The sequence below is a fragment of the Hymenobacter sp. genome (genome assembly GCF_031398885.1).
In the GTDB taxonomy this organism is placed as follows: domain Bacteria; phylum Bacteroidota; class Bacteroidia; order Cytophagales; family Hymenobacteraceae; genus Hymenobacter.
The window spans coordinates 1-56985 of the sequence record NZ_JANNOD010000028.1 but is presented as its reverse complement, the minus strand read 5'-3'; the positions used below and the strand labels follow the sequence as shown (position 1 = coordinate 56985).

Annotated in this window: 51 protein-coding genes (1 of these 51 only partly in view); 20 read left to right on the top strand and 31 right to left on the bottom strand. The window is 64.0% G+C overall.

The annotated features are described in order from the left end of the window. The 4 genes from ruvB to queG all read left to right on the top strand — a co-directional run. Positions 1-781, top strand: the 3' portion of a protein-coding gene (gene ruvB / locus RMO51_RS04540; protein ID WP_310392417.1) for a Holliday junction branch migration DNA helicase RuvB. 272 nt of this gene lie to the left of the window's left edge; only the last 781 of its 1053 coding nucleotides appear in the window; its start codon lies off the left edge, out of view; the stop codon is at positions 779-781. A 79-nt stretch (positions 782-860) separates the two neighbouring features. Then, entirely contained in the window at positions 861-1145 is a 285-nt protein-coding gene (locus tag RMO51_RS04535) for a hypothetical protein (RefSeq protein WP_310392415.1), read from the top strand. Positions 1146-1149: 4 nt separating this feature from the next. Further along, positions 1150-1632, top strand: coding sequence for a YdeI/OmpD-associated family protein (locus tag RMO51_RS04530; protein ID WP_310392413.1), 483 nt, complete (start codon positions 1150-1152; stop codon positions 1630-1632). A 42-nt stretch (positions 1633-1674) separates the two neighbouring features. Then, entirely contained in the window at positions 1675-2607 is a 933-nt protein-coding gene (queG, locus tag RMO51_RS04525) for a tRNA epoxyqueuosine(34) reductase QueG (protein WP_310392411.1), read from the top strand. A gap of 110 nt (positions 2608-2717) precedes the next feature. Here queG and RMO51_RS04520 read toward each other — a convergent pair whose 3' ends face one another. From RMO51_RS04520 to RMO51_RS04490, 7 genes are all read right to left on the bottom strand, one after another. Next, the gene (locus RMO51_RS04520) at positions 2718-2918 is read right to left on the bottom strand and encodes a hypothetical protein (RefSeq protein ID WP_310392410.1); all 201 of its coding nucleotides are present in this window, start codon (positions 2916-2918) and stop codon (positions 2718-2720) included. 214 nt (positions 2919-3132) lie between these two features. Beyond that, positions 3133-4014, bottom strand: coding sequence for a ferritin-like domain-containing protein (locus tag RMO51_RS04515; protein WP_310392408.1), 882 nt, complete (start codon positions 4012-4014; stop codon positions 3133-3135). Between the two features lie 24 nt (positions 4015-4038). Next, positions 4039-4755 (bottom strand): ferritin-like domain-containing protein, encoded by a 717-nt coding sequence (locus RMO51_RS04510; protein ID WP_310392406.1) that lies wholly within the window; start codon positions 4753-4755, stop codon positions 4039-4041. A 152-nt stretch (positions 4756-4907) separates the two neighbouring features. Further along, entirely contained in the window at positions 4908-5930 is a 1023-nt protein-coding gene (locus tag RMO51_RS04505) for a ferritin-like domain-containing protein (protein ID WP_310392404.1), read from the bottom strand. 45 nt (positions 5931-5975) lie between these two features. Next, positions 5976-6782, bottom strand: a complete 807-nt coding sequence (locus RMO51_RS04500; protein WP_310392402.1) for a ferritin-like domain-containing protein — start codon at positions 6780-6782, stop codon at positions 5976-5978. Between the two features lie 341 nt (positions 6783-7123). Beyond that, positions 7124-7951 (bottom strand): ferritin-like domain-containing protein, encoded by an 828-nt coding sequence (locus RMO51_RS04495; RefSeq protein ID WP_310392401.1) that lies wholly within the window; start codon positions 7949-7951, stop codon positions 7124-7126. A 33-nt stretch (positions 7952-7984) separates the two neighbouring features. Continuing rightward, on the bottom strand, positions 7985-8746 hold the full coding sequence (locus RMO51_RS04490; protein WP_310392400.1) for a ferritin-like domain-containing protein: 762 nt from the start codon (positions 8744-8746) through the stop codon (positions 7985-7987). A gap of 270 nt (positions 8747-9016) precedes the next feature. On the opposite strand from RMO51_RS04490, the gene RMO51_RS04485 reads away from it, so the two are divergent. From RMO51_RS04485 to RMO51_RS04475, 3 genes are all read left to right on the top strand, one after another. Next, on the top strand, positions 9017-10540 hold the full coding sequence (locus RMO51_RS04485) for a BatD family protein (RefSeq protein ID WP_310392397.1): 1524 nt from the start codon (positions 9017-9019) through the stop codon (positions 10538-10540). A gap of 127 nt (positions 10541-10667) precedes the next feature. Next, positions 10668-11747, top strand: a complete 1080-nt coding sequence (gene aroC / locus RMO51_RS04480; RefSeq protein WP_310392395.1) for a chorismate synthase — start codon at positions 10668-10670, stop codon at positions 11745-11747. Positions 11748-11874: 127 nt separating this feature from the next. Next, positions 11875-12477 carry a NifU family protein gene (locus RMO51_RS04475; RefSeq protein WP_310392393.1) on the top strand — a complete coding sequence of 201 codons (603 nt, stop codon included), beginning with the start codon at positions 11875-11877 and terminating at the stop codon, positions 12475-12477. Positions 12478-12567: 90 nt separating this feature from the next. Here RMO51_RS04475 and RMO51_RS04470 read toward each other — a convergent pair whose 3' ends face one another. The 9 genes from RMO51_RS04470 to tssD all read right to left on the bottom strand — a co-directional run bounded on the left by RMO51_RS04470 (position 12568) and on the right by tssD (position 22533). Further along, positions 12568-13482: a DUF5777 family beta-barrel protein gene (locus RMO51_RS04470; RefSeq protein ID WP_310392392.1), complete on the bottom strand. Its 915-nt coding sequence runs from the start codon at positions 13480-13482 to the stop codon at positions 12568-12570. A gap of 53 nt (positions 13483-13535) precedes the next feature. Next, a complete protein-coding gene (locus RMO51_RS04465; RefSeq protein ID WP_310392391.1) occupies positions 13536-14132 on the bottom strand; it encodes a YceI family protein in 597 nt (198 codons plus the stop codon). Positions 14133-14142: 10 nt separating this feature from the next. Then, positions 14143-14550: a hypothetical protein gene (locus RMO51_RS04460; RefSeq protein WP_310392388.1), complete on the bottom strand. Its 408-nt coding sequence runs from the start codon at positions 14548-14550 to the stop codon at positions 14143-14145. 128 nt (positions 14551-14678) lie between these two features. After that, positions 14679-16196 (bottom strand): hypothetical protein, encoded by a 1518-nt coding sequence (locus tag RMO51_RS04455; RefSeq protein WP_310392387.1) that lies wholly within the window; start codon positions 16194-16196, stop codon positions 14679-14681. Next, entirely contained in the window at positions 16183-16761 is a 579-nt protein-coding gene (locus RMO51_RS04450; RefSeq protein ID WP_310392385.1) for a sigma-70 family RNA polymerase sigma factor, read from the bottom strand. Before RMO51_RS04450 ends, RMO51_RS04455 begins: the two co-directional genes overlap by 14 nt. Positions 16762-17040: 279 nt before the next feature. Next, positions 17041-20031, bottom strand: a complete 2991-nt coding sequence (secDF, locus tag RMO51_RS04445) for a protein translocase subunit SecDF (protein WP_310392384.1) — start codon at positions 20029-20031, stop codon at positions 17041-17043. A 132-nt stretch (positions 20032-20163) separates the two neighbouring features. Continuing rightward, the gene (locus RMO51_RS04440) at positions 20164-20538 is read right to left on the bottom strand and encodes a hypothetical protein (protein ID WP_310392382.1); all 375 of its coding nucleotides are present in this window, start codon (positions 20536-20538) and stop codon (positions 20164-20166) included. Positions 20539-20988: 450 nt separating this feature from the next. After that, on the bottom strand, positions 20989-21573 hold the full coding sequence (locus tag RMO51_RS04435; RefSeq protein WP_310392381.1) for a DUF6714 family protein: 585 nt from the start codon (positions 21571-21573) through the stop codon (positions 20989-20991). A 69-nt stretch (positions 21574-21642) separates the two neighbouring features. Then, positions 21643-22533: a type VI secretion system tube protein TssD gene (tssD, locus tag RMO51_RS04430; RefSeq protein ID WP_310392380.1), complete on the bottom strand. Its 891-nt coding sequence runs from the start codon at positions 22531-22533 to the stop codon at positions 21643-21645. Between the two features lie 205 nt (positions 22534-22738). Between tssD and RMO51_RS04425 the strand changes: the two genes are divergently transcribed. Then, the gene (locus RMO51_RS04425; protein ID WP_310392378.1) at positions 22739-23422 is read left to right on the top strand and encodes a hypothetical protein; all 684 of its coding nucleotides are present in this window, start codon (positions 22739-22741) and stop codon (positions 23420-23422) included. A 95-nt stretch (positions 23423-23517) separates the two neighbouring features. On the opposite strand, the gene RMO51_RS04420 is transcribed toward RMO51_RS04425, so the two are convergent. The 5 genes from RMO51_RS04420 to RMO51_RS04400 form a co-directional block, all read right to left on the bottom strand. Next, positions 23518-23982 carry a DUF4268 domain-containing protein gene (locus RMO51_RS04420; protein ID WP_310392377.1) on the bottom strand — a complete coding sequence of 155 codons (465 nt, stop codon included), beginning with the start codon at positions 23980-23982 and terminating at the stop codon, positions 23518-23520. A 12-nt stretch (positions 23983-23994) separates the two neighbouring features. Continuing rightward, the gene (locus tag RMO51_RS04415) at positions 23995-24588 is read right to left on the bottom strand and encodes a Uma2 family endonuclease (RefSeq protein ID WP_310392375.1); all 594 of its coding nucleotides are present in this window, start codon (positions 24586-24588) and stop codon (positions 23995-23997) included. A gap of 93 nt (positions 24589-24681) precedes the next feature. Then, positions 24682-25308 carry a uridine kinase gene (locus RMO51_RS04410; protein ID WP_310392372.1) on the bottom strand — a complete coding sequence of 209 codons (627 nt, stop codon included), beginning with the start codon at positions 25306-25308 and terminating at the stop codon, positions 24682-24684. A 78-nt stretch (positions 25309-25386) separates the two neighbouring features. After that, positions 25387-25974 carry an RdgB/HAM1 family non-canonical purine NTP pyrophosphatase gene (gene rdgB, locus RMO51_RS04405; RefSeq protein WP_310392370.1) on the bottom strand — a complete coding sequence of 196 codons (588 nt, stop codon included), beginning with the start codon at positions 25972-25974 and terminating at the stop codon, positions 25387-25389. A 151-nt stretch (positions 25975-26125) separates the two neighbouring features. Further along, a complete protein-coding gene (locus RMO51_RS04400) occupies positions 26126-26578 on the bottom strand; it encodes a hypothetical protein (protein ID WP_310392369.1) in 453 nt (150 codons plus the stop codon). Between the two features lie 201 nt (positions 26579-26779). Here RMO51_RS04400 and RMO51_RS04395 point away from each other — a divergent pair, with 201 nt between their 5' ends. From RMO51_RS04395 to RMO51_RS04370, 6 genes are all read left to right on the top strand, one after another. Next, a complete protein-coding gene (locus RMO51_RS04395) occupies positions 26780-27049 on the top strand; it encodes a type B 50S ribosomal protein L31 (RefSeq protein ID WP_046247153.1) in 270 nt (89 codons plus the stop codon). Between the two features lie 187 nt (positions 27050-27236). Beyond that, on the top strand, positions 27237-28433 hold the full coding sequence (locus RMO51_RS04390) for a GlmU family protein (RefSeq protein ID WP_310392366.1): 1197 nt from the start codon (positions 27237-27239) through the stop codon (positions 28431-28433). A gap of 63 nt (positions 28434-28496) precedes the next feature. Then, entirely contained in the window at positions 28497-29627 is a 1131-nt protein-coding gene (locus RMO51_RS04385; protein WP_310392365.1) for a DNA polymerase III subunit delta, read from the top strand. Positions 29628-29728: 101 nt separating this feature from the next. Beyond that, positions 29729-30658, top strand: coding sequence for a hydroxymethylbilane synthase (gene hemC / locus RMO51_RS04380; protein WP_310392363.1), 930 nt, complete (start codon positions 29729-29731; stop codon positions 30656-30658). Between the two features lie 89 nt (positions 30659-30747). Continuing rightward, complete coding sequence (locus tag RMO51_RS04375; protein WP_310392362.1) at positions 30748-31404, top strand: peptidylprolyl isomerase; 657 nt, start codon at positions 30748-30750, stop codon at positions 31402-31404. A gap of 70 nt (positions 31405-31474) precedes the next feature. After that, positions 31475-32386, top strand: a complete 912-nt coding sequence (locus RMO51_RS04370) for an SDR family oxidoreductase (RefSeq protein ID WP_310392360.1) — start codon at positions 31475-31477, stop codon at positions 32384-32386. Between the two features lie 177 nt (positions 32387-32563). Here the strand turns inward: RMO51_RS04370 and RMO51_RS04365 are convergent, their stop codons facing one another. The 5 genes from RMO51_RS04365 to RMO51_RS04345 all read right to left on the bottom strand — a co-directional run bounded on the left by RMO51_RS04365 (position 32564) and on the right by RMO51_RS04345 (position 37139). Next, a complete protein-coding gene (locus RMO51_RS04365) occupies positions 32564-32767 on the bottom strand; it encodes a hypothetical protein (RefSeq protein ID WP_310392358.1) in 204 nt (67 codons plus the stop codon). Positions 32768-33137: 370 nt separating this feature from the next. After that, complete coding sequence (locus RMO51_RS04360; protein ID WP_310392356.1) at positions 33138-34115, bottom strand: ABC transporter permease; 978 nt, start codon at positions 34113-34115, stop codon at positions 33138-33140. Then, positions 34103-35161: an ABC transporter permease gene (locus RMO51_RS04355; RefSeq protein ID WP_310392354.1), complete on the bottom strand. Its 1059-nt coding sequence runs from the start codon at positions 35159-35161 to the stop codon at positions 34103-34105. The genes RMO51_RS04360 and RMO51_RS04355 overlap by 13 nt, the downstream gene beginning before the upstream one ends. A gap of 3 nt (positions 35162-35164) precedes the next feature. Beyond that, positions 35165-36754 carry an ABC transporter substrate-binding protein gene (locus tag RMO51_RS04350; protein WP_310392352.1) on the bottom strand — a complete coding sequence of 530 codons (1590 nt, stop codon included), beginning with the start codon at positions 36752-36754 and terminating at the stop codon, positions 35165-35167. A gap of 232 nt (positions 36755-36986) precedes the next feature. Continuing rightward, on the bottom strand, positions 36987-37139 hold the full coding sequence (locus RMO51_RS04345) for a hypothetical protein (protein ID WP_310392350.1): 153 nt from the start codon (positions 37137-37139) through the stop codon (positions 36987-36989). A 691-nt stretch (positions 37140-37830) separates the two neighbouring features. On the opposite strand from RMO51_RS04345, the gene RMO51_RS04340 reads away from it, so the two are divergent. Further along, positions 37831-39030: a hypothetical protein gene (locus tag RMO51_RS04340; protein WP_310392348.1), complete on the top strand. Its 1200-nt coding sequence runs from the start codon at positions 37831-37833 to the stop codon at positions 39028-39030. 81 nt (positions 39031-39111) lie between these two features. Here RMO51_RS04340 and RMO51_RS04335 read toward each other — a convergent pair whose 3' ends face one another. From RMO51_RS04335 to RMO51_RS04315, 5 genes are all read right to left on the bottom strand, one after another. Further along, positions 39112-39738 carry a PKD domain-containing protein gene (locus RMO51_RS04335; protein ID WP_310392345.1) on the bottom strand — a complete coding sequence of 209 codons (627 nt, stop codon included), beginning with the start codon at positions 39736-39738 and terminating at the stop codon, positions 39112-39114. 63 nt (positions 39739-39801) lie between these two features. Further along, positions 39802-40545 (bottom strand): LytTR family DNA-binding domain-containing protein, encoded by a 744-nt coding sequence (locus tag RMO51_RS04330; protein WP_310392344.1) that lies wholly within the window; start codon positions 40543-40545, stop codon positions 39802-39804. 54 nt (positions 40546-40599) lie between these two features. After that, entirely contained in the window at positions 40600-44214 is a 3615-nt protein-coding gene (locus RMO51_RS04325; protein WP_310392342.1) for an ATP-binding protein, read from the bottom strand. 132 nt (positions 44215-44346) lie between these two features. Next, positions 44347-46401, bottom strand: coding sequence for an OmpA family protein (locus RMO51_RS04320; protein WP_310392340.1), 2055 nt, complete (start codon positions 46399-46401; stop codon positions 44347-44349). 179 nt (positions 46402-46580) lie between these two features. After that, positions 46581-47651 (bottom strand): tetratricopeptide repeat protein, encoded by a 1071-nt coding sequence (locus RMO51_RS04315; protein WP_310392339.1) that lies wholly within the window; start codon positions 47649-47651, stop codon positions 46581-46583. Between the two features lie 1092 nt (positions 47652-48743). On the opposite strand from RMO51_RS04315, the gene moeB reads away from it, so the two are divergent. From moeB to RMO51_RS04290, 5 genes are all read left to right on the top strand, one after another. Continuing rightward, positions 48744-49847: a molybdopterin-synthase adenylyltransferase MoeB gene (moeB, locus tag RMO51_RS04310; protein ID WP_310392337.1), complete on the top strand. Its 1104-nt coding sequence runs from the start codon at positions 48744-48746 to the stop codon at positions 49845-49847. Positions 49848-50230: 383 nt separating this feature from the next. Then, positions 50231-52465 carry an ATP-binding protein gene (locus RMO51_RS04305; RefSeq protein WP_310392335.1) on the top strand — a complete coding sequence of 745 codons (2235 nt, stop codon included), beginning with the start codon at positions 50231-50233 and terminating at the stop codon, positions 52463-52465. Between the two features lie 170 nt (positions 52466-52635). Beyond that, positions 52636-54030, top strand: a complete 1395-nt coding sequence (locus RMO51_RS04300) for an ATP-binding protein (protein ID WP_310392334.1) — start codon at positions 52636-52638, stop codon at positions 54028-54030. Positions 54031-54313: 283 nt separating this feature from the next. Continuing rightward, entirely contained in the window at positions 54314-56353 is a 2040-nt protein-coding gene (locus RMO51_RS04295) for an ATP-binding protein (RefSeq protein WP_310392332.1), read from the top strand. 51 nt (positions 56354-56404) lie between these two features. Beyond that, complete coding sequence (locus RMO51_RS04290) at positions 56405-56788, top strand: response regulator (protein ID WP_310392331.1); 384 nt, start codon at positions 56405-56407, stop codon at positions 56786-56788. Positions 56789-56985: the final 197 nt, after the last annotated feature.

The window sequence follows — 56985 nt, the reverse complement described above, 5'->3', positions numbered from 1 at the left end:
GCTCGATAAGCCCAGCGACCTCGCCGGCCTGCTCACCAACCTGGAGCCGCACGACGTGCTGTTCATCGACGAAATCCACCGCCTTAATCCCGTGGTGGAAGAGTACCTGTACTCGGCAATGGAGGACTACCGCATCGACATCATGCTCGATTCGGGCCCCAACGCCCGCTCGGTGCAGATTTCGTTGTCGCCCTTCACCCTGGTGGGGGCCACCACCCGCTCGGGCCTGCTTACGGCGCCGCTGCGGTCCCGCTTCGGCATTTCGGCCCGCCTGGAATACTACGACTCCAAGCTGCTGACGACCATTGTGCTGCGCTCGGCCGAAATTCTGGGCACGCCCATTCATGACGACGCGGCCTTTGAAATTGCCCGCCGCTCGCGCGGCACCCCGCGCATCGCCAACAACCTGCTGCGCCGCACCCGCGACTTCGCCCAAATCAAGGGCGACGGCACCATTACGGTCGAAATCGCGCAGTTTGCCCTCAACGCCCTCGACGTGGACGCCCGCGGCCTCGACGACATGGACAAGCGCATTCTGACCACCATCATCGACAAGTTCAAGGGCGGCCCGGTGGGCATCAGCACCATCGCCACGGCCTGTGGCGAGGAAGGCGAAACCATTGAGGAAGTGTACGAGCCCTTCCTCATCCAGGAAGGTTACATCAAGCGCACCAGCCGCGGCCGGGAGGCCACCGAAGCCGCCTACCAGCACCTAGGGCGCCTGCTGCCCAACCACTTGCGCGGCAACAACGGCGACCTATTTGCCGAGATTACGCAGTAGGCGCGGCGGGGCCAAAGCCGCAAAGAGCGCGCTGCGGTCAGCGGCGCGTTTCTTTTTCGTAAACCTGTAGCTTTAGGACGTGGAAGCTTTGGAACTTGCGCAGGAAATTCACGCGCTGCCCGAACGGGCACGGGTGGCCATGGAGGGGCTGGTGTTGTTGCTGAACAAGCCAGTTGATGCGGCTGTCAAGCGGCAGCCGCCCATCCTGTATGCGGCTGACCCGGTACAAGCTGGGCAGTCGTTTGCGGACCCGGAGCTTTTCGGGGCTTGGGCCGACCGCACGGATATTGCGGACGGGGCCGAGTATATTCCCAGGTGCGGCGCGGGCTGCGGCCGTCCCGATGAGCGAGTCGGTGCTATTTGACTCTATGCAAACCTTCACCGCCCCACTCGAACTGATTGGCATCAATCCGTTTGTGCAGATACCCGCTGAAATACTGGCCAAAGTATTTGAACAGGCCGGCCGTAGCAAAGGACCGGTGCGGGTGTGTGGCACCGTAAACGGCCGGACCTACCAGCAAACGCTGGTGCGCTACGCCGGTCAGTGGCGGCTGTATGTCAACCTGACCATGCTCGACCATTCGCCCCGGCGCATTGGCGAGGTGCTGGTCGTCGCGGTGGCCTTTAACCCGTCTGCTCCGTCCGCGCTGGCTTGCCCGGCCTTGGAGCGGGCGCTGGCGGAAACCCCCGAGGCGCGGCGGATATTTGACCGCCTGCCCCCCTCGCGGCAAGTGGAGGTGGTGCGCTACCTGGCCCGCCTTAAGACCGAGGCCAGCCTGACCCGTAACCTCGACCTTGCCATCGGGTTTTTACTGGGCAAAAACCGGTTCGTGGGCCGCGACCGGCCGTGATTCTGCTTTGCTGCCTCACTCCTTCTAGCCTTTTTCCCGAACATGCTGCTCCGCGCCGACTGGGCCCCGTTCATCAAGCGCCGCGCGGCGGAACTGGGGTTCCTGGCCTGCGGGATTTCTAGGGCGGAGTTTCTGGAGGAGGAAGCCCCGCGCCTGGAAACCTGGCTGACCAAGCGCATGAACGGGCGCATGGGCTACATGGAAAACCATTTTGACAAGCGCCTCGACCCGCGCCGGCTGGTGGACGGGGCTAAATCGGTGATTTCGCTGCTGCTGAATTATTATCCCGCGCCGGAAGACCAGCAGCCCGACGACACGCTCAAAATCAGCAAGTACGCTTACGGCCGCGACTACCACTTCGTCATCAAAGACAAGCTGAGAACGCTGCTGGCTGACATGGAAGCCGAAATAGGCCAGATTGGCGGGCGCTGCTTCGTGGACTCGGCCCCGGTGCTGGACAAGGCCTGGGCCAAGAAATCCGGCTTGGGCTGGGTGGGCAAAAACTCAAATCTGATAACGCCCGGCGCCGGCTCGTTCTACTTCATCGCCGAGCTGATTGTGGACGTGGCCCTGCCCGCCGACGGGCCCATCCGCGACTACTGCGGCACGTGCACCAAGTGCGTAGACGCCTGCCCGACGCAGGCCATTACCGAGCCCTACGTGGTGGACGGCAGCAAGTGCATCAGCTACTTCACTATCGAACTCAAGGACCAGATTCCGACCGAAGTGGCCGGGCAGTTCGGCAACTGGGTGTTCGGCTGCGACATCTGCCAGGACGTGTGCCCCTGGAACCGCTTTAGCCAGCCCCACCAAGAACCCCAGTTCAACCCCGCGCCCGGCCTGAAGGACCTGACGCCCGGCGACTGGCGCGAAATCACCCACGAGCTGTTCACGGAGCTGTTCCGCCAGTCAGCCGTGCAGCGCACGGGCTACGAAGGGCTCAAGCGCAACATCAAATTTGTGACGGGCGGGTAGTTAGTTGCTTGTTATCAGTTATCAGTTATCAGTTATCAGTTGTCAGTTGTTAAGGTGTTTTGAAACCGCGGCTAACAACTGACAACGAGCAACTGACAACTACCCAACAACTAGCTGCCGGCGATTTCGAAGCTGCCGAATACCCGTTTCAACACCTTGCGGTAGATGTGGGCAAACTGCTGGTAGCACCAGCTGCGGAAATCCGGCACTTCGGCCGGCACCAGCATTTTGAGGGCTTTGCGGAGTTCTTTCTCGAACAGCGCTTTGTTGAAACTGACTTTCAGCAGAATCATTTTCACGTAATCTAGCATCGGAAGGGAGCAGGAAGAGCAGTGAAAAAATAAGGAAAAGCGGCAGTCGAAGCGTACGGCGGGGCTTGGCCGGCAGCAGGATATGAAAGATACGACAAGGCGGCAGGGCTGCGCAAGGGGAAGGAAGGGATAGGAGGTGGATGGGTGCCCCAATACGCAAAAAGAGCAGCCTGTGCCACTCTTCTTGAAAAAAACACCCAAATTTTGTGAGTCTTCAACCGAAGATACCAAGCAACGCGCTGGCTTGCAGGGTGGGCAGCGGCTCGTCGAATGCCTCGGCCGGCGCCCGGAACTGGACGGCGGTGTTGCCGGTGAGAACGGTGGGGAAGGGCACCGTGTTGGTGCCAGTCACCACCTGCGTCTCGTTGGCCTCGAAAGTATAAATGGACACCGGCGCGGCGGCGCTGCCCGCCGTGCTCGGCACCAGCACCGCCGGGGCCGGGGCGGCGTCGGCGGTGCTGGGCCAGCTTTTTACGGCGGCGGGGCCCGCGGCCCGGCGCAGGGTGCGCAGGTGGGAAGCGTGGCGGGCTTCCACGCTTTGCATGCGGAGCACGGCGTCGAGCAGGGGCTTGTCGGTGACAAAGAAGGCGGCCTGGCCCAGGTAGGTGGCCGCGCTGGCGTCTTCGAGCTGCTGCGCCAACTGCAGGAAGGCCCCGTAGTCGGTGAAGACGGCCGGAAACAGCACCGGGTTGAAAGGGTTGTTTTTGCGGCCGCTGAAGTCGAAGCTCGGGGACGGGGGCGGGGTGATGCCGGTGGCCGTCAGGGCCGCGCGCAGGAACTGGGCGTGGCCCTGCTGCTGGCGGAGTAGGCGTTCAAAATCGGGCCGCACCGCGGCTTGCGCCGGGCCGGTGAGCACGGGAGCCGACAGCGCCTGGCCGTAGAAGCTGCCGAGCAAATCTTCCAGCTTGAGCAGCAGCAGCGTGGCGTCGAAGGTGGTTTCGGTGGGGGCAGCCTGGGCCGGTAGGGCCAGGGGCAGCACGGCCCCGGCCGCCCGAAGTCCCGTCTGGCCTAGCTGGCGCAGCAGGTGGCGGCGCGGAGTAGGCCCCGAAGGAACATCGGCGGCGCTGAGCCGGTCGAGAAGCGAAAGAATAGTCATGCGGAAATGGGCAAAAAAAGAGCCTTACGCCTGGGGCAGCGCATCGATGGATACCACGACGGGCAAGAAAAAAGCCTTGGTTTCGGCCACCACCTGCGTGGGCGTTTTGGCCACGCCGGCGCTTTGCAGGCCGTCGGTGCTGACCACCACGTCATCCCCGGCGAAGGAGCCCGGCGTAAGGAGGTCGCGGACAAAGGCAGCGTGGCGGGCCTCGACGGACGCTATTTTGGCTAGCAACGCCACGGTGCTGGCCGCGCGCACCAGGCGCAGCGCCCCGGCGTAGGCGGCCACGCCCAAATCTTCGAGTTGTTGAGCGGCGGCCAGCACCCCGGCGCGCGTGGTGAGCGTCAGGCTGGAAAAATCGAAGGGAATGGGCGTCGCCAGGACCGCATCGTAGGCGCTGGTGCCCAGGACGTAGCGCAAGGTCTCGCGGTGCACCAGCTCGTGGTCGCGCAGGTCTTCAAAAAAGGCTTGCTCGCCGGGTCGGAAATCTGCCGGCGGGGCCGTCACCACCCGTTGGTAAAACGCGGCCTCCAGCTGCTCCAGCAAGTAGAGGTAGTTGAGCAGGCCCGGGTCGCCTTCGGCCAAGCTAAGCAGGTTCTGGTCGACAGCGACGGGGGGAGGGGTGCTGGTGTCGCAGCCGGCCAGCACCAGCGACGCCGCCGCCGCTGAAGCGCCCGCCACCCGCAGGAAGGAGCGGCGGGGCAGCGAATTGCCGCGGGAGATGATTGAGTCAGACATAAGGAATAAACCGGCGGAATGGCCAAACGCACCCTGCCGCCGTCCACAAAGATACTCGGCGGGCCGCCGGGGTGGCATGGCCCTGAAATTAAGGGCGGCTTCCAGGCCGGCCTTGTGCAAAAACGCGAACCTGCGGGAACCCGCGGAGGCGGCTACGCCAGCAGCGCGAATGTGGGCGTCCCAGGTTTCACGAAGTTGCGGGCAATGGCCTTCACGGTGGCCATGTCCAGGGGCTCATCGAACGACTCGGTGGCGGCCACCGCCGCCCCGGCCGCGGCCAGGCCAGCAACGGCGGCGGCCGAGAGCAAGGTCGTAATGTCGGCTGCGGCCTGCTTCACGTTGTCCTCGGCGGGATAGAAAATATTCGTAACCGCGCCCGCGGCGGGGGTGCCGGGGCCATACACGGCGTCGGTTTTGCCGGGAGCGGGCCCGTTGCCGTCGCGGCCCGACACCCAGCTCTTGGGGGAGCCGCCGGGGTTAGCAGCGTCGGGGGCCACGAGCGAGGCCCGGTCGCCGGGGGGCGTGAGGCCGCCGCGGCGCATGGTGCGGATGCGCGCGGCGTGGCGGGCCTCCACCGAGTGAATGTTCAGGGCGGCTTCGAGCACGGTTTTATTCGACATCAGGTCCGTGGCCCCGCCCTTGTAGGCGCGCACGCCGGTGTCTTCCAGGGCCTGAGCCACGGCCAGAAAGGTAGCCGGGTTGGCCAGCACGTCGGCGAACAGGGCCGGGCGCGTGCCGCCCTGCGCCCCCGTGAAGTCAAAATCGGCCGGAACCGGGCTGGCCGGGGTGGCGTTGAACGGCGGCGCCGAAATGACCCCGCGCAAAAAGGCGACGTGGTTGTTTTCGTCGGCCCGGATGGCGTTGAGCGCCGCGACGTTGTTGGCGCTGAGGCCGCTGGTGACGGCAGCATTGGCCAGCCCGGCGTTGTAGAAATTGGCCTCCAGGTGTTCCAGCACCAGCGCAAAGTTCAGCACTTCGAGCACGGTGGCTTGGGTGGCAGCAGCGCCGGCGTAGGCCCGGGTAAAGATGGACCCCAGGGCCAGCGGCACGGCCGCCGCCGCAAGCTTGCCGCCCAGGCCGCCCAGGTGTTGAAATACGCGGCGGCGGGAGTTGAGCCGGCCGTACACTTCGGGGTCGACCTTTTCAATTTCGGAAATAATATGCAGGAAATTCATGAAGCGGGGAAGGTGAGGTCAGAAAGGAACGAGCAGCCAAGTGGCCTACACCAGGCCGGAAACGTCCAGCTTCGAGCCCTCCTTGAGAAACGTGTTGACGATTTGCACCACGTCGGCCGGGGACTTGGAGCGCTCCAGGCCAGTGGGCGTGGCGGAAACCGGGCCGCCGGCCACGATGGGGCCGCCGGTGCTGACCTGCACCACGTCGTCGCCCACGAAGCTGGCTTCCAGCAGCAGGTCGCGGATGAGCGCCGCGTGCCGGGCTTCCACCGACACGATTTTGCCGGCCAGCAGCAAGTTGAGCGGGGTTTGGATGAACTTGCCCGCCCCGTTGTAAGCGGCCACGCCCAGGTCCTCGAAGGCCTTGGCCGCTTCGAGCACGCCCAGCTTGCCCGCGGCGGCGCCGTTGCGCACGCCAAAGTCGACGGTGCTAAAATCGGGCTCCAGCCCCCGAATGGCGGCGCCCCCGAGCGCGGCTTTAAAAAATTCGCGGTGCGCTATTTCGTGGTACTGCAAGTCGTCCAGGATTTGCTTTTCGGCGCTGGCGGCCGGCAGGCCTTGGTAGTAGGCGCCGTCTTTGACCTGCGTGTAAAAAGCGGCCTCCAGCTGTTCCAGGGCGTAGGCGTAGTTGAGCACGCCCACGTCGTTGGCGGCCGTGATGCCCACGTTGACCGTGGTGGGGGCGGCGGGTTGGTTTTTGTCGTCGTCGTCGTTGCAGCCGGCCAGCACCAGCGCGGTGGCGCCGGCCGTAGCCCCGGCGTACATGAAAAAGGAGCGCCGTTTGATGGGCACCCGAAGCGGCCGGGCGAGCTGCGTATTGTCGGAGCCAGTAGGCCGAAGCGTATCGGACATGAGAAATGGGGGATTAAATATGCGCGAAAGGGCGAAACCAGTAAACGAGCTTTCGGGCAAAGCGCCGTGCTGGGAAGCACAAAATTGGCGACAAGCCGGCCGGCATCAGCAAAACGAAGAGGTCAAACGCCGCTCAAGGGTTGCTTCGTGTGCCTTCAATAAAGCTATTGCAAAGGTAGAAGGTGCTTTTTCAACCCGAGGAGTACGGACCTTGGCCCAAGCAATTCGCACCCGGGCGGATTGGGCCCGATTGGCGCTGCTCTAAAAACGACAACGCCGGTCCCGCAATGCGGAACCGGCGTTGTCAAACAGTGGAGCCCGAAAAGAGGGCCACTTGAAACTTAACTGAGCAAAGGTGTGACGAGCGCTAATACCTCCTGCACCGTCAGGACTTCGTCGAATGAAGCTTGTGCGTCCTTGGCAGTGTAAGGCGTGGGCAAGCCAGTAGTCAGGTTTACGCTCGATTGCACAACCGTATTTTCGGGAATAAGGCCTTTGTAATTGTCACGGCCGTCCAAATCACCGTCGCCGTTAATCCAGGCCGTTTGGCCGCGCATCGTGCGGATGTGCGAGGCGTGGCGGGCCTCCACCGAGTGGATTTGCAGGGCGGCTTGCAGAGGGTTCACCATGCCAACACCGGTGATGTTAACGTCGGCAATGCCCAGCAGGTCGCCAGCACGGCCTTTGTAGGCCCGCACGCCGGTGTCTTCCAGCAACTGCGCAACTTCCAGTTGAGCAGCGAACGTAGCCAGCGTAGCGAACGTGGCGGCTTTGAACGTGACCGGTGCGACGGGCGTGCCGCCGATGGCACTAATTACCGTGCGCAGGAGCGCAACGTGCGAAGCTTCGTGCTTCTTAATCTGGCGAATGGCCGCCTGGTCCGCCGCCGATTGCAGAATGAACTGGGGCGAATCAATCACCTTTTTGTAAAAATCATCCTCCAGGTACTCCAGGGTCAGCGCGTAGTTGAACACTTCCTTGGGGTCGCCGGCATTGGTGCCAGCGTATGCTTTCGAGAAAAACGAGGCGAGCAGAGCCGGCGCCGAGGCCATGGCCGTGCCCTTGGCCACTTTGGTCAGCGAGCTGAACACGGCGCGGCGGGAATCCAGGCGGCCCAGTACGTCGGGGTCCACCTCGGAAAGCTTGTTAATTATATTGAAGAAATTCATGGCGAAGATTGATTGCGGTTGAGAGAAGAGACACTAATTATTAACGCCCACGGAGCTGGCATCCAGCTTCTCGGTGATGAAACCCTTGGCGGCCTCAATCACGGCGGTGGGGGCCATGGCCATGTCCAGGCCCAGCGAGACGTTTACAACGTCGTCGGCGGCGAAGGAGCCGGGCAGTACCAAGTCGCGGATGTAGGCGGCGTGGCGGGCTTCCACCGACACAATCTGGCCGGCAATCACGAGGTAAGCAGGCGTTTTGAGGAGCTTGCCCGCGCCGTTGTAAGCCGCTACGCCGAGGTCCTCAAACGTTTTGGCCGTGGCCAGAATTTTGTCACGGGTGTCAAAGGTGCCGGCAGGATACACGGGGGTCAGTGGGCGCAACAACTGCGTACCGGCGTCGCGCGTGATGGCGGCTTTGAAAAAGTCGCGGTGAATGGCCTCGTGCTTCGAAACCTGCTGGAAGTACGTGTACTCCACGCCCGTCAGGATGCCCATGGGCAAGGCAGCCACTTTGCTGTAGAAGTCGGCTTCGAGCTGTTCCAGCGCGTAGGCATAGTTCAGCACCCCGACGTCGCCCGAACCCAGGCTGATGGCGCCGTTGGACGTCATGGAATTACCGGCGGGCAGCGCCGGCTTGTTGTCGTCCTCGTCGTCCGAGCAACCGGCCAGGACCAGGGCCGAAGCACCGGCGGTGGCACCGGCGTACATGAAGAAGGAGCGCCGCTTGATGGGCGTGTACAGCGGTTGGGCGAACGTGGTTTCGTCGGAGCCGCGGGGCTGAAGTTTATCAGACATGGGTGTGGAATGAATAAATGAAAAATGGAAACTAAAGGGGAAGTCGACGGAGGCCTGAGCGAAATCAATGGCCAAGCATTGGCAAAAGAATGGATGGGCCGGGGTTTTGTGGGGGCAGATACGGCGGGGAGCGGGGGAAAGGATTTGTGCCGGCTACTTTTTTCGGGTTCGGACGCATTTCGGGCCTGCCGGTGAGGAATTGCAATTTTGACCATAAGGGCGATTCCAGCGGTTAGAGCTACTTTTGGGCCCATTAACGAGCGCAAGACCATGGGAAGACTTTTTGGGATAGCGGCTCTGCTCGTGGCGGTATCGGGCACGAGCGCGGCCCCCGCCCAGCCGGTGGCCCCCCAGCCCGGCGCCGTTGCACCGGCCGACGTGGTGCTGGTGCCGGGCCCGGCCGCGCTGCCCGTGACGGGGGTGTTCACGCTGGGGTTCCGGCTGCGGGGCGGGGCCCTGGACCGGTATTCGGAATTTCCGGAGCTGGACGGCTTCAAAAAAAGCGGCAAGGCCCGCACCACCACCACGCGCATCGTGCAGGGCCGGCGCTTCACCGACCTGACCATCACCCAGCGCTACGTGCCCTACGGCGAGGGCGAATACGCCATCAAGCCCTTCCAGCTGACGGTGAACGGCGTGGTGCTGCGCAGCCCGGCGGCCACGGTGCGCGTGGGGCCGGCCCCGCCCGCGCCCCCGGGCCCATCTGCAAACCCGGCGGCCCTCACCAAGCCGGCCCACCCCGCCGCGCCGCTGCAAGCCGTGGGCGACCTCGACAAGCTGTTTGGCAAGCCCAAGCCGGCGCTGTACCAGGAGCTGGCCGACCGCGCTTTTCTGGCCGTGGTGGCCGACCGGCCCAGCGTGTTCGCCGGCGAAGGTGTGCGGGTGGGGCTGTATTTCTACCTCACGCCAGCCGACCAAATCATGCTGGCCTTCCACGACTTCACCGACCAGCTGCCCCTGCTGCTGCACGAGCTGCACCAGCCCACGGCCTGGCAAACGGCCGGTCCCGAGGCGAGCGTGGACCCCGACACCGTGCGAAGCCAGGGCCAGGTGTACCTGCGCTTTCGGCTGGCCGAAAACACTTATTACCCCCTCACGGCCCAGCCCCTGCAGTTTCCGCCCCTGGCCCTGACGATGGTGAAATTTAAGTTTCTCAAAAAGCCCGAGCCGGGGCTGGACAACCGCCTAGCGGGCTACAAAACGTACCTGGCCCCGGGCGTCACGGTGCAGGTGCGCGCCTTGCCGCCGCACCCGCAGGGCGAAGCGGTGGCCGTGGGCAGCTACCAGGTGCGGGAAGCGCTCAGCGCCCGCACGTTCCGGGTGGGGCAGCCGTTTGCGTACACATTCGGCGTGGAAGGCCGCGGCAACCTGGCCGGCTTGCTGGCGCCAACGCTGGCCCCGCGGCCGGGCCTGGACGTGTACGGCCCCGAGGTGCGCGAGGAGCCCGCGCCGGGCGGTGGGCGCAAGCTGTTTCGCTACCGGCTGGTGGCCCGGCGGCCCGGCCCGCTGCCGCTCGACAGCCTTTGGCGTCTCATTGTGTTCAACCCGGCCACGGCGCGCTACGACACCCTGCGGCCCCGGGTCCGGCCCGTGGTGCGCGGGGCGGCCGCGGCCCCCGCGCCGCTGCCCAGGCCCGAGGACGACCCGTTCTACGGCCCCGCGCTGGCCGAAGCCGACTCGACAATGCAGTCGCTGGACGTGTACCGCGATGTCCGGCGCTACGCCGATTGGCTCTTGGTGGGCCTGGTGGGCCTGGTAGGAATCGGCTGGTGGCGGGCCGGGCGCCGGGGGTAGCTTTGTTAGTGATTAGTGGTTAACGGATAGTGGTTAGTTTTCGAACTTGTGAACGCAAATCCGAAATCCTGACAGAAGCAACTCATTAACCACTAATCACTCACCACTAATCATTCATCACTAATTAATGTCCAATACCTTCGGCTCCCTCTTTCGCATCACCACGTTTGGCGAGTCGCACGGGGCGGGCATTGGTGTCATCATCGACGGCTGCCCGGCGGGTGTAGCGGTGGAGGTGGCTCACATTCAGGCCGCCCTCGACCGGCGCCGGCCCGGCCAGTCGGACCTGACCACGCCGCGCAAGGAGGCCGACGCGGTGCACATCCAGTCGGGCCTGTTTGAGGGGAAGACCACGGGCACGCCCATCAGCCTGTTTATCCCCAACGCCGACCAGCGCTCCGACGACTACTCCCACATTGCCCACGCCTACCGCGCCAGCCACGCCGACTACACCTACGACGCCAAATACGGCCGCCGCGACTACCGGGGCGGGGGCCGCAGCTCAGCCCGCGAAACGGCCGCCCGCGTGGCGGCCGGCGCCGTGGCCATGCGGGTGCTGGCGCATTTTGGGGTCGAGGTTGCCGCCTACGTGTCGGCCGTGGGCGAGGTAGAAGTGCCCTTGGAATACGGAGAGCTGGACCTGAGCCTGATTGACACCAACCCCGTGCGCTGCCCGCACCCGGAGACGGCGGCCCTGATGGAGGCCCGCATCCGCGCGGCGCAGGCGGCGCACGACACCGTGGGCGGCGTGATAACGGGCGTGGCGCGCCACGTGCCCGCCGGCCTGGGCGAGCCCGTGTTCGACAAATTGCCGGCCGTGCTGGGCCACGCCCTGCTCAGCATCAACGCCGTGAAGGGCTTTGAGTTTGGGTCCGGGTTCGCGGGCACCAGGCTGCCGGGCTCGGTGCACAACGACGAATTTTATACCGACGCGGCCGGCGCCGTGCGCACCCGCACCAACCACAGCGGCGGCAGCCAGGGCGGCATCAGCAACGGGCAGGACATTTATTTCCGCGTCGCCTTCAAGCCCGTGGCCACGCTGCTGCAGCCCCAGCAAACCATCAACGACCAAGGCGAGGCCGTGACGCTGGCGGGCCGGGGCCGCCACGACCCTTGCGTGCTGCCCCGCGCCGTGCCCATCGTGGAAGCCATGACGCAGCTGGTGCTGGCCGACCTGCTGCTGCGCGCCCGGGCCAACCGGCTGTAGGGCGCGGGGGCCAGCCCCGCGCCTTGCAACCAATGTACGTACATTTGCAACCTCGGCCGCCCCAGCGTGGTTGTACATTAGCAGCCGCAACTTCTGCGGTTCTCTCCTTGATTTAAGCCCCGAAGCCATGTCCGCTGTCTCTATTTATGCCGAAGCTTCTCCCAACCCGGAGAGCATGAAGTTTGTCCTGAACTCCAACCTGCTGCCCGACGGCGTGAGCGTGGATTATCCCACCCTCGAAGCGGCGGCCAACTCGCCGCTGGCGCAGGAGCTGTTCGGGTTCGATTACGTGGGCCGCGTATTCATTGCCCAGAACTTCGTCACCGTCACCAAAAGCCAACCCGAGCTAACCTGGACCCAGCTCATCCCGGAGCTGCGCCAGTTCCTGAAGAGCTACGTGGAGGCCGGCGGCCCCATCTTCCTGGTTGACCCCGCCGCCGAACAAAAGGCCGCCCAGGCCGCCACCGCCGGCGACCCCACCCAGCAGGAAGGCCAGATTGCCCAGAAAGTCATCGACCTGCTCGACAACTACGTGCGCCCCGCCGTGGAGCAGGACGGCGGCAACATTACCTTCAAAAGCTACCACGAAGGCGTGGTCACCGTGAACCTGCAGGGCTCGTGCTCCGGCTGCCCCTCGGCCACGGTCACCTTGAAATCGGGCATCGAAAACCTGCTCAAGCGCATGGTGCCCGAGGTGCAAAGCGTAGTGGCGGAAGGCATTTTGGTTTAAGGAATTAGAAATTAAAAATGAAGAATTAAAAATGCCCGCCTGAATCGTCAGGCGGGCATTTTTAATTCTTCATTTTTAATTTCTAATTCCTTAAAGTTGCGATTTCACCGTGAAATTCCGGGCCACGGTGAAGCCGAAATAGATGTCGCCGTCGAAAAAATTACCGTCGGTTTGGGGTACGAAAAATTTCTCAACCATGCCCTTGGAATTGGTCAGGTGCAGCTGAAACACGTGGCCGCCGGTTTCGATGTCGACGCCCAGGCCGAGGGCGTTGCGGTAGGTGTCGGCCGTATTGCCGGGCAGCACGTAGAAATAGTCGGCGGTGAGGGCCAGCCGCTTGGTGAGCTTCTGGCGCAGGCCCGCGCCCAGGGCGTACACGTCGTTTTGCATGTCGGAGCGCGCCACAAAGTTGCGGTGAATGAGCGTGGGCATAAGCTGCACCGACAAGCTGGGGCTGAACTTGCGGGCAATGAGCACCTGGTAGGCGTAGTCGACGCGCGAAGCCGTGGTGCGTTCCACGGTGGGCTCGTTGAATTTGAGCGTGGTGATGGCCGACGACGCAAACAGCGTGACCGAGACGGGCATGGGCCGCGCGCCTGTGGTTTGGCGCAGGGCGCGGTACTTCACGAAGCCGTCGAAGGTTTTGTCTTGCGAGCTGCGGCCGACGCCCACGGCCAGCCGGTCGGTCAGGCCGTACTCAAAACCCAGGCGCAGCACGGCCTGGTCGAGCCCAAAAAACTCGTAAGCGCCGCTGTTCAGCGTGCCGAAGCGGTGCTGGATGAGGAAGGCCAGCGTGCCCGCCCCCGGCGTTTCCACCGACTGCGAGTTGATGATGTGCGTGGCCTTGAACGTGGCCGTCACCACTTCGCGCCCGGTCGAGTCAGCAGTTTGCTTTTCGAGTTCGCCCAGCAGGTCGGTTTGGGCGCGGGCCGGCCCGGCCAGGGCCAGCAAGCCGGTCAGCAGCAAGCCGGCAACAAAAGGAGCAGCGTAAGAGTGGCGGGTCATAAAGCAACGTTTAACTGGCGTATGGGTGACGAGGTGGTGGGGCCGTGGCCGGGCTAGCGGGCCGCCGGCGGGGTGGTGGCGCCCACGGCGCCGGGCGCCGGGTTGCAGGCGAGGTTCACGCGCACGCTCACCGTTTTGGCAATTTTGTCGCGCACCAGCAGCGGAATCTCGATGTGGTAGTCGGCCGTGGCCACCGTGAACGTGGCCGCGGCCAGGAGCTGGCCGTTCTTGAGCTCCAGGCTGGCGGGCACCTGGATGCGCTGCGTGACGCCGTGCATGGTGAGGCTGCCTTCCACCTGCACCGCGTGCGGGCCCGCGGCGGCCAGCGTGGCCGCGTCGGCCCCCGTGAAGCGGCCCGTGAAGGTGGCCTTGGGAAATTTCTCCGACTCCATGTAGTTCTCGTTGAAGTGCTCCTGCATCAGCGTGCGCTTGAAGACGAAGCCCGTGACGGGCAGCGAAAACGCCAACTGGCTGGTACCCAGGTCAAGCACCGCCGCCACCTGTTGGTTGCGGGCTTCGATGTCCTCAATGGGCGTGGCCGAAAAAAAGGTTACCACGCCCGCCTTGGTGAGGTACTTGCCCTGGGCGTGGGCGCGGCCCGGGGCGGCAAGCAGCAGCAAAAGTAGCAGGGGTAAAAAAGGCTGTTTCATGGCGCTGGAATTAATTATTAAGCTTGCCCGCGTTCATCCAAGCCTCGATGCGCAGAATGTCGCACTCCGGGATTTTGGCCCGGCCCTTGGGCATGGGGTCGCCGGTGGGCAAATGCTTGATGCTGGCCAACAAGGTCGACGAAGGGAACTGGGCAATGTCGTTGTAGTCGTTGAAGACAATGCCGCCGCCCAACGCCGACGCCTTGTTGGTGGCGTGGCACTCGCGGCAGTGCGTATCAAAAATGGGGGAGATGACCCCGGCGTAGGTAACCGCCTGGGGCGTGGCATCGCAGGGCACCACGAGGTCGGCCGGGCCGCCGTTGGAGTAGCTGCAGCCCGCCGCCAGGCCCAGCAGCAGCACCGCAGTGCCGAGCAGCACCGGCCGGAAAAACGCAGAAAAGGGGGAAGTAGCAGACATATCAGAGCTCATCAAAGAGGATACTTGGAAAAAACGAAAACGACCGCGCGGATTACGCCAGTGTAGGAGGTTGAAAATTACGATGCAAAATGCTGTTCCGCGCTGGGCCCGCGTCCGGCCTGGCGGATTCAAAAGCCGTGTTTCACGCCCATGAACACCCCGCCGCTGACCAGGTTTACCCTGCCCTGGCCCACGCCGGCCAGCGGCAGCTTCAGGTAAGGTTCGGCCTGCACGCTCCAGCGCTTGCCCAAGCTACGTTCGTAGCCCGCCGACAGATTGAAGATGCCGAATAAGTGCCGGTTTTGGTTGACCACCGACCGGTCCCAGATTTCAGGCTGGCCGTTTTCCACGTAGTCGTACGTGTACCGCTCGCGCTGCATGAAGAACGTGGACAAGCCCGCGCTGCCAAACACCCGAAACCGTGCCCCCACGGCCAGGTCGTAGCGTAGATTCAGCGGCACGTCGAGCACCGTGCAGGTGGCGTCCACGTGCGTAAAATCGCGGTAATAAGCTCGGGGATAATTGCGCCAGTCGTAGTCGTCGCGCCGGGCCGCGTACTGCTTGGTCGAGCGCAGCAGGCCGGTGCTCAGGCGCAGGCGGTTGCCGAGCCGGTACTCCAGCGTCACGCCCACGTTGGGCAGCGGGGCCTGCATTCCAACAAACTTCACGGTGCTCACGTCGGGCGCCGCCACCAGCCCCACGAAGAAGCGCGGCGGAAGCGCCGCCCCGGCCGGCAGCGGACGAGCGGGTGCGTCCGCCACCGCCAGCGCGGCGGGCAGGTCCGGGGCGGCAACCGGCGCCAGAGCCACGGGCTGCACCGCCAGGGCCAGCAGGTCAGGTGCGGCCGCTTCAGCCGGAGCGTCAGCCGGAACCGATGCCCCGGCTGAAGCGGCCTGAAGGACTACGCCATTCGGAGTTGGGTCCCGTTCGTCCGTGCTTGCCTGTCGAGGAGCTGTATTCGCGTTGCTAACCGACGCGGACGTTAAATCCGCTGGGTTGCGGCCAGCGTAGGCGGGCTCCCCGTTGGTCCGGCGCGGCACGTTGCGTGTGGTAGGGGTGACGGCGCTCATCGACACTTTATTGCTTACAGGTAGCTTGTCGGCCGGCTGTTGTTTGTGCTGGAATTGTTTCCGCCGGGTATCGGGCGCTGCACCGGCCAGCCGCTGTAGCGCCCGGGTAGCGGCGAGTAGTGGCAGCGTCGGCCTTCCGGCCCCGGTGCCCGCGCCGGAAATCGTGGCAGCGCCGGTGGCAACCGGGGTTGCTGGAGCGTCAATAGCAGCTGGGGCTTTGACCGTTGCTGTGGGCGCGCGGTTTAGCGCAGTGGCTGCGGTTTTATTTTGGGGCTTGGTTGCGCTGGCAGTCGTTACTGCAGAAGGGGTTGTGGTCAGTTTAGGGGCGGCCGCGAGGGGTTTGGCCGGGGCCAATGGGCTGGTGGGCCACAGCAGCCAGCCCAGGGCCACGAGGGCCACCACGGCCACTTCGGCCGCGAAAAATCGCCACAGCTTTTGCCGCACGGCGCGTTCAATCACCGCTTGGTCCAGCCGCGTTTCGAGGCGCAGCCAGGCATCCAGCGGAAAGGACGCGGGCTCGGGCTCCGGCGGATTGAGCCGTTGAAATGCCTTATCGATATCGTTATCGGGCCACATAGCTAGCTTTTTCGGAAATATTGTACTGGGCCAGCATCGTCCGCAAATGGGCCCGGGCCTTAAATAAATTTGATTTGGAAGTGCCCACCGAGATGCGCAGCTGCTGCGCGATTTCCTCGTGGCCAAAGCCGTCAATCACCGCCAGGTTGAATACCGCCCGGTAGGCCGGGGGCAGGCGCTGCACCAGGCTCAGCAGCTCGTCGTAGCTCAAGGAGTCGAGGGGCGTGGCGGCGCCGTCGGCTTGGTTCAGGGTCGCGTCGGTGAGCTCCTGCTGGTGCTGGTGGCGCTCGTTGGCGCGGTAGTGGTCGATGGCCGTGTAAATCATGATGCGCTTGAGCCAGCCCCGGAACGAGCCCGGCACGTCTTCGGGGTGCCGGGTGGCGTCGAAGCGGGGTAAATCGCGGAATACTTTCAAAAAGCCGTCATTGGCCGCTTCCAGCGCCTGGTCGCGGTCGCGGGCGTAACGCAGGCAAATGCTCATGGCGTACCCGTGAAACTGTCCGTACAAGCGGCGCTGGGCCACCCGCTCCTGCCGTTGGCAGCCGGCCAGCAATTCAGCAAGCATGGGAGCAGGAGAATTTGATGGGGACACGTGCAGCATGGCGCAGCGGTTGGGGCTTCCTGTTGGACCACTCGGAAGGTAAGAAGCAACGGTTGCCTAATCACGGATTTATCGGATTTCGCACGGATTGGTCGGATTTTGTAGTCGATTATTTTGTGACGGCTGAAGCAACTCCAGTAATTGCGGACATCAAAAAAGGCTTGCCAAGTGGCAAGCCTTTTTTGATTAATCAACCGACTACAAAATCCGACCAATCCGTGCGAAATCCGATAAATCCGTGATTTAGACGTTGGCCGTGCTCAGCTTGGGCGCGTCGCCGGGCAGGCCGGTCACGTCCTCGCCGGCGGCGAGGCGCTCGCGCTCCTCTTTCTTGCCGTAGGTGTCGAGAATGATTGGGGTGGCGATGAACAGCGAGGAGTAGGTGCCGAAAATCACGCCGATAATCATAGCGAAGGAGAACGAGCGCAGGGTTTCGCCGCCGAAGATGTAGAGCACCAGTACCACCAGGAACACCGTCGTGAACGTAATCATCGTCCGCGAGAAGGTCGAGTTCAGGGCCGGGTTCACCACCTGGGCGAAGGTCAGCTTGGGGTTTTCGCGCAGGTACTCGCGGATACGGTCGTAGATAACCACCGTGTCGTTCATCGAGAAGCCAATCACGGTGAGCACGGCGGCCACGAAAATCTGGTCCATCTCGTAGTTCAGGCCGAAGAGGCGGGCAATGGGGAAGGCCGCAATCACAAGCAGCGCATCGTGGAACAGGGCCACCACCGCCGCCATCGAATACTGCCACTTCTCGAAGCGGAACAATACGTAGACGAAGATGCCCAGCAGAGTCAGGCCCAGGCTCAGCACCGAGGTGCGCTTGATGTCGTCGGCGATGGTGGCGCCCACTTTCGAGGTCGACTTGATGTCGGGGGCGTCGGCGCTGTACTGTTGCAGGCCCTGGTTGAGGGCCGCAGCTACTTTTTCGTCGGCGGCGCTGCTCTCGTCCTCGGCCAGGTAGCCGGTGGTGATGCGCAGGCGGTCGGGGGCGCCGTACTGCTTCACTTCGAGGCCCGCGCCCTGGAACACCGGACGGAGCCGGTCGGCCACGCTGGAGGCGACCATGGTCTTGTTGAAATCGACCACGTAGGCCCGGCCGCCCTTGAAGTCGACGCCCAGGTTGGGGCCGCCTTGGTAGGCCATCAGGCCGAAGCCGAAGATGATGAAGAAAGCCGAGAAAGCGTAGGCCTTCTTGCGCATTCCCACGATGTCGAAGTTCAGGTTCTTGAACAGGTTGCGCGAAACCGACGTGCTGAAGGTCATCGGGTGGTTGTCGTTGCCCTTAATCAGCCATTCGATGATAATGCGCGACACGAATACGGCCGCCAGGAAGGAGGTCAGCACTCCAATGCCCAAGGTCACGGCGAAGCTCTGTACCGGGCCGGTGCCGAAGAAGCCGAGGATGACGGCAATGAGCATGGTGGTCACGTTGGAGTCGAAGATGGCCGAGAAGGCGCGCGAGTAGCCTTTGTTGATGGCGTCAGGCAGGCTCATGCCGTGGCTAAGCTCTTCGCGCACGCGCTCAAATATCAGCACGTTGGCATCGACCGACATGCCGATAACCAGAATCAGGCCCGCGATGCCGGGCAGCGTGAGCGCCGTGCCGAACTGCGCCAGCACGCCCAGAATCAGGAACATGTTGAAGAGCAGGGCCACGTCGGCCACCAAGCCGGCCCGGCCGTAGTACAGGGCCATGAAAATCATGATAATCACGAGGCCGGCCAGCGACGAGTACAGGCCCTGGCTGATGGCTTCCTTGCCGAGCGAGGGGCCCACCACGGCTTCTTCCACGATGCGCGTGGGGGCGGGCAGCTTGCCGGCTTTCAGCTGGTTGGCCAGGTCCTGGGTGTCTTCCAGGGCAAAGCTGCCCGTGATGCTGGTGCCGCCGCCCGAAATCTCGCTCTGCACCACCGGGGCCGAGCACACGTAGTCGTCGAGCACCATGGCCACCTGCTTGCCGATGTTGGCGGCGGTCATTTTCTGCCACTTGCGGGCGCCGGCCGGGGTCATGCTCATCAGCACTTCGGGCTGGCCGTTCTGGCCGATGTCGGAGCGGGCGTCGCTCACCACTTCGCCGCCCAGCGGGGGCACGCCGTCGCGGGTTTTGCGCACCGGAATCAGCTCCAGGTACTCCTGCTTGTCGATGGTGGTCGGCTTCAGGTTCCAGAGCAGGGCCAGGGTGGGGGGCAAGGTGGCTTTGGCCTCCGGCGAGCGCAGGATGGTGTTCATGGCCGAGGTGTCGCGCAGGTTCACGCCCAGGCGGCCGGGCATGGTGAAGAGCTTGGCCAGCACGCCGCCCTTGGCGGAAGTGGCGGCCGAGTCGGCGGCGGTTTTGCCGCCCTTGGTTTTCTTGGCGAGCTGGGCGGCCAGCGAGGTCGAATCGCCGGCGGCGGCCAGGTTCACGGCCACCGTGTCGGAAGCCGCGGCCGCGGGGCCGGCTTTGGCGGCTTGCTTGGCGCTCAGCTGGGTGTCGAGCTGCACCAGGTAGGGGCCCACTTCGTTCTGGTTCCACACTTCCCAGAACTCCAGCTTGGCCTGGCCCTGCAGCAGCTTGCGCACGCGGTCGGGGTTGTCGACGCCGGGCAGCTCAATCTGGAGGCGGCCGGTGCCCTTCACGCGCTGGATGGTGGGCTGGTTCACGCCGAACTTATCCACCCGGGTGCGCAGGATGTTGAACGAGCGGTCGATGGCTTCCTCCACTTCCTTGTCGATGGCGCCAATCACCTTCTCGTTCGAGGAGTTGATGTCGATGTTGCGGCTCTTGTTGGTGGTGTTGGCGAAGATGGTGGCCAGGGGCTTGCCGGCCGCGTTCTGCTGGTAGGCCTGCGCAAACAGCGCCGTGAAGGACGTGCCCGAGTTGGTTTTCTGGGTTTCCTGGGCCTGCTCCAGCGACTTGTTGAAGGCCGCGTCCTTGCTGTTGCCGCTCATGGCCCGCACGATTTCCACCGGCGAGACTTCGAGCGTGACGTGCATGCCGCCTTTCAGGTCGAGGCCGAGGCCGAGCTCGCTCTGACGCACCTCGCGGTAGGTGAAGGGGCCGAACACCGGCGCGCGCCACACCGAGTCGAGATAGTGCTGGCGGGCGGTTTCGTTGAGCTTGCCGTTGCGCGTGGCGTAGGCCACGGCCTTGCCCTGCACCCCGCGCGAGACGTAGGTGAAGAACAGAAAGTACGCGCACAGCGCCGTCACGATGACGGTGAGGGCGATGATTAATCCTTTGTTACGCATGGATTGAATTAAGAATTAGGAATTAAAAATTAAGAATTGGGCCAGTAAGGGCCAAGGGGAACGAAGAATTAGGAATTAAGAATCAGTCGAAACCAATTCTTAATTCCTAATTCTTAATTCCTAATTCAAAAACTAAGGGGCTTGCGGCGAGAGCGCCACGGCCAGCAGCCGGGCCCGGAACACTTCGCCGGCCCGCACACCCGCCCGCAGGCGCGGCACGGCCAGCGCCCGGCGCAGGGCCGGTAGCCAGAGCCCCGGCACGGCGGCCGGCAGCCAGGCCACGGCCAGCGGGGCCACGAAGTGGTCCGGCGCCGCGGTGGCTTCCAACAGCACCTTCTGCTTCACCACCGTCGCCTTCGACCATGTCGTGAAGCGGGCCTCGCCCTGGCCCGCGGGCAGGCGCAGCACGCTCACGGCGCGCTGGTTCAGGCCCAGCACCAGCAGCACCGAAGCGGCGAGCAGGGCAAAGCGCAGCGAGAACCAGAGACGGGAGAGCAAAGTGGGCATGGGTGCAAACGGGGACTGCAAAGATACCAATTCAGCGGAGATGGGCGCCCGGACCGCCAAACGTGCGCCCGTGGCAAAGCAGGCCTACTCGCAGCCCTATAAACCGTAATCGCAGGCCTATAAATCGAAGTCGCAAGCCTATAAACCGTAGTCGCAGGCCTGTAAACTAAAGTTGCAGACCTAAAAATCGAAGTCGCAGCTCTGTGAATTGAGGTCGCAGGCCTATAAACCGGAGTCGCAGCCCTATAAAGCGAAGTTGCATCTCTACAAACCCGACTTGCACACCTACAAATCGAGGTCGCAAGCCTACAAACTCAACTTGCAGGCCTACAAAGCGAGGTCGCCGCCCCGCGGTAGTTTCGGGAGCTGGGTATGAGTGCCGCCCGGGACGCCCCCCACGCCGTAGCTTGCGCCCGTCCTCTACGGCGCGTTTTTGCCGAAAACCCGGCTCTACTCGAATTGAAACCAGTAGCGCTGAATGGCCAAGTCGGCCTCCGTGCTCAAAAACTCATCACCGGCTTCGTCCCGGGCGTAAACCAGGAAATGGTAGATGGCCCGCCCTTGTGCGGGGGTAAACTGAATGGCGCGGGCGATAAAAGTATTGATGCTCTTATTTGTGTAATTGAGTTGGTTCTGTAATACTTCGTTCAAATCAACGTCGGGTAATTTGCTGGCCACCTCGTAGCGTTGAATTTTCTCAGCCATTACGGCGATGTCAATTTCAGTCGGCAGGGTTAGCAATTGGACAACCATGCTGATGCCCTCCTCGACGACGCTGCTGTCCCGTAGCAGAGAGCACATGAAAGCCGGCAAATAATACTTAAAGCCCTCTTTGCTCATAAACGAGAGGCCGGTGCGCTCCGCCGATAACACGTCGTCCGGCACCTCTTGCCAAAGGTGACCTTTAAACGCCTCCCGGATTTCGATGCATTCCAAGTGAAAGCCGGAGTTATCGTACACAATGTTTAAGTCGCCGGGGTACGGCTCATCTTGGAAAGCAGCAGTAATTTCTGCTACAAGCTCAGGGTGGTTCATGACGTGGTTAGTTTAACTGGCAGCGAATGAAAAAAGAGTGGCGATAGAGGCAGCAAGCAAATGGCCTTGTTAGATTGGGCCCGGCCTTAATGCACCAGAAAGGAGGTAAAGAATAAACAGGCCCGCGCCAGCTATTGTAAGAGGGACTTCTTTGGGGACAGATGGCAGCGTAACGGGCTTGGTGCTAGGCACCCTGCGCAGAGAAGGAACAGGTTGAGGAGTTTTGGCGCACTTGCCGAAATAATACCCTTGACATCTTACAAGACTTTTAATTTTGTTCTCAATTTGTTCTTTGTGCCCGTCGTCGCCGCCTTTGAAGCACTTCATATTTATTTTGGTGCGGGCCGCGATGCAGGCATTCAGCGTCTCCATTGTTTCCTCCAAGACGGGGCAATTATCCGTTATTAGACAGCTTTGTTTGCCATTCTTGCAGTTTTGCTTGACTTGGTTCTGCAGGTTTTGTCTTATGGATTCCGTGCAGTCCGATACGATGCCGCCGGTGGGAGGGGCGACTAAGGGTGCGGCGGCCACCATTGGCACCCCGTGCTCCCGCGCCGCCGGGGCCACAAAGGCTGCCCCCAGCCCGCCGGCCTGAATGATCCAGCCGTTGGGGTCGGAGAGGGTCAGGTGCAGTAAATAGGCCCCGTCCCGCGCGCTGCCGGCCACGAACTCTTCCCGATAATCGATGCAGTACGCCGCCTTCAGCACCAGCGTCTCCAGCGCCGCGCCCCCGGCCGCATTTTTGAACACTAAGGAGGCGGCTTGGCGCTTGTGCGGGTCGGCGGCCCAGGCCAGCAGGGCGTTCCCGTCGGGCACGGCCAGGGTGAGGTGCACTGGCTCGTGGCGCACTTTGCTGCTCACCCGGCCGCGCTCCTGGGTGGCTTGGTGCACCCCAAAGGAGCAGTGCAATACGGGGAAAACGTGGCCAGCCACGCGCAATTCAGCGGAGAAAGACGCCATGAGCTTAATCGGGTAGAAGGGAAAAGGAGCCCTAAAGCTACGCGGGTAAGGCCGCAAAGCGCGTCAGCCACCGCGGTAGTTTCCCTTTATTTAACGGTATATACCCGATTTCATAGTTGGTCCGGTGCCAAACCCGAAAAAAGGCAGTAACCTTGGAGGCCCGGCTGGTATTCGACCGGTGCCACTTTTCTACCCCTTCATTTTTATGGATGCCCGCGAAGACAAGCAATACGCCATGACCACCGTGCTGGTCAAATTCCTGGCCGACAACACGGCCGCCATCGGGGCCAGCGCCGTGGCCGCCGCTGAGGCGGCCGACATCGCCCCGGCCTACCAGCTGCTGACGGCCGCCGTGGGCGCCGCCCCGCTCAACACCCAGCCCGTGACGCGGGGCGCCACCGACGCCCGCACCGCCCTGCTGGCCGCCCTGCCCGCCGTGCTGGGCCCTCTGCGCTCCATTGCCACCAAAACCAACGACACCGCTCTGCTGGCCCGCGCCACCCTCAGCGCCACGCAACTGCAACGGATGAAGCCCGAGGAGCTGCGCGACGTGGCTAAGGGTCTGTTCGACGACGCCGACGGCCGCGCGGAGGCCCTCGCAGGCTACGCCCTCACGGGTCCCGTAATGGCCCAAATGCGCGCTGCTCAAACGGCCTTTGCCGCCACCGTGCGCAGCACCAGCTCCCTCATTGACCAGCGTGGTCAGGGCAACCAGTCCGCTTCGGACCTGCTACGCGCGCTGATGCAGCAAGTGTATGAGCTCGACAAGCCGATGGACGCGTTCCGGTTTCTGAACCGGCCCCTCTACGACGGCTACAAGCGCGCCCGCCGCGTGGGCAGCACCGGCAGCCGGAGCGCCGCGCCGGTGGCCGGGGGGGCTGGGGCGTAGGCGGGTTAATTAAGGTTGAGATAGCAAAACGTCATGCCGAGCGCAGCCGAGGTATGACGTTCTTTTGTTGCTGGCGGGTCCCCCGCTACCCCCCGTCATTTCAGCGCCTCGAAGCTCCACTGCGCGTCGGTCCAGAACGCATCGAGGGCAATGAGGCGGGGCTTGAAGAACGAGATGAGCGCCGGCCAGTCGTTGCGGTCAAACAGGTTGGCCGGGCGCAGCTCCTGGTAGATGCGGCTGCAGGGCTGGCCGCCGTGGGCGTCGGTGGCGTGGGCTTCCCAGGTCCATTCTTCGCCCAGCGCCTCGTGCAGCAGATTGCGCACCTCGCCGAACTGCTCGAAAAACAGCTCCCGGATGCCGGCGTCCGGGTGGGTCAGCTCGATGGCAATGGTGGCGTGGCGGTGGTCGGCCCGCAGCCGGAAGGATACGTGCTTGAGGCCGGTTTTGTAGTTTATCCAGCTGGTTGTTTCGCCTTCGGCCGAAGGCACCGGGGCCATGTACTGCCCGAAGGCCGTCCAGAACGCCTGGCGGAGCTGGGTGGTTTCGGCTTTGCTGTACAAGGCAGGCGTGGGCTAGCGGGCGCGGCGCAGGGGCCGCAGGTCGAGGGCGAAGCCCGGCAGCACCGGCTCGCCACTCAGCGTTTGGTCGAAGCCGCGCACGGTTTCGGGGACCAGGCCGGGGCGGTACACGTAGGCCGTTTCGGCAGCTACGTCCAGCAGAAAGCCCAGCTGCACGCCGTTGGCCAGGTATTCTGCCATCTTCACTTGCGTGGTCGCCAAGCGGTCGGAAGGCGAAAGCACCTCCACCACAAACTCCGGGCAAGCGGCTAAGAAGCCGGCGGCCTGCTCAGCCCCGGCGCGGCGGGCGTTGCTCAACCACGCCACGTCGGGCGCGCGCACCGACCCGTCGGGCAGCCGAAACCCGGCCGATGACTCGTAGGCATGGCCCGGCGGAGCGTCGGTTGTGCGGACCCAATGCTTGAGCTGGTAAGCTACTTCCAAACCGTCTTCGCTGGCATCGGGGTGGGCGGGGGGCATAATGATGATGTCTTGGTTGGCAGCCCGCTCCAGGCGCAGCTGGGGATTGTCCTGACAGAGTCGAAAAAACTCCGGCTCCGACAACCCGTGCAGCACGGGCAATTCGTCAAACTGATAGGCAGTGGTCATGGCAGTAGCGCAAGCAGGGTGAGATGAACCGAAGATACGCGGCCGACCCCGGCCATTGGTCCCGCGCCGGCCCGTGGCGCTGCGCGGGCCGTACTACTGGCTCGTTGGCACCTTGGTTTGCAGGAAGCCCACCAGCACCTCCAAGCCCTTGTCGAAGTGGCGGTTGTTGGGAATCACGATGTCGGCGTAGTGCTTGTAGGGGGCGATGAACTGCTCGTAGGTGGGGGCCACGTGGTGGGTGTAGCGGTAGAGCACGTCGGCCAAGTCATAGCCCCGCTCGTCGCGGTCACGGATGATGCGGCGGTGCAGCTTCACGTGTTCCTGGGCGTCGATGTAGACCTTCAGGTCCAGCAGCCGGGCAATTTCCTCGAAATGGAACACGAAAATCCCCTCCACCACCACGATGGGCGCCGGTCGGAACACCAGCTCCTTGGGGGTGGCGGCCGCATTATTAAAAGTGTATTCTTTGCGGCGCACCTCGTGGCCCTGGCTGATGCGCAGCACGTCGTGGGCGTAGGCCGCGGCGTCGATGCTGGCGGGCAGGTCAAAGTTTTCCACGCCCTGGTCGTCGCGCAGCTGCTTTTCTAGCGGGTGGTAGTAGTTGTCCTGCGAGATGAGGCAAATCTGCTCCTCGGGAAAAGCCGCCAGGAGCCGGCGCAGAAACGTGGTTTTGCCCGAGGCGCTGCCGCCAGTAATGCCAATTAAGTACGGGGTGTGCATAGCTGGCAAAGGTAACGCTGCGCTTAATGAGGAATGAAGAATGAAGAATGAGGAATTTCGAACCCACCGGCTAATTTCTCATTCCTCATTCCTCATTAAGTGAAACGTAAGTCCGGCCACGGCCCGGGCCCGGTGGCTGATGTTATTCTTCTCAGCGCTGCTCATTTCGGCGAAGGTGCGGCCGTCGCCCTCAGTGGGTACAAATACGGGGTCGTACCCGAAGCCGCCGGTGCCCCGCGCGGTGGCGGCAATGTGCCCGACCACTTCGCCCGCAAACTCGCGCATGCTGCCGTCCGCGCTGGCCAGGGCCACCACCGTGCGGAACCGCGCCGTGCGGTCGGCCGCGCCGGCCAGCTCCCGGAGCAGCTTGGCAACGTTGTCTTCCGCCCGCCGCTGGGGGCCGGCGTAGCGCGCCGAGTACACGCCCGGCTCGCCGTTGAGGGCCGTCACTTCCAGGCCCGTGTCGTCGGCAAAGCAGGCCACGCCGTAGTGCTGGCGCACGTATTCGGCTTTTTGGCGGGCGTTACCGGCCAGGGTGTCCTGCGTTTCGGGCAGTTCTTCGTGGCAGCCGATGTCGGACAGGCTCAGCAACTGGAGGCCCGGGGGCAGCAGCGGGCGAATCTCGTTGAGCTTGTGGATATTATTGGAGGCGAAGCAGAGGCGCATTGAGTAGGTGATGAGGTGATGGGGCAGTGAAGGGATGAGGCATGCGAGCCCTGAGGCATTGGGCGGAACACAAAAAAACCGACCCCAGTCGGTTAAAGCAAAGCCGCCCTACAACTTCATCACCTCATCACTTCTATTACTTCATCACCACTCACCGAAACATTGACTTGATGGTGCCCCAGGAGCGCTGCACGGCGCTGGGCGTGCCGGCCATGACGGTGAGGTAGCTCTGGTCACCGCCGGGGCTGCGCACCGTGAGGCGGTAGGTGTAGGGCCCGCCGCCGGCCGCCGCGCCGGCCGTGCCCGCGCCGCTGGCCCGGTACACGTTGGTGTCGAGGTGCTGGTAGCGGCGCTGGCCCGTGGGCACCACGGTGCTCACCGCAGTGTAGCTGGTTTCGGTGGCCGCTTTGCGGGAGAGCTCGAAGCCGGTGACGTCGGTTTCGGTGTTCACTTCCCACTCCACCCGCACGTTGGCGCCGTCGTAGGCCGCGGTGAAGAGCGTGAGGGACGCGGCCACGGCCACCGCGGCGCTCCACAGCACCAGCACCAGCGCGGCAGGACCGGAGCGGCGAAACAGACGGCGGACGAGTACAAAGTTCAGCACGCGCGACGAACCGACCCCGAGTGAGGGTCGGATTCAAATGTACGACGTTTTGAGAAAGCCAACAAGCCCGGTCGCGCCCGCCAGCGGGCCGTTGTGAGCCGAAAATGTTGGGCCTGGAGTTGGGTATTTCCGAGCTAATCCGTACTTTTGCAGTCCCTTCCGCAAAATCGGCAGGGTTCAACTGGTAAAACTGGCCCCGATATGAAAAAAGAGACCCACCCCGAGTATCAGGAAGTCGTGTTTCAGGACACCTCCTCGGATTTCAAGTTCATCACCCGCTCCACGATGAAGCCGACCGACACCATTACGATGGAAGACGGCAAGACGTACCCGCTGGTGAAAATTGAAGTGAGCAGCGCCTCGCACCCCTTCTACACCGGCAAGAATATGTTCATCGACACCGCCGGCCGGGTGGAGAAATTCCGCAGCCGTTACGCCAAGAAGGAGCAGGCCAGCGCCAACAAAGAATAGCTTCTTAGTTGTCAGTTGCTCGTTGTCAGTTGTTAGGCTGACGCCGGAGCAGCCCCCAGCTCCCGGTGGCCCAGCTGCCGGGAGCTTTTCTTTTGGCAATGTCCGAGCTTTGTGGCCGGTGGCGCGCCCACTCCGCTCTTTCCTCGCCCTGACAACTGACAACGAACAACTGACAACCAAAGCGTAAATGCGCGTTCTGCTTTTCGACGACCCGGCCATCCGGCCGCACCTGCTGCCTTTCACGTTCACGCGGCCGGTGGCGGCGCTGCGCTGCGGCATCCTGACCATCGCCGAGAAATGGCAGCACCGGCTGGCCGCGGCGGTCGTGGGCTACCTCACCCAGCCTTACTTGCAGGCCAAGTTTCCGGCCGGCGACGTGCGCGGCCCGGCCCTTCTCGTCAACGGCGCCGTGTGCCCCGACGGCCTGCTCGCCCGCCAGGTGCTGGCCCTGCGGCCCGGCCAGGCCCTGTATTGCGACGAGCTGCTGGTGGCGGCCCACGTGGCCGACGCCACCCAGGTGGCGGAGCTCATTCAGGACGGGCTGCCCGAAACCCGGCAAGTGGCCGAGCCCGTCACGGTCATTGACCGGCCGTGGCAGTTGTTTTTGCGCAATGGTGTGGAAATCCGGCGCGACTTTGCGTTGCTTACCGCGGGCCGCACTTCGCAGCCGGTGAACGACGCGCCCACCATCGTGTACGGGGCCGAAAACATCTTTATCGAAGAGGGCGTGAAAATTCGCGCCGCCATTCTCAACGCCGAGGACGGCCCCATTTACCTGGGTAAGAACGCGCAGGTGCACGAGGGCGCCATTATCAGGGGCCCGCTGGCCTTGTGCGAAGGCGCCCACATCAACGTAGGCGCCAAAATGCGCGGTGACAACACGGTGGGCCCGTACTCCAAAGTGGGCGGCGAGGTGGCCAACAGCGTCCTGCTGGGCTACGCCAACAAGGGCCACGACGGCTACCTGGGCAACTCCGTCATCGGCGAGTGGTGCAACCTGGGGGCCGACACCAACACGAGCAACCTCAAGAACAACTACGCGCCCGTCAAAGTCTGGAGCCACGCCGCCCACCGCTTCGTCGACACCGGCCAGACTTTTTGCGGGCTGATGATGGGCGACCACAGCAAGTGCGGCATCAACACCATGTTCAACACCGGCACAGTGGTGGGTGTGGGGGCCAATGTTTTCGGCGCGGGTTTTCCGCGGCAGTTCATCCCGAGCTTCAGTTGGGGCGGCGCGGCGGGCTTCGAAACGTTTAAGCTGCCAAAAATGAACGAAGTGACCGAGCGAGTGATGGCCCGGCGCAATTTGCCCTACGACGCGGTGGAGCAGGCGATTATGGCCGAGGTGTTTGCGGCGACAAAAGACGACCGAATTGCCTGAACCGCGGATTAATCGTCCCCAAAATCCGAGTAACCCGACCAATCCGATAAATCCGCGGTTCAGATGACCTTCGCCGAAATTCCCAACCAGGCCGCCGTGAAGCAGCTGCTGCGCCAGTCGGTGCAGCGGCAGCACGTGGCGCACGCGCAGTTGTTTCGGGGCCGCGAGGGCGGCGCGGCGCTGGCCCTGGCCCTGGCCTACGCCCAATACCTGAACTGCGAGGCGCGGGCGCCCGGCGCCGAGGACAGCTGCGGCCACTGCCCGGCCTGCACCAAAACCGCGAAGCTGGCCCACCCCGACCTGAACTTCATCGTGCCCGTGACCACCACCAAAACGGTGAGCAAGGACGCGGTGAGCAGCAAGTTCATGGCCGAGTGGCGCGCTTTCGTGCTGGATAACCCCTACCAGGGCCTCAACGACTGGATGCAGCACATCGGGGCCGAGAACAAGCAGGGCAGCATCTCCAAGGACGAGGCCGTACAAATCCTGAAGCTGGTGAGCCTGAAGGCGTTCGAGGCGCGGTTTAAGGTTGTCATTCTCTGGCTGCCCGAGCTCATGCACCCCGCCGCCGCCAACGCCGTGCTCAAGCTGCTGGAGGAGCCGCCGCCCGCCACCGTTTTCCTGCTGGTGGCCCACGCGCCCGAGCAGCTGCTGCCCACCATCATCAGCCGGGTGCAGCCGGTGGTGGTGCGCCCGTTTTCGGAGGACGACCTCACCGACTACCTGCACGCCCGCTACCACGTGCCCGAGGCCAAAGCCCGCCAGGTGGCCCAACTGGCCGACGGCAGCCTGGGCGCCGCCCTGGCCAGCCGCGACGCCAACGCCGACCACGACTACTTCGAATTTTTTGTGAAGTGGATGCGGCAGTCCTACAGCCAGAAAGCCGCCGAGATTCTCAAGCAGAGCGAAGATTTTCAGAAGCTGGGCCGCGAGAACCAAAAGGAGCTGCTGAGCTACTCGCTCGGGCTGTTGCGCAAGGTGCTGCTCTTCGGCGTCGACCCGCGGTTTGTGCCCCATCTGCCGGCGGCCGAGCAGGACTTTGTCAACAAATTTTCCAAGCTGGTTACCCCCCGCAACGCCGAGCTGTTGACCAAGGAGCTCACCGATGCACACTACCACATCGAGCGCAACGCCAACGCCAAGATGGTGTTTGTTGACAGTTCCCTGCGGCTGGGCAGCTTTTTGAAGGTTTGAGTGTTGCGTGTTGAATGCGGAGTTGGCCATTATCCAATGGTCAGCAGCCCAGCATTCGGCATGCAACACTCAAACCGCAAACCTTAACACTCAACGTTTCCATGACCATTCGCCTCGCCACGCGCGCCAGCCGCCTCGCCCTCTGGCAAACCGAGCACGTGGCCAGCTTGCTGCACGCCGCGGGATTTGTCACCGAAATTGTGCCGATGCAAACCACCGGTGATGCCGTGCAGGACCGCTCGCTGGCCAAAATTGGCGCCAAGGGCGTGTTCACCGAAGAGCTGGAAGTGAGCCTGCGCCGCGGCGAAACCCACCTGGCCGTGCACTCGGCCAAGGACGTGCAAAGCAGCATTCCGCGCGATTTGGAGCTGCTGGCTTTCCTGGAGCGCGAGCGGGTGAACGACGTGGTGCTGAGCTTCAACGAGCAGTTCTCGCTCGACAAGCCCGGCGTCGTGCTCGGCACCAGCAGCACCCGCCGCAAGGCCCAGCTGCGCCGCTTCTACCCGCAGGCCAGCACCGCCGAAGCCCGCGGCAACCTCCAAACCCGCCTCCGCAAGCTGGAGGAAGGGCAGTTTGACGCGCTGGTGCTGGCCTACGCCGGCGTGCACCGCATGGGCTACGACCACCTCGTGCGCCACGTGCTGCCCGCCGACCAGTTCGTGCCTGCCACCGGCCAGGGCAGCATTGCCATCGAATGCGCGGAATCCCTGGACGAAACCCTCAAAGCTCAGCTCAAAGCGGCCCTCGACCATCCCGCCACCCACACCTGCCTGGTGGCCGAGCGCGCCTTTCTGCACACCATGGAAGGCGGGTGCAGCATTCCGTCCTTCGCGCTGGCCACGCTGAACGAGAAAGGCACCTTGTGCCTGCACGGCGGCCTCATCAGCCTGAGCGGCGAGGAATACGTGGAAGACATTCAGCAAACCGAGACAGCCGCCGATGCCCACGCGCTGGGCGTGTCCGTGGCCGATTCGGTGCTGGGCCGCGGCGGCCGCGAAATCCTGGCCAGCATCCGCGAGCACCGGGGCTAGTGGTGGTGGCCTGGCGAGCGGGCCGCCGAACCGGTAATCGCAGGCGTGTAGTTTTACGGCGCAATTCTATCACCCTTTCCTTTTTTCGAATGAAGCGTAGCATTTATCGTCTCGGGCGGGCGCTGTTGGCCCTATTGTGGCTGGCCGGCCCTGCTTTTGCCGCCGGCCAACCCGCCAAGCCCGCCAAACAACCCAGCAAGGACGAAGTCGTGACCCTGACCACGGCGCAGGGCGTCATCCGCCTGATTCTATTCGACGATACGCCGCTGCACAAGGCCAACTTTCTGCAAAAAGCCAAGAGCGGCTTCTACGACGGCACCACGTTTCACCGCGTCATCCCCGGCTTCATGGTGCAGGGCGGCGATGCCAACTCCAAGGACGCCGACCCCGGCAACGACGGCCTGGGCCAGCCCGGCGAAGGCACCGTGCCGGCCGAGCTGGCCGCCGGCCACCCGCACAACTACGGCGCCCTGGCCGCCGCCCGCCAGGGCGATTTCGCCAACCCGCAGCGGGCCAGCAGCATCACGCAGTTTTACCTGGTCGAAAACCACGACGGCACGCACTTCCTCGACGGCCAGTACACCGTTTTCGGCCAGGTCATCCAGGGCCTTGACGTCATCGACAAGATTGCCAGGCTGCCCCGCGACGGCCGCGACCGGCCCACCGCCGACCTCAAAATGACCCTGAAGGTCGAAAAACTCAAGCGCAAGAAAATCACCAAGCTCTACGGCTACTCTTACAAATGAAGAATGAGGAATGAGGAATTGCTTTTTTGACGCCTTCTAATTTCTCATTCCTCACTCTTCATTGCAAAGAATGAAAGTCCTCCTCACCGGTTCCAATGGCCTGCTGGGCCAGAAGCTCGTGGCCCTGCTCCGCCAGCAGGCCGCCGTGGAAGTGGTGGCCACTTCGCGCGGCCGCAATAAGCTGGCCGGCCCGTACCCTGACCTGACTTTCGTCAACCTCGACGTGACCGATGCCGCGCAGGTGCGGCAGGTGCTGGCCCGGCAGCGGCCCACCCACCTCATGCACACCGCCGCCATGACCAACGTGGACGAATGCGAGCTGAACCGGGAAGCCTGCTGGCTACAGAACGTGACGGCCGTGGAAAACCTGGTCGACGCCTGCGCTACCCACCGCATTCACCTCACGCACCTGAGCACCGATTTTATTTTTAGCGGCGAAGCCGGTCCGCTCTCGGAAGAAGCCGAGCCCGGTCCCGTCAATTTCTACGGCGAAAGCAAGCTGGCCGCCGAGCGGGCAGTGCAGGCCAGCCCCAGCCCGTGGGCCATTGCCCGCACGGTGCTGGTGTACGGCGTGGCCCGCGACTACGGCCGCACCAACCTCGTGCTCTGGGTGCGCGACTCCCTGCGTGCCGGCACGCCCATCAAAGTGGTGGACGACCAGTGGCGCACGCCCACCCTGGCCGAAGACCTCGCCCAGGGCTGCTGGCTGCTGGCCCGGCACGAGGCGCGGGGCATCTACCACATCAGCAGCGACGAATTGCTCACCCCTTATGCCATGGCCCTGCGCGTGGCCGATTACTTCGGCCTCGACAAAGGCCTGATTGAAAAGGTCGACGGCAGCACGTTTTCGCAGCCGGCCCGGCGGCCCGCCCGCACCGGGTTTCTCATCGGCAAGGCCCGGCGCGAGCTGGGCTACTGCCCTCACACCTTCGGCGAAGGCATCGGCCTGGTGGCCGCTCAAAGCGAAAACCCCGCCCGCTAGCGGCCAAAAAAAACCCGCCGGGGTAGACGGCGGGTTAAGACTCAGCAGGGGTAGCCGGTGAGTAGTAGATAGGTAATGTGTAAGCAGTAGAGTGGCAGAATACTAAATCAAATGAGGCGGCATTGAGGGTAGACTGAAAACTTGGAGTAGGCAAGCACGAAAAGGAGAAAGAAGGGTTTAGGCCTGGGACCACATGCCCACCAAAAAGCCACCTACCAGCACGGCGGTGCGGCCCAGCAAAGCGGCTTCGCCCAAAGCACGGGGCACCACGGTGCCATCAGGCGTCACGAAGTCGATGCCCGTGGTGGCCGGGCGAGCCATCCGGTTTGGGGTGTTGGGCCGGCGAGCAGCGCTGAGCGAAGGATAAATGAGCAAATACATATCTAATGGGTGTAAGAAGGAGAATAAGGAATGATAAAGGAGAAGCCGAATTGGCTCTAAGAGGCTACAATATTAAAGCCTCACCGTAGCCAAAAAAAGGACAGAATGGCTTAAATCCAGACATCAAAAATTCAGTTATTCTAAAAGAAAAGCACAATAAATTACCCAAAAAAAGCATTTTTCAATATTTGAGCTTTGTCGTTATAGTAATTTATTATGCTGAAAAACAGTATATTATACAATTTTGACTGAGTTCTTGGCGAGTTTTTGTTTCTCGAAAAAAAACACGATTTGCGACATCCGTATGAAATGAGTTTTTAAGTGCTAGGTTCGGAGTTTTTTAGTTCCTGGGACCCAATCACCAAGGCACTCAAGCTACGGTATTGGGTTTTTGGCCCAAGGAATTCAGGCTTAAAGTGGTGGATAATAGCAATATGCTTGGAAAAATAAAGACCCACCAAGCTTCCGGCGCTTCGCGGATGGTGGCCATAAGCCGTCCCCAACTCGCCACGTCCGGCGGCAGGCCAATGCCCAAGAATGACAAGGTGCTTTCCAGCCCCAGCAAGCCCGCTACGCTGAGCGGCAGCGCCGTGCGCAGCGGCTGCACGGCGTGGGGCATGGCGTGCTTGAGCCACACTTGCCAAGCCGGAACCCCGGCCGCCTGGGCTGCTTCCACGAACGGCAGGGCGCGTACCCGTAACATCTGCGCGCGCACCAACCGGGCCGGATGCGGCCATGCCGTGAGCGTAAGGAGGACCAGCAGGCCCGGGGTTGAAACCCCCGCTCCGGCTGCCAGGGCAACCACCAGCACCAGGCGTGGAATGGTGTCAAGAGCAGTAGCTGCACCCATTACTGCTGCGTTGAGGGGCACGGACCAAGTGGGCAAGACGCGCTTGCGTTGCCACAAAACGAGCGTGGTGCCCGCGCCCAAGACGGCCGCGGCCAGGCCAAGCGCGGGGGTGGGCAACCCAATTGCCCACCACCCGCCGCCCGCCGCCAGCCACCAGTATGGAAGAGCCACGCGCAGGCCGTTGCCCCAAAAGCCCGCCGCGCCGCCTGCCAGTGCCCCCAGCACTGCTGCCAGTACCGCCGCCGGCAGCGTGAGCAGCACGGCGGTGCGGGCGCCAAATACGAGCACGCTCAGCACATCGCGCCCTTGCGGGTCGGTGCCAAGCCAGTGCTGAGCAGAGCGAAATGGTGGCTGGGCTACGTGGGCCAAGTCGGGGGTGCCGGGCAGATAGGGCAGCGGCAGCACCGTCGCCAGCGCCGCCGCCACCACCACGAAGCTCAACCACAGAATGGCCAGCTTCCGGGACCGGGAAGTAGGGGCGGGGGCTAGGGCTGCCAACGGATGCGGGGGTCGGCCCAGAAGTAGAGAAGGTCGGCCAGGAGCAGGGCCAACAAGCGGGCGGCTCCCGTTAGAAGCACCCCGCCGACCAGCACGGGAAAGTCGCGGGCGGCGGCGGCTTCGGCCAGTAGGCGCCCCATGCCGGGCAAGGCAAACACTACCTCTACCACCACGGCCCCGCCCACCAGGGCCGGCAGCAGCTCGGTTATTTGGGTGAGCGTGGGCAGTAGGGCGTTGCGCAGGGCGTGGTGGCGGACAACCGCACCGGTGGCAAGGCCTTTGGCCCGCGCCGTGACGGCGTAACCGGTGCGCAATTCCTGGGTCAGGGCCGCTTCGAGCTGCAGGGTGAGTTCCGGCACTGCTGCGAGGGTGAGGGCCGCCACGGGCAGGGCCATGTGCAACACATAGGTAGCAGCCGCGCTCCAGCCCGATTCTTCGGCGGTCGGCTCGTCCAGTCCGTACGCCGGAAACAAGGCCACTACTTCGGGATTGGCCAGCAGCAGCAGCAGCAACAAGGCCACCACAAACAGCGGCAGCGCGTGCACGAAAAGCAGTACGGCCCGCACCGCTCGCTGCCACCACGGGCCCGCGGCCAGCCGCTGAGCCAGCGCAAGGGCGGTCAGCACGGCCAGCACGGCGGCAGTGCCCGTGAGCGGCAGGGTGAAGCGCAACGCCGTGCCCAAACGGGTCGTCACGGCTTGGCCGGTGCGGAAAGAGGTGCCCAAATCACCGTGCAGCAGCCCCGCGGCCCACTGGTGGTACTGGTTACGCGGCCCATTCCAGCGCCATTGCTCCGCACTGGGGCCAGCGCCACGGCTCACGTAAAAAACGGGTAGGTCGAGTCCCAGGCGTTGCAGCACGGCCCGCCGGGCGGCTTCTTGCCCGGCCAGGGTGGAGGCCCGGCCGGGGCTGAGGTCCGTTGCCTCGGGTAGGGCCAGTTGGGCTGCGGTTTCCGCCTCGCGGTGGCTTACCAGAAACACCACCGAAGCCAGCCCCCACACGGCCAGCACCGTTCGGGCCAAGCGCCAGAATACCAGCCGGACCATGCGTTACGGAACTGGGGAGGGCTGGGGCGCCCGCTCAATGGTCGCCGCCGAGTACCCTGGTTTGAGGCTATTGACGTGCAAGCCGGTCAGGCGACGGTCGGCGGCAATGCGGTTGGATACGAAAAAAAGGGGCGCTACTGGCACTTCCTGCTGCATGAGGGCTTGGAAACGCCGCAAAAGCTGGCCTCGTTGGGTCTGGCCATTGGCGGCTGCGATGGCTTCGATGAGTCGGTCGCTGGCCGCCGTGTGGAACCCGGTGGTATTGCCCGCGCCCACGCCCAACGAGTGAAAAATGGGAATGTAGTTGAACATGAACGGGTTGCCTTTCAAAATGCGCACGTAAACATCAAAGTCACCGGTTTGCAGCGCCGCCGTGAAGGCCCCCGATTCGGTCGGCCGGAGCGTGGCCGGGATGCCAACTCTGGCCGCTGCCGCCTGAAACTGCAGGGCAATAGTGGCAAACATCGTCTCATCGGCCCGGTAGCGAACCATAAGGCGCAGCTGTTGGCGCACGCCCAGCGGCCCCGCGCGAAACCACCCGGCCGCGGCCCCGCCCTGCCAGCCAGCCCGCCGCAGCAGCCGGGTTGCGCCGTCGGGGTCGAACGGAACCAGCGGCAAGCTGTCGTTATAATTGGTGCGGTCGGCGGGGCTGATGACTCCTACCGTGCGCTGCCCGCCGCCTAATTGGGTGGCCTGCAGTAAGCTGGCCGCGTCAAAACACCGGTTCAGGGCCTGACGGGTCAGTGCATCAGCCAAAGCCGGTCGGCGGGTGTTGAACCCCGCCAAAACGACGTCATAAGAGGACGTGGAGTAAAAATTTAGCGTGGCCCGGGCCGCGGAGGAGGCCCGCAGCCGAGCAAATTCGCGGGCGGGCATTTGCGGGTACACATCCAGGTCGCCCCGGCGCAGTGCCAGGGTCGTCGTCGCCGCATCAGGAATGACAACGTATTCGAGCTGCTTGGGCTTGGCCTGAAGCACAAAAGGCGTGGGCCGTCCTTGGCTGGCCCACCACATGGGCTTGCGGCGAAAGCTCAAGCGCCGGTCCTTTTCCCATTTCACCAGTTGGTAGGGCCCGCAGCCCGGCAGTTGGCCCTTGCTGGCCGTCGCGTAGCGCTGCGCCACCGCCTCCAGCACCGTGTCGGCAGGCGCCGCCGCGGGCCGCTGTTGTAATTCGGCCAGCGAAAAGTGGCGGAGCTGCCCGCGGGGGTCCAGGGTGGCCTCGGGCAGAATGAAAAAATCCCCGGAAGCCAGCAAGTATTCCGTCGACTGGCCGCGGCACACCAGCGTGAATTGCCGGGGGTTGATGGGGTCGGGGGTTACTGCTTCGATAAAACCAAACCGGGCGCGGGCGGCTTCATTGGGCAGGCCCGGACAAAATATCAGCTTCAGAGAGAAAGCCACGTCGCTAGCCAGCACGGGGTGGCCATCGTCCCAGGCCGCCGCTGGCCGCAGGCAGTAATCAAGTTGGGTCAGCGAGTCGCCAACCAGGCGAGTTGTGGGTAAGCCCACCGCAAGTGCACCAGTATATTTTTGCTGAGTAATATCAACCTGCAGTAAGCTGAGGTGAAGCAGGTTCGTTGCTTCAATAGCCATTTGGTTGGGTAGCTGCAAGGGGTCCAGCGTTTCGGGGTCGTGGGCCCAGCGTATGCGAATGGCTTCAGATTCGCGGCGATGTGGGCCGCAACTGGCCGTGAGCAGTGCCAACGTAGCAGTGCAGAGCAAAATTACAACCGAGAGGCTTCGCTTCACACAGGACACCTATATACTAAACCGCTACAATGAAGGGGGTAGCAATATAGGCATTAACACCGCTGCGGTCGCACGCTTAGGCGGCGATGTCGCCGGCCCAGCCGCCGCTGCCGCCGAGGGCGGCCTCAGCGCGGGGTGAAGTACGCGGAGCTTGCGAGGCTATGTTTTCTTGAGTGGTGCCAGCGTAGCTAGCGAATAGGAACAGGGCGGCTACAAGGAGCTTTAGCACGGCGGTTTAGAGTTTAAAGGTGTGTCAGACATTTGAGTGACACAAAGTTGACGCTTCTTCCTACCGTACAAAAGGACAATGTTGACCTAAAGCTGACTTGTGTTTAAATTGTAAATAAAATAATTATAAACAGAAATAATTTGATAAATACTTCTGAGCGCGTGCTACTGGAGTTTATTATTTAGCCGATTAAAAAAAAAGGACGAATTTGCGACAGCAGCCTACGCAAAAGGCTTGAAAACTCCAGATTACAAAGGTTGCGGGTATATTAGCAACGGAAAAAGGAAAGAACACCTGATTTTGTGACGTCGCTTTTTGCCATCCGATTTTTGTGGAGATGCCCACCAGTGGCTCGTAAGCCAGATTTATAGTGAATGAAATTTCAAATTTGGTGCGAATTGTGACATCGCGCGGATTGACCTCCTTGCCTGTATTGGACCTGCGCAGCCGGCAACCCAACAAGGAAAATCAATTTGTGGATGCATTGACCAAGGCACCCGAAGCCACCCACCTGCAGGTGGTGAAAGCGCTTTATGGTAAAGCCACGGCAGCCAACGTACGGGCCTTACAGAAGTTGCAATCCCGGGTACGAAGCAAATTACTCAATCAGCTCTACTTTCTGGACCATTCCGACACACGCCATTTAATATCGCGGCGGCATGAATTGGACTGCTTGGACTTGCTTCACAAAGTGAGCATTCTGTATGCTGAGCGGGAATACAAGATGTCGGAACGGCTGCTTCAGCGCTGCCTGCGGCTGGCCGAGGCCGGTGAGTTTACGCAATACGTGGTGCAATGTACCCGAATGCTGCGCAATCTATACGCCGAGCAGCGCCAAGCCATTCCGTATAAAAAGGTAGCCAAAATGCTGCAACGCGCCCAGCAACTGTTGGTATGGGAGGATGAGGCCGAGCAACTGTACCGGGATACGCAATTGGCGCTGAGTAGCACGGTAGCCGCGCGCCGCGCCGTGCTCGCCCTGTTGCCCGATAGAATACTGCAACTGGAAGCGCTGCACCGCCGGGCGCGCAGCTTCACGACCTACAACATGGTGTACCGAGTGCGGATAGCTTACGAAGAATTGCAAGGCAATTACCAAGAGCTTATTCGAGTGACCGGAGCCGCCTCCCGCCGCCTGCGCGAGGGCAAGCTCAACGCGCGACGGTTTGACCTTCGCTTCAATCATTTCATGAGTATTTACGCGTACCTGCGCAGCCGGCAGCCAGTGCAGGGCCTGCGGCTGGCTGAGGAATATAGCCGCGATTTTCATCCCTCTTCCAATAACTGGTTTTACTTTCAGGAGCACCACGTGTTGCTGGCCATGCACGCCGAGCAGTACGAACGAGTGCAGCAGCTGTTGGGGGTGATAATCAAAAACCCGGCCTACATCATCCAGCGGGAAGCTGCGCTGCAGCGCTGGGATTTGTACAGGGCCTACCTCGATTTTGTGCTCCCGCCGCAGCGCGTCACGACCAGCCGGCAGCGGCACATGGCCCAGTGGGTGCTGCAGCTGCCCGAATACAGCCGCGACAAGCGGGGGCACAACGTGGCCATTTTGGTGCTGCAACTGCTGTATTTCCTGCGCGAGCACAACCTGGAAAACGTGCTGCTGCGCCTCGAACGCCTGCGCAAGTACCAGCAGCGCCATCTATATGAGGCGACCACGGTTCGCAGCCGCTTGTTCCTGCGCCTGCTCCAGCTCATTGTTGAGAAGAACTTTGATGCCGCTCAGGCCGCGGAGCGGGGCAAGGCCCTGCTGCTGCAACTGCGGGAAACACCGCCGCCCGGCGAAGCATTTGCCGAAGTTGAAATCATCCCGTACGAGCACCTCTGGGACCTGGTACTAGGCTTGCTGCGCGAAGGGCCGCCGGTGGCGAACGAGCCGGCCTAAGCAAGCAGAAAATGGCGGGGCGGCCCCAAGCGACCGGCTGGCCGGAGCAAATACGCTCGCGGCCGAGCCGGCTGGTGTCGCTCAGGGCTCAACTATGATTTCGCGGGTTGTGCAGTGGCTGCCGGTGCAGGCGTCGGCGCCGTAGCCCCGCATGCTGAACCGCACGGAATACGTGCCCGGCCGGCGAAAAGCGTGCTGGGCCGTGCGGCCCTGCGCCACAACGCCGTCGCGAAAGTCCCAGATTAGCCGCACGTTTTGGCAGTTGGGAAGTTGGGCCTCGGGGGCCGCAAAGGCCACGGATTCGCCCACGCGCACCCGGCTGGGCTGGGCCGTGAAATCCACGATGTCCTGCCGCACGAGGTTGACGGGAATGTATTTCTGGCCGGTGCGCACCTCGCCGGTCTGGTCGACCACCACGTCGAGCTGCACCACGTAGTTTTTGCGCTCCTTATAACAATGGCTCACCACGGGGCCCGTGAGGGTGGTGCCGTCGCCCATCAGCCAGCGGTAGGTGAGGGGGCCGGCGGCGGGGTCGATGGAGGCGCGCCCGTCCAGGTCAACGCACAGCATGGGCGTCAGGGGCGGGCCGCAGCGCACGCTGGTGGTGTCGCCGGCTTGCTGGGCGCGGGCCGCCGAGCCCGCCAGCAGCAGGAACACCGCCGCCAAAGGCAGGCCGGTGCGGCAAAAAGTCACTGGCTGAACGCGCATAGCAAAAGGCCGAGCCTTTAAGAACGGTGAAAACAGCCCCGACCGCCGGAGCGGTTGCCGGAGTTAAAACTTATTAAGGCGCTGCAAAACGTCGCGCAGATAGGTCTGCCCGACGGGGATGTGCTTGCCCTCGACAATTACCGAGTTGTCTTCCAGGGCTTGAATGCGGTTGATGTTGACAATGAAGGAACGGTGGACGCGCACGAAGCGGTTGCCCGGAAATTTCTCCTCCACGGCTTTCATGGTGCTGTACACGATGAGCTTGCTCTGGTTCGTGACGATGTGCACGTAGTCGCCCAGGGCCTCCACGTAGCGCACGTCGTCGAAGGCAACGCGAACCAGCTTGGTGTCAACCTTGACAAAAGTGAAGTCGGCGTCGGGCGCGGGCGCTTCGATGGCATCGGTACTGGCACCGGCCAGGGGTTGGCGCTTGGCCGCATCCAGCGCCTTCTGGGCGGCCTGGAGGAAGCGGGGGTAGCTAACCGGCTTCACGAGGTAGTCGACCACGGCCTGCTCAAACGCCTGCACGGCGTAGTCCTTGCTGCTGGTAATGAGCACAACTAATGGCGGGTGCTGCAACGTGCGCAGCAAGTCGATGCCCGAGAGCAGCGGCATTTCCACGTCCAAAAACAGCAAGTCCACGGATTGGGTGCGCAGGGCTTCGGCCGCTTCCACGGGATTGGTGAAGCTGCCCACTGCCGTTAGAAACGGCGAGTTGGTGATACAGTTGAGCACGACCTGGACCGAGAGCGGGTCGTCGTCGACAACCAAGCAGCGCAGAGGGGTAGCGGGGGTAGCGGTCGGCATAATGACAGGCGTGAGTAGATTGGGCTGGCGAATGTAGCGCGGACAATTCAGTTCTCAAGCGCCGGCGCGGGCTTCGAGCTGCGGGTACAGTTCGGCCAACTGCCGGCGGATGGTGGCCACCAGTGGCTGGCAGTAGGGGCAGTCGGGGTGGCGCGCGGCGCGCTCCAGCTCATCGAGCTGGGTGTGCAGCACCGGCACGCCAAAATACGCCACCTGGCCCTTAAGCTTGTGAGCCGCGCTGGCCAGGGCCGCGGGGTCGGCGGGGCAGGCGGTGGTTAGCCGGGCCTCCAGCGCCGGCGCCTCGGCGAGGAACGTGCCCACAATCTGGCGAAGGAAGCCTTCGTTGCCGCCGGCCAGCTCTTCCAGCAGGTGCCAGTCGGGCTTGATAAGAGAGCTGTAAGCAAGGCGCGGCCCGGCCGGGCCGGATTGGGCCGCGCCGGCGGCCACCTCGGCGCCCACGAGGCTGCGGCCCGTGAAATGGGCCAGCCGGGCGTAGAGAACAGCGGGCTCAAACGGCTTGGCCAGGGTGTCGTTCATGCCGGCGGCCAGGGCCAGCACCCGGTCTTCGGGCAGCACCGAGGCGGTGAGACCAATAATGGGAAACCGGCCGGCGTCGGGAAACCGCAGCCGAATTTGGCGGGCGGCCTCGTAGCCGTCCATCTCGGGCATCTGCACGTCCATCAGCACGGCGTCGAAGGGCGTGGTGGCGGCCGTAACGGCTTCCACGGCGAGGCGGCCGTTTTCGGCGATGACGACCTGCACGTTCCACGCTTCCAGGGTTTTGCGGGCCACCAGCTGGTTGAGGGCGTTGTCCTCGGCCACCAGCACGCGCAGGGCGGGCTCGAAGGGCGCGAGCAGGCCGGCGTGGGCTTCGGGCTGGGCCGCGCGGGCATCGGCCACTTCGTAGGGCAGCTCGAAGAAAAACTCAGAGCCCCGGCCTTCCTCGCTCACCACGCCCAGCTGGCCGCCGTGGAGCTGCACGAGGTTGCGGGCAATGCTCAGGCCCAGGCCCGTGCCGCCAAACTCGCGGGTGGTGGAGGTGTTGGCCTGGGAAAAATCTTCAAAAATGGCCCCCAGCTTATCGGCCGCGATGCCGATGCCGGTGTCGCGCACGGCGAAGCGCACCAGCGCGTGAGCCGCCGAGTCGACCGAAAAATGAGCCGGCGGCACCACTTCAACGGTGAGCGTGACGCCGCCCTGCCGGGTGAACTTGATGGCGTTGCCGACCAAATTAACCAGGATTTGGTTGAGGCGCACGGAATCGCCGAGCACGGCGGCGGGCACGGTGTCGGCCACTTCGATGCGCAGGTAGAGCCCCTTGCTGCCGGTGGCAAACTTGAACATGGCCCCGAGCCGCCGCACCGCCTCGGGCAGCCGGAAAGGCACCTGCTCCAGCGACAGCTTGCCGGCTTCCATCTTGGAGCTGTCGAGGATGTCGTTGATGATGACCAGCAGGTTTTGCGACGACGACTCGATGGCCGCGAGGTATTCGCCCTGCTCGGGGCTGGGGCGGGTGGCCTGCAGCAGGTTGGTGAGGCCGATGACGGCATTCATCGGGGTGCGGATTTCGTGGCTCATGTTGGCCAGAAACTGCGCCTTGGCCTGCCGTGAGGCCTCGGCCGCGTCGCGGGCCACCACCAGGTCGGCGTTGATGTCCTCGATGTGGGCCTTCTGCTGGCGCAGCTCGGCGGTGCGCTCCCGCACGGTGCGCTCCAGCACCACCTGGGTCTGCCGCAGGGCCCGCTCGCGGACCCGCACCACGCCAAGCACCGCGCTCACCGCGCCAAAAAACACGAGCCCGGCGAACCACCAGGTGCGCCAAAACGGCGTGGCAATGCCAAAGCTGGCCGCCGCTACGGCGCTCCACGCGCCGGCCGTGCCGTGCCGGGCCCGCACCTCCAGCGCGTAGCGCCCGGCGTCGAGGCCCGGGAACTGCGCTTCGGCCGCGGCACTGGGCCGGCTCCAGGCTTCCGAAAGGCCCAGCAGGCGGTACTGGTATTCGAGGGGCTCGCCGCCGGCCGCCAGGCTCAGGCCCGCAAAGTCGAAGCGCACCCGGTGGCGCGTGGCCGACAACTCACCCAACGTAGCCACCGGCCGCGGGTCGCCGTCGACTTCGGCCCCGGCCAGCACCAACCCCGGCGGCAACTCCCGGGTCCGGGTCAGGGCCTCGCCCAGGTCGAGCCGGACCAAGCCGGCGCGGGTGGCAGCCCAGGCCGCCGGCCGCGCACCGGTGGCCAGGGCCAACGGGCCCCGGCCGTCACGCACCAAGGTGTCGGTGGCGGCGGCCAACGGGGTGAAACGACCCGAGCGCGCATCCAGGAGCGTGAGCCCTTGCAGGTGCGAGAGCAGCAGCCACTGGCCCGCTATTGGGGCCTCGACCAGGGCCGGCAGGGCCAGCAGGCCGTAGACGAAGTTGGTGGAGAGGCGGCGGTCGGCGTCGTAGTGGCGCCAGGTTTTGCCAGTCAGGCAGTACAAGCCCTGGCCTTCGGTGCCGACCCACACGCGGCCCATGGCGTCCTCGGCAAAGCTGCTCACGGCCACGCCGCCACTGCTGAGGCGGTAATGGGCAAAGCGCTGCGTGCGGTTGTTGAACACGGCCAGGCCGGTGCCGTGGGTGCCCACCCACACCCGGCCGGTGCGGTCGGCCAGCAGGGCGTAAATGGTGTTGTGCAACAGCCCTTCGGCCGTGGTGTAGTGGCGCAGGGGCTGGGTGCTGTCGGCGGGCAGCAGGTACAGGCCGTCGGCCGCGGTGCCCACCCACAGGCCGGTGCTGGCCCCAAAAGCCAGCGCCTTGACGTCGAGGTCGGCGGGGAGGCCGGCCACCCGGCGGGGGCGGCGGCCCGGCGCGTACTGCCAGAGACCGTCGCCGGCGGTGCCGGCCCAGTGCCCGCGCCCGGCGCCCGGCCGGGGCAGCACCGCCCGGATGGGCAGCGCGGGGCCGTTGTTCAGCCGTTTTCCCAACTGCCCGTTTGGGCCGACGGTCTGCAGGCCGGTGGCGGTGCCCACCACCAAGGTGCCCCGCGGGCCCGGGCACAAGGCCAGCGGCGGGGCGCCGCCGGCCGGGGTGGGGTAGCGGCGCAGGTGGCGGTCCGAATGCCGCCACAGGCCCTGGCCGGCCGTGCCCAGCCAGGTGTTGCCTTCCCGGTCGGAGAGCAGGCAAATGGGCACCACCCCGCTGGGCAGGCGCAGGCGGTAGCGGCGCAGATAGCGGCCAATGGCGGCCGAGTCCACGGGCGGCGGGCCGTCGGCGGGCAGGCGCGGGCCCGCGGGCACGGTGGCGCGGTCGGCGGCGACGAACGGACCCGCGGCGGATTGCCGCACCGAAATGCCGCCCTGGTAGTGTCCCACCCACAGCCGGCCGCTGGCCGAATCTTCGCGCAGCGATACCACAAAGTCTTCGGCCAGGCCGTCGGCTTTGGCGAAGGCGACGAAGCGGGTGCCGTCGTAGCGAATCAGCCCTTCGCCGGTGCCCAGCCAGAGGTAGCCCTGCCGGTCCTGCAGCAGCGCGTAAATGAACGGCGGCCGCAACCCTTCGGCCGGCCCAAACTGGCGGAGGAAGGCCTGCTGGGCGTTGGCGGGCCGCGCGAGTGCCAGCAGCAACCCCAGCAGCAACCCCAGCAGCAGGAGCAACCGCCGCCGGGCGGATAAGAATGGGACGAGTCGTTTCAAGCAGGGAGCACGGCCGGACCAGCTGGGCCATTATTTGGTGCAACAAGGTAAAGCGCACCGTCTCCCCTGGCCCAGCTTTCCGACTACTACGGTCCGCGACCGGTCGAAATCGGGTTTTTGCCCGATAATTACCTACTTGGCCGTCACCTTGAACTCGGTGCGGCGGTTGAGCTGGCGGCCTGCTTTGCTGGTGTTGGGCGCCACGGGCCGGGCCTCGCCGTAGCCGGCGGCGGTGAGGCGGGCGGCGGCGATGCCGTGCTGGCTCAGGTAGGTGACCACGGCCTGGGCCCGGCGCTGGCTGAGGCTCTTGTTGGTGGCGGCTTCGCCCACGTTGTCGGTGTGGCCGGCCATTTCCAGCTTCAGGGCCGGGGTCTCGACGAGGAGCTTTTGCAGGCGTTCGAGCTCGGCTTTGCTCTCCTTGCGCAGGGTGGCCTTGCCGAAGTCGAAGAAAATATTGCGCAGCACGATGGTGGTGCCCACTTCCAGGCGCTTGAGCGGAATGTCCTTCACCACCTCGGCGTAGGCGGCCCCGACGGGCAGGTCGAAGTTTTCGGAGTGAAACAAGTAGCCCTCCTGCCGCGCCACGATGCCGTAGTTGGTGCCCGAGGGCAGGCTGACGAGGTACTTGCCCGAAGTGGCGTTGCTGCGGAAGGTGGCAATGGTCAGGCCGCTGACGTTGTCGATGAGGTCGATGGCGGCGTCGAGCGGCTGCTTGGTGGCGTTGTCGGTCACGGTGCCCTTGAGGATGGTGACCTGGGCCGTGGTCACGGCCACGGCCGGGGCCAGCACGGCCTGCTTCACCGGGGCCAGGCGCGAGGCCAGCAGCTGGTCTTCTTCGCTGAGCAGGGGCTGCTTTTCGGGCCCCAGAAAGGTGACGCGGTAGATGTCCTTGGCGCCCAGGCCGTCGGGGCGGTCGCTGGAGTAGTAGCCGTGCCGGCCCGAGGCGGAGGTCACGAAAAACACGTCGTCGTCGGGCGTGTTAATGGGCCAGCCCAGGTTTTCGGGCTCGCTCCACTGGCCGTTTTCAAACACCGACTTGAAGATGTCGTAGCCGCCCATCGAGTTGTGGCCCTGCGAGGAGAAGAACATGGTTTTGCCGTCGGGCATCATAAACACGCCCTCCTCGCCGCCCGAGGTGTTGATGGCCGGGCCCAGGTTCACGGGCGGGCTTTTGCTCTCCAGCTCCACTTTGTAGATATCGGCCCCGCCCAGGCCGCCCTCGCGGTTGCTCACGAAGTACAGGAACCGCCCGTCGGGCGAGTAGGTGGCCGACGTTTCGTGGCTGCGCGTGTTGATGCGGGTGCCCAGCTGCTTGGGCTTGCCCCAGGCCGTGCCGCGCAGGTTGGCTTCGAGCAGGTCGCCGCCGTTGGCGTTGGTGTACACGAGCAGGCGCTGGCCGTCGGGCGCCACGCCCACGGTGGCGTTGTGCTCGTCGGTGTTCACGGGCTCGCCCAGGTTGGTGGCCCGGCCCCAGGCCTTGCCGTTCCAGGTGGCCTGGTAGATGTCCTCGAAGTAGCCGTTGCCCTCGGGGTCCTCCTTGCCACCGGTCGAGCCCGCCCGGCGCGAGGTGATGAGGATGGTCGACTCGTCGGCCGACACCACCGGCCCGTAGTCCGACGCCGCCGAGTTCAGCTCCGGCCCGGCGTTGTCGATGAACACGCGCACGGGCTCGGCCATCAATTTCTGGCCGTTGCGGCACTCCTTAACAAAGCGCTGCAAGTCGGCGGCCGAGAGGGCATCTGCGTCGCCGTTGCGGGTGTTGCTGCCCACGGCCGGGGCCAGCTGGTACTCGGCAATGGCCTCGGCCCACTTGGCGCTCAGGTGCAGGGCTCGGGCCAGCAGGTAGTGGAGGCGGGCGTCGGCGGTGGCGTCGAGCCGGGCCGCCCGCTGCAGGTAGGGCAGGGCTGCGGTTTTGGTGGGCGAGTGGAGGTAGCAGTCGCCGATTTTCACGTTCAGGGCCGCGTTGCTGGGGTTGAGCTGCTGGGCCTTCAAGTAATGGGGCAGGGCCTGGGCGTAGCGCGGCGGGTCGGCGCGGTACTCGGTGTCGCCTTCCTTGAGCTCGCGCTGTGCCTCGCGCAGGCCCTCTTTGTTTTCGCCGAAGTTGTCTTTGGTGAAGGCAATATTCTGGGCGGCGGCCGGGAGGGCGGCAAGTAGGAGCAGGAAAAGCAGGCGATTGAGAAAAGGCATCGCAGTGGTGTTGGAATAAATGGGGCCGTTATGTCGAGCGTGGCCGAGACATTTCGCTCGAAGTCATTGATTGTTATTGCACGCGAGAAGTCTCGGTCTCTGCTTCATGCGCAGAATGCTCGACACGACGTTCTGATGCAGGATATGCAGCATATCAGTTACTCGTTACTCGTTACTCGTTACTCGGCCGCTTCGCCCGCGCAGCCGGCCGCGGCGGCGTAGCTGTTGCCGGCCACGATGCCCAGCTCGGCGGCTTTGCGCCAGTCCTGGCAGGCTTCGTCGGCCTGGCGCAGCATTTCACGGGCGTGGCCGCGGGTCAGGTAGGCTTCGGCGTAGTCGGGTTTGAGCTGGATGGCGGCCGTGGCATCGGCGGCGGCTTCGGCGTAGTGCTCCAGCTTGAGCTGGGCGGCGGCGCGGTTGTTCCAGGCGTAGGCGTATTTCGCGTCGAGCTTCACGGCCTGGCTGAAATCGGCAATGGCGCCGGCGTAGTCCTTGCTTTCGAAGCGCGCACTGCCGCGGTTGTTGAAAGCCAGCGGGTTGTCGGCTTTTTTGGCGAGGTAAGCGTCGTAGTCGCGCATGGCCTGGGGCAGTTGGCCGCTGCGCCGCTCGGCGGTGGCGCGGTTGAGTAGGGCCGGCAGCAGCTCGTGCTGCAGCGCCAGGGCCTGGGTGTAGTCCTGGGTCGCGGCCGGGTAGTTGTTCAGCTTCTGGTGAGCGCTGCCGCGGTCGTGGTAAGCGTAGGCCATTTTGGGGTCGGCCTTGATGGCGCCGTCAAAGTCGTCGCGGGCGGCCTGGTAGTCGCCCTTCTCGAAACGCAGCACGCCGCGGTTGTACCAGGCCGGGGCGTAGTCGGGCTTGGCCTTCACGGCGGCGGAGTAGTCCTGGTCGGCTTCGGCGAGGTGGTTTTGGGCTTCGTGGGCCCGCGCGCGGCCAAAGTAGCTGCCGTAGCTGCCCGGCTCTAGCTTCAGGGCCTGGTCGTAGTCGGCCTGGGCCTGCGGGTATTCCTTCAATTCGTAGCGGGTGGCGGCGCGGTTGGTATAGGCCGCCGCAAAATCGGGTTTGGCGGCAATGGCCTGGTCGAAGCTGCGCAGCGCGGCCGGGTAGCTCTGCGCGTTGAAGCTGGCCAGGCCGCTGTTGTAGGCTTTCTCGGCCAGCTGACGGCCGGGCAAGGTGCTGGCCCGCACCGAGTCGACCTGGGCCCGCGCGCACACCGGGGCCGCCAGCAACACGAAGAAAAGCAGAGTATTTTGCATGATAGCCATAGGATAAGCTAATTGTAACCCGTAGCAGGCGAAGTTATTGGATTTTTCGCGCTTACTACTACTCCGAGCATAATCTTAACAACTAGCTTCGGTTGAATAGCCGTGGTTCTCACCGCCGCCAGTTTTGAGTTTTGCCGCGCATCCCCGCCTCAATTGCTCAGTCAAAATACTGGGAAACGGGCTGCCTGCCGCGCCACCAGCCCGCTACGTTAAAGGGTCGCCCGATTGAAAGTCAACCGGAACAAATGCCTTATCGCCGGCTCAAGGCCCTGACGCGCTTTTTTGTCGTGAAGTTGTTTAGTAGTTCGGACGCCAGATGAGCAGGACGTTCGATTTATCTTCCGCCCGGCCCCTTATTGGTCACTTGGGCGTGGCTCGCGCGCAGGGCTTGCTCCACCTGGGCCGGAGCCCTGCCCGCGCCTTCCAGCCGGGTAGGGCTGGAGGTGATGAGCGTTCGCCCCTGCAATGGCCTTGCCGGATTTGATGCGCAGCACGGGCGACGCGGCGGCATCGTGGTAGCCCCAAGCCACGGTGGTGGTGAGGGTGGGCCGGAGGTCGTGTTGGGCGCGTTGGGCCTGCGCAGTTGGTACAAAGCCCCGGCTGACGGCGAGCAGTAGACCCCCAATGGTACAAAACGGATGGCGGGTGTCCATAGTGGCCAGCACGCCAATCTCACTGCAATCGAAGGGCAGGGCGAATAGTCGCAATTGGTAGCACACTTGGCAAAAGCTCCAAGCCCCGTCCGCAGCCAGTATCTAATTAATAACAGCTTACACAAATAAGGCTTGAGTCTATCTATTATGTTAAGTTTTAAATTCCGCTTTGTGCGCAATATTGAATAGCTGGCCAATTTGATGGAACAGGCAAACTTACTTCGGCGGGGCTGATTGTGGCCGGGGCCTGCATCGGCGGAAGTACGCCCTTGTGCGCGGCTCACTCGCGGCCTTTGCGGCGTCAGAAGTAGCTGCGGCGCGAACATCAGAGTCCAGAATAACCGCAGTTTACCGAAATTGCCGGCCCGTGGCGTCGAAGGGGCCGGCCCCCGCCCTGCTCGTGCGCCCTCATCTGCCCGGCCTTTGCCCAATGACCCCAACCCAACCCTCTTTTTCTGCCGCCGAAACCACTCGCTACAGCCGCCACCTGCTGCTGCCCGAAATCGGCTTGGCTGGCCAGCAGAAGCTGAAAGTCGCGCGGGTGCTGGTAGTGGGCTGCGGCGGCCTGGGCTGCCCGGTGCTGCAATACCTGGCCGCCGCCGGCGTGGGCACGCTGGGCCTGCTCGATTTTGACACCGTGGACGACTCCAACCTCCAACGCCAGGTGCTGTACGCCACTGCCGACGTGGGCCGCCCCAAGGCCGTGGCCGCCGCCGAAAAACTGCACGCCCAAAACCCGCTCATCGAGCTGCGCACGCACCAAGTGCTGCTGTCGGCGGCCAACGCATTGGGGCTATTTGCCGACTATGAGCTGGTAGTGGACTGCTCCGACAATTTCGCCACCCGCTACCTGGTCAACGACGCCTGCGTGGTGCTGGGCAAGCCGCTGGTGTTTGGGGCCATTTTCAAGTTTGAGGGCCAGGTGGCGGTGTTCAACTACCAAGGCGGCCCCACCTACCGCTGCCTCTACCCCGAGCCCCCGGCGCCCGGCGCTGCGCCAAACTGCGCCGAAATCGGGGTGTTGGGGGTGCTGCCGGGCCTGGTGGGCACCCTGCAGGCCACCGAGGCCCTGAAAATCATTCTGGAGTTGGGCGAGGTTTTGAGCGGGCGTTTGCTGCTGGTCGACGCCCTGGCCATGCGGTTCCAGACCATCCGCTTCCGGGCGGTGCCGGCCAACCAGCGGCTGACTGCCCTGGCGCCCGACTACGCAGCCTTCTGCGGCGAAGCTTCGCTGGAAGCGGCCCCCGGGCGCGCCGCCGAAATCAGCGCCGACGAGCTGAAGGTCTGGCAGCAGAGCGGCCGGCCCTTGCAGCTGCTCGACGTGCGCGAGCCGCACGAGCACGCCCGGAGGAGCATCGGGGGCCGGCTGATTCCGCTGGCCCAGCTCCCGGAACAGTTGGGCAGCTTGCGGCCCGCCGTGCCCGTGGTGGTGCACTGCGCCAGCGGCGTGCGCAGCCAAAAAGCGGCGCTGCTGCTGCGGGCACACGGCTTCGCGGAAGTGTACTCGCTGCGCAACGGCTTGGCCGATTATTGAGCAAGAAGGAAGGCGCATGAGCCAAGGCGTCGGCGGTTCTTACCAACAGCAGTAGTCTTGAGAAGCAGAAACAGGATGAACGCAAAGGCCTTGGCGCCAAGCGGCGCGCCGTGGGTACATATGATTACGCATTGCTTTTTACATCGGTGTACTGCAATTGGTCCATCTTTACGGCGCGAACGGCTGCCGTGCTTGGCCAATACCTTCGCAACGTCTCCGGGCTGGTTGGCTCGGTTGCATTTCCCGGTTACTCATCAGTCTTTGCCCGCGATGATTTCGCCCATAAATTTCTTTTGCGATGATGGCCGTGGCCCATTGCCCGGGAATGCGGTGGCTGGCCGGCCGGTGCGCTTTTCTTTTGGCCTCACGCCCTGCCTCTGCCCATGAAATGGATATTTACGGCGCTGGTGATGAGCCTATTGACCAGCCCCTTGCTGGCCCAGCAGCGCTACTGGGATGCCGATTATGATTCGTTGGCCCGTTCCCTGCCGCAACAGCGCGCCGACTCGGCCCGGCTGCGCACCCTGGTGCACCTGCTGGACCTGCACCCCACCAACCGGCAAGCCCTGCCGTTTCTGGAGCAGTTGTTGGCCCTGAACCGGCGGCTGGGAACGTTGGACGACCGCCCCTACCGCCGCTTGCGGGCGGGGGTGGCCCTGTGGCAGCGGGGCACCGCCGACGCCGCGGCCCTGGATTCCACGCGGGCGGCCGTGGCCGAGTTCGACCGCGCGGGCCGTCCCGTGCCCTGGCTTCTGATTGACCTGGTGACGCTCTACAACCGCCTGAACCAGATGGATGCGCGCAAGCGCTATTACGAGCAAAAACTGACCTACTACCGGCTGCGGGGCGCCACCGAGAACGTGGCCGCCTGCTACCTGTCGCAGGGCGGCTACTACCGGCGCATGGGCGATTTCACCCGAACCCTGGATAACATCCTGCGCGCGGCCGACCTAATCAAAGGTTTTAGCCGAACCCTCTACGTGCGCGAGCTGATTGTAGCCGGGTCCATCTACGCCGACTGGGGCAACCCGGCCAAGGCGGTGCAGTACGTGCGCCTGGCCCAGGCCTTGCCCGAGTTTCGGAAGGTTCAGGACCTGGGCCGGGTCTATACCTTCCTGACGCTCTCACGTTTCGATGCCCAGGAGCGCCGCTATCCGGCGGCCCGGCGGGCCGCCGATTCGGCGCTGGCCGCGCGGGTGACCGACCCGTACGAGCGGCAAGTGGGCCGGGCCTACGGGCTGGTGCAACAAGCCTCGGTGCTGCTGCAAATGCAAATGCCGGCCCCGGCCCTGCCCCTGCTGCGGCGCGCCCAGCAGCTCGACGACTCCCTGAAGTTGCCCGCGTCGAGCAAGCTCGGCGAGTTTGAGCTGGACGCCACCTGGGCCGAATACCACGTGCGCCGCGCCGACTACCGGCGCGCCGAATCCCACTGGCTGCTGGCCTACCGAAAAGCCGCCGCCAACAAGCTCGGGGGCTTGCGCGCCAAGTACCTGAAGCAGCTTGCAGCGTTCTACGACGCCCGCGGCCGGCCCGTCGAGGCCCAGCGCTACTCCCGGAGGTACATTGCGCTGGTCGACACGTTCGACGCCGCACAGGCCGTTTTTCGGGTGGCGCCCTACGAGAGCGAGCGGGTGGAGCGGGCCCAGAATGCCCAAATCACTAACCTGCGCCAGACGCAAGCCGTGCAAGCCGAGCGCCTGCGCCTGGGCAATTGGCTGCTGCTGGGGGCGCTGCTGGTCGTGGTGCTGGTGTCGGGGCTGGGGGTGTTCATCTACCGGCAGCTGCAGGTGAACCAGCACACGCTGGCCAAGCTGCGGCAAACCCAATCGCAGTTGGTGCAGGCCGAGAAAATGGCGTTTTTGGGCGAGCTCACCGCCGGCATTGCCCACGAGCTGCAAAACCCGCTCAACTTCATGAAAAACTTTGCCGAGGTCAGCACCGACCTGGTCGATGACATACACGGCGAGCGGACCAGCCGCGGCGCGGGCCTGGAGCAGGACATCCTGGTCGGGCTGCGGCAAAACCTGCAGCAAATCAGCCAGCACGGGCAGCGGGCCTCGTCCATCATCAAAGACATGCTCGCCCACTCGCGCAGCGGCACCGGTCCGCGCGAGCCCAGCGACCTCAACGCCCTGGCCGACGAGTCGCTGACGCTGGCCTACGAGGGCCTGTGCGCCCAGGACAAGTCGTTTAGCGCCACGTTGAGCAAAGAGTTTGACCCCGAAATGGGCACCGTGGCCGTGGTGACGCAGGACATGGGCCGCGTGCTGCTCAACCTGTGCACCAATGCCTTGCACGCCGTGCGCCAGCGGCAGCAGGAAGCCGCCGTGGTGGCCGGCGAGGCCGAGGCCGCCTACGAGCCCACCGTGACGGTGAGTACGCGCCGGCCGGCCGGTCAGGCCGTGGAAATCCGGGTGCGCGACAACGGCACGGGCATGCCCGCGGCGGTGAAAGAAAAGGTGTTCCAGCCCTTTTTTACCACCAAAGCCCCCGGCGAGGGCACCGGCCTGGGCCTGTCGCTGAGCTACGACATCGTCACCAAGGGCCACGGCGGCACCCTCACGGTGGAAAGCCGCGAGGGCGAAGGCACCGAGTTCCTCATCCGCCTGCCCACCTGAGTCAATTCGAACATTATGGTGAAAGGAGTATTTTGCCGCCGCGGGCCGGGGCCGGGTTTTCGCCCGGCGCCCGGCAAGCAGCATTGAAAAAACCGCGGCGCTGGCATTTGCTTGCGCAATGATTTCTCCAAGTTGATTCTTAATTTCCTGCTCCTGCCTTAGCTGCTCACATGGCGTACTCATCCAGTAATGGCGAACTGCTGCTTGTTGCGCCCATAGCGGTGCTGATTGTGCGGGCACTGCGGAAGTTCCTGGACTTGCCCGCCCGCCTGCCCGGCTGGAGCCGGGTCCTGGGCTGGATTTGGGTGCCGGGGGTGGTGCTGTTCTTCGTCGCCCTGGGGCTGAAGCTCAAGATGCCCACGCTCGTGGACGCGTACTGGCTGGGGGTGCTGCTGGTGCTGGTAGCGGCGCTGGCGCGGGTGCGCGACTACCGCCCGGCCCGCACCCTGCTGCTGGCCCTGCTGCCCTTTGTGCTCTACAAAGCGGTGGAATTCGTGCTGCAAGAGCCCAGCGGCAAGTTGCCCAAGCGCTTCGAGGCGTTTATGGATACGACGCAGGGGTTTGCCATTATTTGGGTGGTCACGTTCATCTTCATTGCCCGCAGCCAGAAAAAAAACCTGGAAAAGGAACGCCTGCTGCGCGAGGAAGAAGACCGGGCCAAGCGCCTCATTGAAGTGCAGAACGTGGAGCTGGAGCGGCTGGTGGCCGAGCGCACCGCCGCCCTCACCCGCCAGGCCGAGGAGCTGCGCACCGCCCTCACCGAGCTGCGCACCACCCAGGCCCAGTTGGTGCAGGCCGAAAAAATGGCCAGCCTGGGCGAGCTCACGGCCGGCATTGCCCACGAAATCCAGAACCCGCTCAACTTCGTCAACAACTTCGCCGACGTGAGCGTGGAAATCCTCGGCGAGCTGCGCGAGGAGCAGGCCCGCGCCGCGCGCGATGCCGGCCTGGAAGCTGAGCTGCTCGACGACATTGCCCAGAACCTGCAAAAAATCCACCACCACGGGCAGCGGGCCGCCAGCATCGTGAAGGGCATGTTGGAGCACAGCCGCGCCAGCGCCGGCGACCGCCAGCCCACCGACCTCAACCGGCTGGCCGACGAGTACCTGCGCCTGGCTTACCAGGGCCTGCGCGCCAAAGACAAGTCCTTCAACGCCACGCTGCAGACCGACTTCGCAGCCGATTTGCCGGCCGTCGAAGTCGTGTCCTCCGACCTGGGCCGGGTGTTGCTCAACCTGCTCACCAACGCCTTCTACGCCGTGCGCCAGCGCCAGCAGCGGGGCGAGCCCGGGTTCGCGCCCACCGTGGCGGTGCACACCCGGCAGCAGGGCGAGCAGGTCGAAATCCGGGTGCGCGACAACGGCCTGGGCATTCCCGAAGCGGTGCAGCAGAAGATTTTTCAGCCTTTTTTCACCACCAAGCCCAGCGGCGAAGGCACCGGCCTGGGCCTGTCGCTGAGCTACGACATCGTGACCAAGGGCCACGGCGGCACCCTCACGGTCTCGTCTCAGGAAGGGAAATTCACCGAGTTTTTGATTAGCTTGCCCCTTAATCAGGCCGGCTAGCTGGCCGTTTGCTGCCCGGTCTGGCCGACGTGCGCACTGCCAGCGGGTCGACCCTTAACATATTCTCCGCCAGTGCATGATTTGGCGATTATTGATGAGGCTGCCCACCGGGCCGCCGGCCACCGCCCCGCGCGGCGCGGCGCATCGCCCGCCGGCTCTGTCGTTTCCCGGAAGCGGAACCGGGGGCAGCCCCACGCGAAGGCTTGCGGCCTTTTGGCGTAGCGCTTTTGCCGCGGCTGTTTCCGGGCGGCCGCGAGGGGGCCGGCCCCGGTTGCCCTTCCACTTGCCAGCCCCCGGGCTCAACCCGTTGCGCAGCTCCTATTCCTTCTGCGCGGGCTTCCGCGCGGGCGGCCGCACGGGGCTGCTGGCCCTGCTGCTGGCCGGGCCGCTGCTGGCCAGTGCCGGGGCGCTGCCGGTGCCCACCCAAAGCCGGGCCGTGGACAGCCTGCGCCGGCTGCTGGCCCGGCCCCAGACTGACCACAACCGGGTGCTGCTGCTGTGCCAGGTCAGCGACCAGCTCTGGACCCAGCGCACCGACTCGGCGGCCGTTTATGCCCTGCGGGCCCTGGCGCTGGCCCGGCGGGTGGGCTACCGCCACGGCGAGGGCGAGGCCCTGAACCGGCTGGGCGCCGCCCTGCGCGAGAGCAACCTGGCCCGTGCGCTGGAGCTGTTTCAGCAGTCGCTGCGCCTGGCCGAAGCCACCCGCGACCAGGCCCTGGTGGCCCAAAACCTGCGCAGCATCGGCATCATCTACGTGTACCTGCGCGACCAGCGCCAGGGCCTGAGCTACTACTTCCGGGCCTTGAAAATTGGCGAGCAGCTGCGCGACGAGCGCCGGGTGGTGATTGAGCTGAGCAACATTGGGCTGGCCTACGACCTGTTCAATCAATTGGATTCGGCCCGCACCTACCAGGAGCGGGCCTACGCCCTGGCCCGCCGCCTGCGCACGCCCACCAACTACATCCTGTACGGCCTGGGCAACGTGGCCCGCAAGCAGGGCCGCTCGGGCCCGGCGCGCGGGTTCTACCGCGCCAGCATCGCCGAGTCGAAGCAAGTGGGCCACCTGCGCAGCCTCAATTTTGCCTACGTGGGCCTGGCCACGCTCTTCCAGCAAACGGGCCGGGTGGATTCCAGCATCTATTACGCCCGCCTGGGCTGCCAGGCGGCCCAAGCCAACGGCTTCCTGCGCGGGGTGCTCAACGCCAGCACCCTGCTCACCCAGGATTTCAAGCGGCGCGGCGCGGCCGACAGCGCCCTCAAGTACCAGGGCTTGATGCTGGTGATGAAGGACACGCTGTTTGGCCAGGAGAAGGTGATGCGCCTGCAAAGCCTGAACTACCGCGAGCAACAGCGCACCCAGCAGGCCGCCGCCAGCCAGGCCGCCCTGCGCAGCCGCTACCGCACCTACGCCCTGGTGGCGGGGCTGGTGGGGCTGCTGGCGCTGGCGCTGCTGCTGGGCCGCCACGCCCGCCAGCAGCAGCACGCCAGGGAGGCGTTGGAACGGTCGTTGGCCGAGCTCAAAACGGCCCAGGAGCAACTGGTGCAGCGCGAGAAAATGGCGTTTCTGGGCGAGCTCACCGCCGGCATTGCCCACGAGCTGCAAAACCCGCTCAACTTCGTTAAGAACTTTGCCGAGGTCAGTACCGATTTGGTGGACGAGATAACCGGCGAGCACGGCGACCCGGCCGGGCCCGGCCCGGCCCGCAACCCGGCCCTGGAAGCGGAAATCCTGGCCGGCCTCAAGCAGAACCTGCGGCAAATCAGCCAGCACGGGCAGCGCGCCACGTCCATCATCAAGGACATGCTGGAGCACTCGCGCACGGGCACCGGCCAGCGGCGCGTCATCGACCTCAACGCGCTGGTGGAAGACAGCCTGCGCCTGGCCTACCAGGGCCTTCAGGCCAAAGAAAAAGGTTTCGCGGCCCAGCTCACCGCCGCGTACGCGCCCGAAATTCCCCCGCTGGCTGTGGTGCCGGGGGACCTGGGCCGGGTGCTGATTAATCTGTTGACCAACGCGTTTCACGCCGTGCAGCAGCGCCAGCGCCAGCAGCCGGACGGGGCCTACCGGCCCGAGGTGGCGGTGACCACCCGGGCCGTGCCGGCGGGCGTGGAAATCCGCATCCGCGACAATGGCATCGGCATGTCCGACACCGTGAAGGCCAAGATTTTTCAACCGTTTTTCACCACCAAGCCGGTGGGCGAGGGCACGGGCCTGGGCCTCTCGCTCAGCCACGACATCGTGACCACCGGCCACGGCGGCACGCTGACGGTGGTGAGCCAGGAAGGCCAGGGTACCGAATTCGTCATCACCCTGCCCGCCTGAGCCGCGGCCGGGCCTACCTTTGGCCCGGCCCCATCCCACTCCAAGCCACCCATGCAAATCCTGGTTGTTGACGACGAAGCCGACGTGCGCGAGCTGTTCCAGCAGCGCTTCCGGCGCGAAATTCGCAGCGGCGAAATGAACTTCAGCTTCGCTTTTTCGGGCGAGGAAGCGCTGGCGTTCCTGCGGGCGCACCATTCCGAGGTGCTGATTATCCTCTCCGACATCAACATGCCGGGCATGAGCGGGCTGGAGCTGCTGGGCCACGTGAAGGAAGAATTTGAGATGCCCCCCACCACCATGGTCATGATTACGGCCTACGGCGACGACCAGAGCTACCAGCAAGCCATGCAGCTGGGGGCTCACGACTTTCTGACCAAGCCCGTGGATTTTGCCGCGCTCAAGGATAAATTGCTACACCTGCTGCCTGGAGGTTGATTCACAATAGAAGAACGTCATGCTTCATCTGGCGTACGCTTGCCGAAGCATCTCGCTCGCATCGTTGAACAATAGAGTTACCACCCCACGCGAGATGCTTCGGCAAGCGTACGCCAGATGAAGCATGACGTTCTTCTATTGTGAATCAACCTCCAGGCAGCAGGTGTAGCAATTTATCCTTGAGCGCGGCACAATCC

Bases quoted from the DNA above. Each gene is read 5' to 3' on its own strand.
- RMO51_RS04530 (WP_310392413.1), top strand. From the start codon at position 1,150: ATGCAAACCTTCACCGCCCCACTCGAACTGATTGGCATCAATCCGTTT.
- queG (WP_310392411.1), top strand. From the start codon at position 1,675: ATGCTGCTCCGCGCCGACTGGGCCCCGTTCATCAAGCGCCGCGCGGCG.
- RMO51_RS04520 (WP_310392410.1), bottom strand. From the start codon at position 2,918: ATGCTAGATTACGTGAAAATGATTCTGCTGAAAGTCAGTTTCAACAAA.
- RMO51_RS04515 (WP_310392408.1), bottom strand. From the start codon at position 4,014: ATGACTATTCTTTCGCTTCTCGACCGGCTCAGCGCCGCCGATGTTCCT.
- RMO51_RS04510 (WP_310392406.1), bottom strand. From the start codon at position 4,755: ATGTCTGACTCAATCATCTCCCGCGGCAATTCGCTGCCCCGCCGCTCC.
- RMO51_RS04505 (WP_310392404.1), bottom strand. From the start codon at position 5,930: ATGAATTTCCTGCATATTATTTCCGAAATTGAAAAGGTCGACCCCGAA.
- RMO51_RS04500 (WP_310392402.1), bottom strand. From the start codon at position 6,782: ATGTCCGATACGCTTCGGCCTACTGGCTCCGACAATACGCAGCTCGCC.
- RMO51_RS04495 (WP_310392401.1), bottom strand. From the start codon at position 7,951: ATGAATTTCTTCAATATAATTAACAAGCTTTCCGAGGTGGACCCCGAC.
- RMO51_RS04490 (WP_310392400.1), bottom strand. From the start codon at position 8,746: ATGTCTGATAAACTTCAGCCCCGCGGCTCCGACGAAACCACGTTCGCC.
- RMO51_RS04485 (WP_310392397.1), top strand. From the start codon at position 9,017: ATGGGAAGACTTTTTGGGATAGCGGCTCTGCTCGTGGCGGTATCGGGC.
- aroC (WP_310392395.1), top strand. From the start codon at position 10,668: ATGTCCAATACCTTCGGCTCCCTCTTTCGCATCACCACGTTTGGCGAG.
- RMO51_RS04475 (WP_310392393.1), top strand. From the start codon at position 11,875: ATGTCCGCTGTCTCTATTTATGCCGAAGCTTCTCCCAACCCGGAGAGC.
- RMO51_RS04470 (WP_310392392.1), bottom strand. From the start codon at position 13,482: ATGACCCGCCACTCTTACGCTGCTCCTTTTGTTGCCGGCTTGCTGCTG.
- RMO51_RS04465 (WP_310392391.1), bottom strand. From the start codon at position 14,132: ATGAAACAGCCTTTTTTACCCCTGCTACTTTTGCTGCTGCTTGCCGCC.
- RMO51_RS04460 (WP_310392388.1), bottom strand. From the start codon at position 14,550: ATGTCTGCTACTTCCCCCTTTTCTGCGTTTTTCCGGCCGGTGCTGCTC.
- RMO51_RS04455 (WP_310392387.1), bottom strand. From the start codon at position 16,196: ATGTGGCCCGATAACGATATCGATAAGGCATTTCAACGGCTCAATCCG.
- RMO51_RS04450 (WP_310392385.1), bottom strand. From the start codon at position 16,761: ATGCTTGCTGAATTGCTGGCCGGCTGCCAACGGCAGGAGCGGGTGGCC.
- secDF (WP_310392384.1), bottom strand. From the start codon at position 20,031: ATGCGTAACAAAGGATTAATCATCGCCCTCACCGTCATCGTGACGGCG.
- RMO51_RS04440 (WP_310392382.1), bottom strand. From the start codon at position 20,538: ATGCCCACTTTGCTCTCCCGTCTCTGGTTCTCGCTGCGCTTTGCCCTG.
- RMO51_RS04435 (WP_310392381.1), bottom strand. From the start codon at position 21,573: ATGAACCACCCTGAGCTTGTAGCAGAAATTACTGCTGCTTTCCAAGAT.
- tssD (WP_310392380.1), bottom strand. From the start codon at position 22,533: ATGGCGTCTTTCTCCGCTGAATTGCGCGTGGCTGGCCACGTTTTCCCC.
- RMO51_RS04425 (WP_310392378.1), top strand. From the start codon at position 22,739: ATGGATGCCCGCGAAGACAAGCAATACGCCATGACCACCGTGCTGGTC.
- RMO51_RS04415 (WP_310392375.1), bottom strand. From the start codon at position 24,588: ATGACCACTGCCTATCAGTTTGACGAATTGCCCGTGCTGCACGGGTTG.
- RMO51_RS04410 (WP_310392372.1), bottom strand. From the start codon at position 25,308: ATGCACACCCCGTACTTAATTGGCATTACTGGCGGCAGCGCCTCGGGC.
- rdgB (WP_310392370.1), bottom strand. From the start codon at position 25,974: ATGCGCCTCTGCTTCGCCTCCAATAATATCCACAAGCTCAACGAGATT.
- RMO51_RS04395 (WP_046247153.1), top strand. From the start codon at position 26,780: ATGAAAAAAGAGACCCACCCCGAGTATCAGGAAGTCGTGTTTCAGGAC.
- RMO51_RS04390 (WP_310392366.1), top strand. From the start codon at position 27,237: ATGCGCGTTCTGCTTTTCGACGACCCGGCCATCCGGCCGCACCTGCTG.
- RMO51_RS04385 (WP_310392365.1), top strand. From the start codon at position 28,497: ATGACCTTCGCCGAAATTCCCAACCAGGCCGCCGTGAAGCAGCTGCTG.
- hemC (WP_310392363.1), top strand. From the start codon at position 29,729: ATGACCATTCGCCTCGCCACGCGCGCCAGCCGCCTCGCCCTCTGGCAA.
- RMO51_RS04375 (WP_310392362.1), top strand. From the start codon at position 30,748: ATGAAGCGTAGCATTTATCGTCTCGGGCGGGCGCTGTTGGCCCTATTG.
- RMO51_RS04370 (WP_310392360.1), top strand. From the start codon at position 31,475: ATGAAAGTCCTCCTCACCGGTTCCAATGGCCTGCTGGGCCAGAAGCTC.
- RMO51_RS04365 (WP_310392358.1), bottom strand. From the start codon at position 32,767: ATGTATTTGCTCATTTATCCTTCGCTCAGCGCTGCTCGCCGGCCCAAC.
- RMO51_RS04355 (WP_310392354.1), bottom strand. From the start codon at position 35,161: ATGGTCCGGCTGGTATTCTGGCGCTTGGCCCGAACGGTGCTGGCCGTG.
- RMO51_RS04350 (WP_310392352.1), bottom strand. From the start codon at position 36,754: ATGGCTATTGAAGCAACGAACCTGCTTCACCTCAGCTTACTGCAGGTT.
- RMO51_RS04335 (WP_310392345.1), bottom strand. From the start codon at position 39,738: ATGCGCGTTCAGCCAGTGACTTTTTGCCGCACCGGCCTGCCTTTGGCG.
- RMO51_RS04330 (WP_310392344.1), bottom strand. From the start codon at position 40,545: ATGCCGACCGCTACCCCCGCTACCCCTCTGCGCTGCTTGGTTGTCGAC.
- RMO51_RS04320 (WP_310392340.1), bottom strand. From the start codon at position 46,401: ATGCCTTTTCTCAATCGCCTGCTTTTCCTGCTCCTACTTGCCGCCCTC.
- RMO51_RS04315 (WP_310392339.1), bottom strand. From the start codon at position 47,651: ATGCAAAATACTCTGCTTTTCTTCGTGTTGCTGGCGGCCCCGGTGTGC.
- moeB (WP_310392337.1), top strand. From the start codon at position 48,744: ATGACCCCAACCCAACCCTCTTTTTCTGCCGCCGAAACCACTCGCTAC.
- RMO51_RS04305 (WP_310392335.1), top strand. From the start codon at position 50,231: ATGAAATGGATATTTACGGCGCTGGTGATGAGCCTATTGACCAGCCCC.
- RMO51_RS04300 (WP_310392334.1), top strand. From the start codon at position 52,636: ATGGCGTACTCATCCAGTAATGGCGAACTGCTGCTTGTTGCGCCCATA.
- RMO51_RS04290 (WP_310392331.1), top strand. From the start codon at position 56,405: ATGCAAATCCTGGTTGTTGACGACGAAGCCGACGTGCGCGAGCTGTTC.